Genomic DNA, 55,367 nt, shown 5'->3' on the forward strand with positions numbered 1-55,367 from the left:
AAATCGCCGGCGCGCTTGATGTGCGGATACTTGCCGCGCGGCGTGGCCTTGCCTGCGACGACGGTGGCGCTGACGCCGGGCTGGGGTGGGTTCATCGCATCTTCCTTTGCGTGGGGTGGGTCAGAGCTTAATGCAGACATTGGTCGGTTCGGTATAGAAATGCAGCGAATGGCGGCCGCCTTCGCGGCCGATGCCCGAGAGGCCGCTGCCGCCGAACGGCGTGCGCAGGTCGCGCAGGAACCAGCAGTTGACCCAGGCCAGGCCAACCTTCATGGCCTGCGCCACGCGGTGGCCGCGCGTAAGATTCTGCGTCCAGACGGCCGCGGCCAGGCCGTAGCGCGTGTCGTTGGCCAGGCGGATGGCTTCTTCTTCTGTGTCGAAGGGCGCCACGTGGCAGACCGGGCCGAAGACTTCCTCCTTGATGCAGCGGGCGGTCTCGGGCAGGCCGGTCCAGATCGTGGGCTGCACGTAGGCGCCTTCATCGCGCGCGTCGCCGAATACCGGCACGCCGCCGCCGGCCACCACCGTCGCGCCTTCCTCGCGCGCCAGGGCGAAGTACGACAGCACCTTCTCGCGATGCTCGCGCGACACCAGCGGTCCCATCTCGGTGGCCGGATCCATCGGCCAGCCGATGCGCAAGGCGTCGGCGCGCGCCGCCAGCGCGGCGACGAAGCGTTCGTAGATCGGGCGTTCTACGTAGACGCGCTCGGTGCACAGGCAGACCTGGCCGCAATTGGCGAACACCGATTGCGTCACGCCGTCCACCGCGGCGTCGAAATCCGCATCGGCGAACACCAGCGCCGCGTTCTTGCCGCCCAGCTCGAAGGACACCGGCTTCACGCCTGGCGCCACCGCCCGCATGATGGCCGCGCCCGTGGCGGATTCGCCGGTGAAGGTAATGCCGTCGATATCCGGATGCGTGGTCATGAATTCGCCCGCCGAGTCCGGGCCGAAACCATGCGCAAGATTCAGCACGCCGGCCGGCAGCCCGGCTTCATGCGCGACTTCGGCCAGCAGCGTGGCCGTGGAAGGCGTGACTTCGGACGGCTTCATGATCACCGTATTGCCGAACGCCAGCGCCGGCGCCACCTTCCAGGTCAGCAACAGCAGCGGCAGGTTCCAGGGTGAAATCACGCCCACCACGCCCAGCGGCTTGCGGTAGGCGTAGTTCAGCGCCTGGCGGCCATCCGGCGTGTCCGTCATGTAGCTTTCCATGTCCAGCGTGCGAGCCAGTTCCGCGAAGGCGCGGAAATTGGCCGCGCCGCGCGGAATGTCGATCTTGCCGGCCCAGCCCACCGGCTTGCCGGTGTCGCCGATCTCGGCCTGCAGGAAATCGTCGAAGCGTCGCGCGATGCCGTCGGCCAGCGCCAGCAGATGGTCGGTGCGCTCGGCTACCGGCAGTCCCGCCCAGGCGGGCAGGGCGCGGTGCGCCGCCGCCACCGCGCGGTCGACCTGATCGCGGCTGGCTTCGTGGACCTGGGCGATCAGGCGCCCGTCCACCGGGCTGTGCTTGTCGAAGGTGGACGCGCCGTCTTCAAAGCGGCCGTCGATGTAGTTGCGCAATTGTCGGATCGTCATGTCCAGGGCCAGGTCGGGATGCAAAATAAATACGTATACGTACTATATTTTGGATCATAGACAGCGCCCCGTCTCAAGTCAATGCGATTCCGAAGCCGTCAGCGCCTGCCATTCTTCCTTGCCGATGCGGCTGACATGCTCCGTCCGGTAGTCGTTCATGAACTGATTGAACTTGTTCTCCTCGGTGTGATGGTGCTTGAAGCCGCACTTTTCCTGGGCTTTGCGCGATTTTTCGTTGTCGGCGAAATAGCCGCACCATAGCGCGTTGAAGTTCAACGTTTCAAACGCGTGGCGCATCAGTGCCCTGACGGCTTCAGGAATCAACCCCTGGCCCCAGAACGGTACGCCGATCCAATACGCGATTTCGGCTTCGTCGTCGGCAATGTCGAAATTGCTGTCCTTCCCCATGAGCAACGCCACCAGGCCTATGGCGGTGTTGTCTTCCTTCTTTGTCAAGGCATAGGCCAGTGGCCGCGAAAAAACCGTCTGGATGATCTCCCGGCTATGTTCGACGCTTGTATGAGCAGGCCAGCCCGCGGCGGGGCCGATCCGTTCGTCGCATGCATACTCAAACAGGCTCGGCGCGTCGTCGGTGTGCCAGGGCCGCAAGATGAGGCGTTCGGTGCGCAGCATGATTTCCCTTCCTTTCAGCAATGAAAACAGCAGCTGCAATTCTAGGATCCGAGGGTGCAACTGATAATAGACAGAGTTGAGTAGATTAGGTAATTTTGAAAACAAAATTGCGGAAATTCATGGGTGAAGATTTAATATTTAAGCGTAAATGAAAACACTCTCTCAACTCTCGGATACAGGCATCGAAGACCTGGCCATCGGCCTCAATAGCTTCGACGCACAGGTGGGTCACCCCTTGGCGTTGGCGTATGTGGTGGTGTTGATCTGCCGCGAGGGCAGCGCCGAGTGGGAAGTGAACTTCAAGCCGCACCGGATGAAGAAAAACGATCTGCTGGTCTTGGCGGAAGATTCCATCGCGCTCATCAAACGCAAGTCGGATGACTATTCATGCGCCTGCTATTTGATGAACCGGTCCATCGCTGCGGAGATTGCGCACGCCCTGCCCAACAGCCTGTTTTCCTTCTTGAGCCGTTCGCCGTTCTTCGCTGCCGAAAAGCTGTCGCCGCAGTATTCAAAGGCCTGGGAAGGCCAGGCGGCGCTAATCCATGAGCAGTGCGTCACCTACCAGCGGACCATGATCGTCAACCATGTCCAGAACCTGTTCTTGTGGATCTGTGAAAAGATAGACGGCCTTGGGGCCGGCATGAGGAATGACTTCAGCAGATCGGAAGCGGTCTGCTGGAAATTCTGGGAACTGATCTCGCAGCACTGCGTGCAACAGCGCGGCGTGGCATTCTATGCAGGGCTGCTGCACATCACTCCGTACTACCTGTCGCAGTTGAGCAAGAGATTCTTCAACGACGCGCCCAAAACGCTGATCGACAGGCAGGTCGTGCTGGAGATAAAAAAGCGCCTTACCCAGCCCAGGAAATCCGTGCAGCAGATTGCGGAGGAGCTGCATTTCGCTGACGCCTCCTATTTGGGCAAGTTCTTCAAGCGCCATACCGGCGTGGGGTTGACCGACTACCGGAAAGGCAGGACATGATGAAGTCTGAAAGGGGCGTGAGCTATCTTATGGCATTGCGGCGCCATGTCATGACCGCTGACACCCATTCCTTGGAAGCCCGATGACTGCTGCATCCCGACGTATCCCCGCCAAGCAGGCCGCAGCCCAGGCCCTGCAGGCATTCGACCTGACCCAGGTTGCATCGCATCTGCTGCGCCGGGCCCACTTCCGCGCCGAAGCCCTGTTTGCCCGGGCCTTTCCCGACGAAGACCTGACCCCGCGCCAGAAGGCGTTGCTGATCACCGTCTACCAGAATCCGGGCGCGACCCAGAACCGCATCGCCGAACTTATCGCGCTGGACCGCAATTCCTTCGCTGAAATGATCGCGCGCATGACCAAAAAGGGCTACGTGCGCCGCAAGCGTTCGGCCCAGGATGGGCGCGCCTATGCGCTGGAGATCACGGAAGAGGGCATTGCCCTGTTGGCGCGCATCCTGCCGCAGGATGCCGCCGTGGAGGCGGAGGTGCTGGCGCCCATCCCAGAAGATCTGCGGCCGGTCTTCTTGAAATGCCTGCGCCTGATGGCGGGCTTGGAGCCGCAGGACGACGCCGCCTGAGAGCGTCGGGTTCAGGCGTCCGCTGCGGGCGTCGATTCCGCCGCGGGCGCGCTTTTCCGGCCGAAGCGCAGCGCGAACTGGCGCGTGAATACCGCGCCGAAGAAAAAGATCTGCGCCGAATAGTAGATCCACAACAACAGCGCGATCAGCGATCCCGCCGCGCCATAGGCGGACACCGCCGCGCCCCGGCTGAGGTAGACGCCGATGCCCCACTTGCCCACCAGGAACAGCGCCGCGGTCACGATGGCGCCCGGGATCACGTCCGGCCACGAGATCTTCGCGCTGGGCAGCAGCTTGTAGATGACCGCAAACAGCGCCACCACGATGGAGAAGGAAAACAGGCTGGAGATCCACTCCGCCACCAGGGCGAAGGACGAAGCCGTCCATAGATCGCCGTAATAGCCGCGCGCGGCCCCAAGCGCGGCGTTCACCGTCAGCGATATCAAGAGGAACAGCGCCAGCACCAGCACCAGGCCGAACGACAGCATGCGGCTGCGGACCATGCTGTGCAGCCCGCTTTTCTGGTTCGCGGAGACCTCCCACAGTTCGTCCAGGCTGGCCTTCAGTTCCGCGAAGGCCGTGGTGGCGCTGAAGATCAGCACGAAAATCGAGATCAGCGCGGCGATCCAGCCCTTGCCCGATTCATGGGCGCTGGCCAGCACCGTCTGGATGACTTCCGCGCCGCGCTCGCCGGTCAGGTCGCGCAGCTGCGAGAACAGCTCCGAGCGCACCGCATCTTCGCCGAAAAACGCGCCCGCCACCGCGATCACCAGGATCAGCATGGGCGCCAGCGAAAACACCATGTACAGCGCCAGCGCCGCGCCCTTGCTGGACGCGCGATGGGTGGACCACTGTTTGGCCGAGTCCATCAACAGCCCGCCGATTTCGGACGGACGCAGGGCGCGCAACAGGGTCGGGGGCAAACGCATGGGACTCGGCTCGTTCTGGGAGAGCCTTCATTGTAGGGACGCATGCGCTGCGGCGAAACCCGCAGATTGTGCGCAAACGTGTTCTTTGGCGAGGCCGCGTTGCGGAAAAAGAAAAACCCCCGGGGCGAAGGACCGGGGGTTTTTCGGGATACTGCATTCCCCGGCCGGAGCCGGGGAGGCCTTGCAAGGATGGCGGGACTTAGAAGTCCATGCCGCCCATGCCGCCCATGCCGCCGGGCATGGCCGGAGCAGCGGGCTTGTCTTCGGCCAGTTCGACCACGGCAGCTTCGGCGGTCAGCAGCAGGCTGGCGACGGAAGCGGCGTTCTGCAGGGCGGTGCGGGTCACCTTGGTGGGATCCAGCACGCCTTGCTCGACCAGGTCGGTGTACTCGCCGGTCGCGGCGTTGTAGCCGTAGTTGCCCTTGCCGTTCAGCACGGTGTTGACGACCACGCTGGCTTCTTCGCCGGCGTTGGTGACGATGGTGCGCAGCGGCTCTTCCACAGCACGCAGGATCAGCTTGATGCCGGCGTTCTGGTCAGGCGTGTCGCCCTTCAGGTCAGCGATGGCTTGCTTGGCGCGCAGCAGAGCAACGCCGCCGCCAGCCACAACGCCTTCTTCCACTGCAGCGCGGGTGGCGTGCAGGGCGTCTTCGACGCGAGCCTTCTTTTCCTTCATTTCGACTTCGGTGGCAGCGCCAACGCGAATCACGGCAACGCCGCCGGCCAGCTTGGCCACGCGTTCTTGCAGCTTTTCACGGTCGTAGTCGGACGTGGCTTCTTCGATCTGGACGCGGATTTGCTTGACGCGAGCTTCGATCGACTTGCTGTCGCCAGCGCCGTCGATGATGGTCGTGTTTTCCTTGCCCACTTCGATGCGCTTGGCTTGGCCCAGTTCAGCCAGGCCGGCCTTTTCCAGCGACATGCCGGTTTCTTCGGAGATCACCGTGCCGCCCGTCAGGATGGCGATGTCTTCCAGCATGGCCTTGCGGCGGTCGCCGAAGCCAGGAGCCTTGACGGCGGTCGTCTTCAGGATGCCGCGGATGTTGTTCACAACCAGGGTGGCCAGGGCTTCGCCTTCGACGTCTTCAGCGATGATCAGCAGCGGACGGCTCGACTTGGCAACTTGTTCCAGCACGGGCAGCAGGTCGCGGATGTTGCTGATCTTCTTGTCGAAAATCAGGACAAACGGATCTTCCAGAGCGGCAACTTGCTTGTCCGGGTTGTTGATGAAGTAGGGCGACAGGTAGCCGCGGTCGAATTGCATGCCTTCGACGACGTCCAGCTCGTTTTCCAGCGACTTGCCGTCTTCGACGGTGATGACGCCTTCCTTGCCGACCTTGTCCATCGCGTCAGCGATGATCTGGCCGATGGAGGTGTCGCTGTTGGCCGAAATGGAACCGACCTGGGCGATTTCCTTGCTGGTCGTGACCGGCTTGGATTGCTTCTTCAGTTCGGCGACGGCGGCGGCGACAGCCTTGTCGATGCCGCGCTTCAGGTCGATCGGGTTGAAACCGGCGGCAACGTACTTCAGGCCTTCCATGACGATGGCCTGGGCCAGCACGGTGGCGGTGGTGGTGCCGTCACCGGCGTTGTCGGAGGTCTTGGAGGCAACGTCCTTGACCAGCTGGGCGCCGATGTTCTCGAACTTGTCCTTCAGTTCGATTTCCTTGGCGACGGACACGCCGTCCTTGGTCACGGTAGGGGCGCCGAACGAGCGCTCCAGCACGACGTTGCGACCCTTGGGGCCCAGGGTGGTCTTGACAGCGTTGGCGAGAACATTCACGCCGCGGACGATGCGCACGCGGGCGTCGTCACCGAACAATACTTGCTTGGCAGCCATTTCTTAGCTTCCTTCGAAAATTCGTTTGAGGCGGGGTTTACTGGACCACGGCGAGGATTTCGTCCTCGCGGATGACGAGCAGCTCTTCGCCGTCAACCTTCACGGACTGGCCGGCGTACTTGCCGAACAGCACCTTGTCGCCAGCCTTCAGGTCGACCGGCAGGATCTTGCCGTCTTCGGTCTTCTTGCCGGGGCCGACGGCCACGACTTCACCCTGATCGGGCTTTTCAGCGGCGCTGTCGGGGATAACGATGCCCGATGCAGTCTTGCGCTCGTTTTCGAGGCGTTTGACGATCACGCGATCGCCCAGGGGACGCAAGGCCATGAGGAACTCCTGTTGCAAAAAAGAGAAGGAAATGATCGGTTAGGCCCGGGAACGCTTGTTAGCACTCACCGGTGTCGAGTGCTAATTATAGGGATGATGTTCTAGGGTTCAAGGGGGGAGGGCGCGGCTGTTACATATTTGCGGGTAGCGAAGGCGCAAGGCGTCAGGTTCATTGAGCTTGCCGACTTCGGCCGTCCCAGTGCGCTGCGATATCAGCCATAATCAATTCAACCTGGCCCCGCGTGACGGCAGGAGGTCAGTTTCCCTCCCACATGAACCGGTAGCGGGCGGGCCGTAGCGTACTCAGTGCGGAGTATCTCAATGACGACACCGGAAGCGCCGGACGACGACTTGGTACGGACCCGCAGCCACAGGCCACGCGACCTGCCTCAGGGCTTTCGGGCTGGATTGATTACGGCCATCACGGTATTGCTGGGCTTTTCGCTGGGTTTCCTGCGCTACTGGGGCTTCGACGCGCCGGGCGATTGGAGCGCGCTGTCCGTGCTGCCGGGCGTGTGCTTGTTGCTCGCCAGCCTGCTGCAGGTAATAGCTCTTTACCGCGCCTTGCGTTTGGAGGATGAAGCCGAGAATGAATACCGCAAAACCGTGCGATGGTTCATCGCGTCGGCGATCCTGCTGTTGCTGGGGCTGACAGCGGCGTTGTGGGAGGTGGCGTAATCAAGAGAGGGATTGGAGCGGGTAAAGGGAATCGAACCTTCAGGAATCGAACCTTCGGGAATCGAATCTTCGCCTGAAGCTTGGGAAGCCGCCGTTTCTTGGGCGCGACCCGCGCTGCCAATCCGCTTGACGACAGACCTTGCAATATGAACGGGAGGCTCGAATTGGAGTCATCCCGTTTTTTTTGTTCGGACTAAAGCCGGGCCCACGAGCCGCGCTTGTCGCCGGCAAATTAGGGTTATCCGGAATTCTTTATGCTTAAACTTTTGTGAAGAATGAGCGGCAGATACAGGGCCGCCGCGATGAGGCATCGAGGCGGTTCACCGTGGTGCGGCATGACGCACCGTGCGCGGGATCACGGGGTGAGCCCCCAAAAGGAGAATCGCATGCTGTTGCGTAGACGTTGTCTGGCCATGATGATGCTGGCGTTGACTGGCTGGGCGACGGCCAGCCATGCGCAAACGCCATCTCCGGCCTGGCCCGTCAAGCCCGTGCGCCTGGTCGTGGGGCTGGCGCCCGGAGGGCTGGTCGACGTGCTGGCGCGCACAGTGCAGCCGCACTTGGCCGAGGCCTTGAAGCAGACCGTTATCGTGGAGAATCGCGGCGGTGCGGGCGGCAACGTGGCGGGAGCCGAGGTGGTGCGCAATGGTGGAGACAACCATACCTTCCTGCTCAATCCATCGACGACCGAATCGGTCAATCCAGTGATGTTCGCCAGCATGCCGTTCGATCCGCAGCGGGACCTGCGGCCGGTTGCCTTGCTGGCCAATAGCCAGTTGTTCCTGTTTGTCCGGTCCTCGCTTGGCGTCGATACGCTCGAAGAGTTCGTGGCATACGCGCGCAAGCGGCCCGATCCTCTCAATTACGGTTCGGCCGGAAACGGCACGACGCCGCATCTGGCTGGCGAGCTGCTCAAGCAGGCCACTGGCATGCAGGCCACCCATGCGCCGTATCGCGGCGTGGCGCCAGCGATACAAGACCTGGCAGCGGGTCAGATCGACTTCGCGTTTGGACCCGCCACGGTCTTTCCCATGGTGCAAGCGGGCAAGCTGAAGGTACTGGCGGTGGCGAGCCGGCAACGCGCCGCCGTGGCGCCCGACATACGAACCTTTTCCGAGGTCGGCATCGACGGCGTTTTCGCGGACAGCCTGTTCGGCATGTATGCCGCCGCGGGCACCCGCGATGATGTGGTCGATCGCATGAACGCCGAAATCAACAAGGTGCTTGCGCGGCCGGAGATCCAGGCGCGCTTTCTCGATGCGGGCGCCGAGGCGCTACCGCTGAGCGTGGCCGACTATGCTGCGCGCGTGCAGGACGAAAAGAAATTGTTCGCCCCGCTGATGAAGTCGTTGGGGCTGAAGGAACAGTAGCTGGAACAGCGATAAAAGCTCGGGCGTCATCCTTCCTCGCGCGCCGCAATCTCCGCGGCGAGCTCGGCAAGCGATACCGCGCCCAGGCGTTGCAGCAAGGCATGCTCGCCTTCGCGCAGGGAATCCGCCACCAACTGGTTCGCTGCCCGTTCGACGGGGCAAGCAGGATTGTCGTCGGCTGGCCCGATGGCAAAGACCGTGCCGTGGGCGATGGCTTCATGGACGTCGCGCGCGGTGATGGTTTCCAGTCCCCTGGCCAGTACCCAGCCGCCGTTGCGCCCGCCCGTGGAGGTCACCATGCCGGCGGTGCGCAGCGCCGCCATGGATCGGCGCACCACCACCTCATTCGTATGCAGCATCTGGGCCAGCGTTCCAGAAGTGGTCGTGCCGCCGCGCAAATGCATGTGGATCAAGACGTGCAGCAGGCGGGCAAGACGGGTGTCATTGGCCATGGGATCGATTTACCGTAACTACAAGTGTTACGGTATTATAGCTGCACTGGATACTTCCTGAGAGCTTCCCCGATGACCGACCTTGAAACACGCGCTGTGACCGTCAACGGCATCACGCTCAATGTCACGGCCCAGGGCGTAGGCCCCCTCGTCTTGCTGTTCCACGGTTTCCCGGAGACCGCTTATGCCTGGCGCCACCAGCTTCCTGTCCTGGCCCGGGCGGGATTCCGCGCCGTGGCCCCGGATTTGCGCGGTTATGGCGCCAGCGACAGCCCGGCGGATGTGGCGGCGTTCACGACCTTGGATGTCATTGGCGATCTTGTCGCGCTTATCGAAAGCGAGGGGGCCGATGACGCAGTGATCGTGGGGAGCGATTGGGGGGCCAGCATTGCATGGCAGGCAGCCCAACTGCGTCCGGACCGCTTCCGGGCCGTCGTCGCCCTGGGCGTTCCCATGATGCGCAGAGCGCCGGCTGCGCCCAGCCGCCTCTTCCCCAAGACCGAGTCCGCCGCGTTTTACACGCATTACTTCAACGAGCCGGGAATTGCTGAAGAGGAGTTCGAGCGCGACATCAGCGCAACCCTTCGCGCCATCTACTTCGCGGCATCGGGCGACGCCGGGCCGCGTGACGACCCCGCTACGCCCAATCCGTTTGGCATGGTAGCCGCTGGCCGTGGCCTGCTCGATTCGCTGCCGGTCCCCCAGACGTTGCCGGCCTGGCTAACTCCGTCGGATCTGGCTGCCTTTGTCCAAAGCTACACCGCCAGCGGGTTTCGTGGCGGCCTCAACTATTACCGGAATCTGGACCGCAATTGGGCGCTGCAGGGGGCCTTCGAGGGAAAGACGGTGGATGTGCCTGCGCTTTATCTCGTAGGGGAAAGGGATACTGGCCTGGCGATTCCCGGCATGGACCAGATCATCGCGGCCATGCCGGCCCTCGTTCCCCAGCTGCGCGCTGCTGAAGTCATTCCCGGTGCGGGGCATTGGCTGCAACAGGAAGCCCCCGAGGCAGTCAACAAGGCGCTCGTCGATTTCCTGAGGAGTCTTTGACGGGCGCGAAGGACCCGGCATTAGGACCATCGCTTCGCGCTTCGCCAAGCTTGTACATGGATGGATGTTCATCCACCGACATGCCGAGGTTTTTCACCCAGCCGGCCGCGTAACCCCCACAAGCCAGCCAGCGCCAGCAAGGCGAAACCCGCGCCGGCCAGGAACGTGGCTTGCGGACCGCCCATGTCCCACAGCGCTCCGGCAAGGACGCTCGCCACGAGCACGGTAACGCCTGTGATCAGGTTGAAGACGCCGAACGCGGTGCCGCGCAGCTCTGGCGGCGCGACATCGGCGACCAGTGTCGTCAGCAGGCCCTGGGTGAAGCCCATGTGCAAGCCCCAGAGCGCGACGCCGGCAGCGACCCCGGCGATGCCGCTCGACCAGGCCAGGACCAGATCTGCCAGCACCAGCACAGCCAGGCCGATGGCGAGTACCGCGGGCCGGTTCATGTGATCGGACAGGATTCCCACCGGATAGGCTGAGACTGAGTACACAAGGCTCATGATCACCAGTACCAGCGGGACCAGTGTCAGCGATACCCCGGCCGATTGCGCCCGCAGGATGAGAAAGGCTTCGCTGAAGCGCGCGAGCGTGAACACCGCCGCCACGGCGACCACATACCAGAAGCCCGCGCCCAGGCGGCGCAGCTCGTCGGGGTGTAGCGGCATTCGCACCTGCCGGAGCGCCGGGGAGCGTTCAGGCTCGCTCACCCCGACTACGATCAGCGCCACCGACAGGAAGGCCGGCACAACGGCAACCCAGAACACGGCTTGGAAGTGGTCCGCTGTCAGCCACATGAGACCGATGGCCAGCAGCGGTCCCAGGAAGGCGCCGACGGTATCCAGCGACTGCCGCAGGCCGAAGCTGGCGCCGCGCAAGCGGGGGGGAGACAGGTCGGCGACGAGCGCGTCGCGCGGCGCGCCTCGGATACCCTTGCCGACCCGGTCGATGAAGCGCGCCGCGAACAGCCATTCAACGGACGAAGCCAGAGGGAAGACCGGCTTGGTCAAGGCCGCCAGCCCGTAGCCGATCGCTGCCAGGAGCTTGCGCTTGCCGAGCCAGTCGCTAAGCGCCCCGGAAAAGATCTTGGTAACGGACGCCGTCGCCTCGGCGATCCCCTCGAGCACGCCGACCGTCAGCACGGAGGTGCCCAGCACGGTGACGAGATAGGCCGGCAGCAGCGCGTGAATCATCTCCGAGGAGATATCCATCAGCAGACTGACGCACCCCAGCGCCCACACCCCGGGCGGGATCTCCCGCCAAGGCGTCCGTTTCCTGCCGCCCGTACCGTCCGACGCGTCTTGTGTATTCGTCTTCGATCTCATGGCGTTTCACCCTGGCGCCGGACGCACGCTGCGCGTTGCCCTTCGGGTACTGCTCCGCGGCTCCCGGCCGGCGCGTCATCTGGCGGGGAGGCCCAGCCATCCGTTCATTCCCACATAGATGCCTACGGCGATGATCAGCAGGCTGGAGAGATAAGGAGCACGCCGGGCCACAGCGCTGAACCATGGCGCGCGCTTGTTGACCTGGCGCACGCTCAGCGCCGCGACGGCTCCAACCGTCACCAGCGTGACGGCCAGTCCGATCGAGAAGCACAGCACCAGCACGGCACCCAGTGTGAACTCCTTTAGCTGCAGGCACAACAAGAGCACGGTGATCGCCGCCGGGCAGGGGATCAGTCCGCCGGTCAGACCAAACATGGCGATCTGCCAGTTGGTCACGTTCCGGTTCGTGAAGCGCCGGCGGATGTCATTGGCATGCGCGAGCTGGTGTGCATCCTGGTATCCCTCGCCTGCGACCTCCAGGCCTCGCAGCTCTTCGTGGAGGTGGTCATGCCGGTGCTCATCCGGCTCCATGAACGCGATGTCATAGCTGTGGACATGCCCGCCGTGACCCAGGGTCAGGCGGGCCATGAACTCGTGCGGTTCGGGAATGTCTTCAACCGACTCCAGATAGCCGTCCTTCTGCGCGAAACGGAACGCCTGGCGCGCACCGTCGACCCTCTCTGTCGTCACGGAAACGTCCTGCGCTTGCCAATTCCCGCCCCGCAGGCTGGTGAGTCTCCAGCGCGGCGCAACGCCGTCCTCGAACACCTCCAGCGCGACCAGACCGTGTCCGGTATCGATCTCGTGCCGCTCCGCGCCATGGGAATGGGCCTCATGCCCGTGGCTGTGATCATGGTCATGGTCATGGTGATGATGGGCGTGGCCCGCGCCATGCTGATCGCGCCAGGTCCGCCAGAACATCCAGGCCGCGATCAGCACGATGATGACCCCGGACGCCAGTTGAAAATATGGCTCCAGCTCTTCCGCGTCGACCCCGCGCCAGAGATACATTCCTCCCAGACCGATCCCCCACACGATAAAGGTGTGCGAAATGGTCGCGGTGATGCCCAGCAGCACCGCCTGCCACACCGATCCCCGGATCGCGACGATGAATGCCGCCATCATCGTCTTGGAATGGCCGGGCTCCAGCCCGTGCAGAGCGCCCAGCAGAATGGCGCTGGGAATAAACAGCCAGGCGTGCGACGCGCCCTGGGCGATCAGATCGGAAAAAGACAACATGGATAGCGCGCTTAGAGATACTTGGTGATTTCTTTGAATTCGTCGATCGTGCGCTGCCTGTCCTCGTTCAGCTCTCCCACCGCATCCTGCAGGCAGTGGTCGATATGGTCCTGAATGAGGATCTTCTTGGCTTGGGAAATGGCACGCTCGACCGCGTACAGCTGTTGAGCCAACTCAAGGCAGGGACGGTGTTCTTCCATCATCGACAGAATGCTGCGCAAATGCCCTTCGGCCCGCTTGAGGCGTTTGGCCACGGCGTCGTGATGATGATGAGGATCGGGTCTGTTCATGCATGGATCATATCCCCCCCGGGGGGATGTTGGGGAAGAAACCACGAAGCCCGTCGGGGGAAATCAAAAACTGCCCTAGCGATCTCTGCATGATTGCAGCGATCACGACGTCTTCTTACTCTGCTCTCCATGGACTCCTCGCTGTTCGGGGCGCCGACGCCCCTCGGCCGGACTTGACCTCGGAATCAGGCGTGTCAAGCAGAAACGCACGGATGGGCACCCTTGATACAGGTGGGGCGTGGCGGAATTCCGCCCATTGCGGGCCAAAAGCGGCTCGACGGATGCATCTCGCCCTGCGCGGCCGCCGCTGCCAGCTAAAATCCCGCAGCGCATAGACGGCCGTCAGGGATGGCCAACCTCGATGCGTTGCGGTTGCTCCGTCGCTTCGTGCGGCCACCGCGGCTCACATTCAAAGCACAAATGAAAAATACATTGATGGCCACGCACCTGCGCCTGCTCGGCATGGCAGCGCTCTGGGGCGCGTCGTGGTCCTGGGGCAAGGTCGTCGCCCAGTCCATGGCGCCACTGGCCGCGGCCAGCCTGCGGTTCCTGTTTGCCAGCGTGGTCTTGGTCCTGTGGATGCATCGCGCCTCGGCGCTGCGCGGCCTGAAGTCCCTGACGCGCAACCAATGGCTCGGCCTGGCCGCCGCCGCGTTGGCGGGCGTCTTTGGCTACTCCAGCTTCTTCATGTTGAGCCTGCAGTTGGTGCCGGCCGGCAAGGCCGCGATCGTGGTGACGCTGAACCCCGGCGCGACGCTGTTGCTGGCGGCGATCCTGTTCCGCGAACATCTCAACCCCGCCATCCTGGCCGGCATGGTCCTTTCGGCCATCGGTGCGTACATCGCCATCGGCGGCGGGGTTTCACAAGCCGCTGCCGGCTCCGGCGTAGGCATCGGCGAACTGCTGCTGCTCGGTTGCGTGGCCTGCTGGGTGGCCTACACCCTTATCGGCCGGCTAGTGCTCAAAGGCGTGGACGCCCTGACCACCACCACGGTGACCACCGTGATCGGCGCGCTGATGCTGCTGCTCACCAGTCTGATCGTGGAAGGCGTGCCGGCCTGGCAGAAGCTGGGGCAGGCGCCGGCCAGCGCCTGGGGCAGCCTGCTGGCTTTGGCGTTCGGGGCGACCGCGATCGCCTACGCCTGGTACTTCGAAGGCGTGAAGGCGCTGGGCGCGGGCGCGGCCTCGGGCTACATCACGCTGGTGCCCGTGTTCGGCGTGCTGTTCTCCAGCCTTTGGCTGGGTGAAGCCACGCCCGCGAATCTGTTCATCGGCGCCGCTCTTGCGATCTCGGGCATGGCGATCATGCACGTCGGCCGGCGTCGCGCCGAGGCGCGACAACGCCGATAGGCGGACCTTCCATGCAGCCCTATACCCACGACAACCTGCCTGCCCAGGAGACTTGGCTGGATTGCGCGACCGCCGACGGAGGCCGGCTGCGCGTGGTGCTGCTCGCAGCCGATCCGCAGGCGGCGGCGCCGTTGCTGGCGCGGGCCCGCTCGATCGCTCAAGCGCTGGCGACGCACCGCGACGCCGCGTTGCAATTCCTCTGGCAGGCGGGACGCGACAGCGGCGACCCCCAAGATCCCCCTGCGACGTTCCTGGAACACTTCACGCCATCCGACCTGATCGTCGCGGCCGACGGGGGCTACGTGCTGCACCTGGCGCCGCGCGACGCGACCTGGTTCATGGATGGCTATTGGCCGGCCGTACGCTTCGCGGCGGATGACCGGCCTGCGGACTGGATCTGCGAATCCTGATCTGAGCCACCGTATCCAAAGCGGCCTCTTGGCGCTTGGAGGCAATGCCGCGTCAGGTTCCGCACAGGCGCATGATTACACTCTGATCGTGACACGTGCGTCATTCACGGAGAAGTCGGCATGCAATTGGCTCAAACATGACTAGCAACGACGGGATTCAGGTCTCGGTCTATACCCGATGGCACCAGTTGTCGGTGCCGTTGGCCTTCGCCCTGGCGGCGGGCAGCTTCATGCTGGTGGTGTTCAACCGTGGGCCGATTGTTCTGGCGGTTGTGCTGGCGGTGCTGGGGTTGCTGGTGCCGCCGCTGGTGGCGTTCAAGGGCTTTCCCACACGCAATACCGTCAAGGTGACGTCCGAAGGGCTGGAGTTTTCGCGCCGCTCTGCCGTCGCCTTCGCCCATTTGTCCCGCTGGGGCACCGACGATTATCTCAAGCTGGTCCGCCCCGGCCTGCCGACGTTGCTGGTCAGTGCAGTGGACCGGCCCACACGTGAACGTCTGTTGCGCGAGTTTGAGCAGGCCTTGGCGGCGTGGCATACGCGCCAGCCCGCCGGTACGCAGGCAGCGCGCCGCACACATTTCTATGGTTCCAACGCAGGACGCCTGGTGGGCTTGTTGATCGTCGTGCTGGGGGCGGGAGTGGCGGTCATGGCGCTGAGCTTGCGCGAACCGTCGATGTCGCTGGCTATCGTTGGCGGGCTGGGAGCGCTGTTCGGATTGACGATGCTGTTTGGCCGGCGGGACTGAAGGCGCTGGGCACGCCGTGGCCCGTACGTTCGCATCGGCAGGTCCGCCGCAAACAGGGATATAGTGGTGCGCCCTCCAGGCTCCCGCCTTCGCGGCGAACCAGGACTTTTCTTAGCTTCAGGATGCTTGCATGACCATGACCGCCGAACAGTTTCATCAACGCATGTGGGAAATCCTGGATCCCGTGGACACTGAACATTTCGAGGTCGTGGCCGCGCCCGCGCCCGATGCGGAGGCGATCGCCGCTCTGGAGGCCGCTGTCGGCTTCCCGCTGCCTTCGGCGTTTGCGGCCTTCTGCCAGCGTACCAACGGCCTGTGCGTGATGGCGCGCGAGGAAGTCTGGCCGCACGCGAAGGAGTTCGAGGTCGGCCCCGCCTGGACGTTCTGGCGCGGCCTGGTGCTGTTGGGCGTCGATGCGCCGGAGTTGCCCGAATGGGCCAGCATCTCGGCGCAGCAGCGCCAGCTCGCCGAGGCCGGTTTGCCCGGCATCCTGCCCGTGCTGAAGATCGTGGGCGACGGCAGCCGGATCTGGGGCGTGGATCAGACGGGGACCGTCGTGGTGATCGATGACTTGACCGAAGTGGAGCCGCAGGCCGGCGACCTCACCGACCTCTACGCCGAGCAGATAGCCGATCTGCTGCAGCGCCAGCAGGATATGGCGCAGCGGCTGGCCGAACGCGCGGCGCGCAAGCAGCGCAAGCTGCCGGGGTAGCATGAGCGCAATGCTGCAAGTCACGGAAGAACCCCTGGCCGATGAGGACATCGTGCTGCTGCGCCGTGGCCGTCGCGGCAGATTCCTGACGGCCGTGTTCGCGGGGCTGATGTTCCTGCTGCTGGCGAGCAGCGCGATCATGTTCGTCGTGCTTGGCGCGTCCGATCGCAGCCTGCGCCGCGGCGCTGACGGCGTGGTGATCCTGTTGTGCACAGTGGCGATGACTTGCTTCGCGGTCTTTCTTGGACGCAGGTTGCTGCGCCTGCCGCAAGCCTGGCGCCGCTTCAATCGGGTGTTGAAGGGGCGTGTACCCAAGCAGATCGTTTCCGGGCACCTGACCGGTTTTGGTCCGGCCGGGAGTCCCGGCATCTGCTACGTCTTCGGCGAACAGCGCGTGGACGTAGCTCTGCCGTTTTGGAACGAGATCGCCAGGGACACTCGAGAAGGTTTCCGGCCTGTGACGGCCGTGGCGCTGACGGACCTACCCGTGCGCCTGCACTTGCTGACGCTGGACCCCGACGCGCCACCCGTGCTGTTGCTGGCCGAGTACCCGATGAGCGCGCAGGCCTGGAATTCGGTCGAGGAAGTCAGCAATGCCGACCGCGAGGCCGTGCGCAAGGAAGAATTGAGCCTGCGCAAGTTCTTCTACGTGCTCGCCCTGGCGCCGCTGGTCGGCAGCCTGTTCCTGGGGCCCTTGATCCTGCTGGCCGCATTCTTCGTTCTCACGGGATTCGCGCTGGGCGTGCGCAGCCCCAGGCTGAAGCGGGCCCGCTACAAGCTCGGGGTACGCGGCTTGGTCGAGGAAGTCGTGAGCTATCGCGTGCGCGCGACCAACTCGAACATTTCCACGCTGGTTCACAACTATCGCATCGGGGGCGTGATGTACCGGGTCGAGCATTTAGGGCAAGCTGCCGCGCCGGGCCAGCGCGTTGCCTTCGAGTATCTCGACGGAACGGGCATCATGGGGCCGAGCGCCTTGTTCTTTCGAATCGAAGACGAGCCGGTCATGACGCTATGAGCGCGGCGCGCTGCCCGCCGCATTGAACCCTGCCGGGATCTCTGCGGGCGGCGCGGGCCGCGCCGGCGGCATCATGCCTGTGCGCAACACGCTTGAGTGCTTGCGTTGTCGCCAGGCGCGTGGTGGCCATGCCCGGCCTCGGCCGGCGCCATACCCGCAACCGTGCAGTTCCGTCCTTGTCGCTTCGCCTCGTAAAGCAGGTCGTCTGCCCGCTTCAACGCGCTGGCGAAAGGTTCTCCTGCCTGCACGAGGGTCACTCCCATGCTTGCAGTGAAACGGGAATCTGGAACCTGTGGCGCCCAGCGCTGCGCCACGAAACTGGCACGGATCTCTTCGGCGATTGCGGTGGCGCTTTCCAGGCTTGCCGTGGGCAGCAGCAGCAGGAATTCTTCTCCTCCCAGCCGGGCCACATGGATGCGGGTGTCCGCTTGCGGCCTGAGCAGGGCGCCGAATCGGGCAAGCACCATGTCGCCAAACGCGTGGCCGAAGACATCGTTGATGCGCTTGAAGTTGTCGATGTCGGCCATGATCAGCGCGGTCGGTGTCGCCGCATCCGAGAATGCGCGTCCGGAGGCAAGCAGACTATCGAGTCCTTGGCGGTTCAGCAGGCCCGTCAAGGCGTCGGTATGGGCATGGCGACGGTACTTCTCTATGGCGTCGTAGCTCGTCGCGATGAAGACCGCGAAGGTCAGGACTATGCTTCCGAGCAGTCCGGTGTATTGGATCAGGATGCCCCAGACCGACGTTCTCCATTCGCCCGTCGAGAGCGGCGGAATCGGGGCGGCAATGTACAGGATGCACTGGCCCGTCAACACGAGGGAGATGAAAAGGAACGCGGCGGTGAGCACCCTGTCCGACGTAGTCACGGCATGCCTGGCGAAGGACAGCGTGGCCCGCCAGGTCACGAGCGCGCAACAGGCTTGCACGAAGAACGTTTCCAGCTTCGCGCTGGCAAACAGCACTACCGAGACAACTACCATCGCCGTCGAGGCAAGCAGGACCGCAGCATCGAAGTAGGGGGAAACTTGGCTGCGCCTGCGGCTCTGAAGGGCGCGACAGGCGAGGATGACGCCGCCCAGAATGAAAGCATCCTCGACGACCTGTTTATATGGGGAAAGTGCGCTGGCCTGCACCAGCATGATGGCGTAGCCTGCGCCCAGGCAGGCCAGGGCGCAGCCCCACCGGAGCGTATTGAAGCCGATGAAGCGTGCAGCGCAGAGTCCGATGGCGCACATCAGGATCGCTGCAGGCACGGACCATTCAAGAAGGGTTGCGGGCATGGACAGGCGAATACGTGGAACGGTACACAGTCGAGCGCATGCTCGGCCGACACAATTTGTATGGAAAAAGATTACAGTGTGTTGCAATGTATCGCCAGGACTCAACAGTCAAGGATTGTCAAGCGTTGCGGCCTGCTTCGCCGGGAAGGGAAAGCCGGTGTCTGCCGGACGTTGAACAGCTGGCGAGAGACGCGGCGGCTGTCAGCTGGCCGACAGGCGGGCGCGAGGGGCGCCAGCTACACTTCCGGCATCCCGCGCCAATGTCCGCCGGACCGGTCCCGTGCCCCGCGGCAAGGCGGCGGACTGGCGGCCGGTCTCCCATTCTCCCGCCATGTCGCAACCCGATTCGTTCAATCTGAAGCAGATCGCCGTGCCGGCGTTCGGCCCATCGCTGCTCTATGGCATCAGCAACGGCGCCATTCTTCCCGTGATCGCGCTCACCGCGCGCGATCAAGGAGCGTCGATAGCCACCGCCGGCCTGATCGCCGCCCTCATCGGGGTCGGCTCGCTGTTTTCCAATATTCCGTCCGCGCTGATTACGCATCGCTTCGGCGAGAAGCGCGCCATGGCTGGCGCGGCGGTGTTGAGCGTGGTCGGCCTGCTGCTCGTGATTGGCGTGCCCAACCTCTGGGTGCTGGCGCTGGCGATGCTGATGCAAGGATGCGCGCAGTCGGTGTTTCAGCTGGCGCGCCAGAGCTACATGATTGAGGTCGTGCCGCTGGTGTACAGGGCGCGCGCCCTGTCCACGCTCGGCGGAACGACGCGGATCGGTACTTTCTTCGGCCCTTTCGCGGGGGCGGCCCTGATTCATTTCGTGGGGCTGGATGGCGCCTATTGGGTTGCCATCTGCGCCATGCTCGGCGCAGGACTCATCGCCATCAAGGCGCCCGACATCGAGCCTTCGGCGGGCGTGAGCGCGGGCGCGCCGCGCGCGCGCATGGGCGAGGTTGCGCGCGACCATCGCGGCGTGTACGCCACGCTCGGCGTGGGCGTGATGCTGATCAGCGCGCTGCGCGCGTCGCGCCAGGTGGTGATTCCCCTGTGGGCAGACCATCTGGGCCTCGACGCCGCCACCACTTCGCTCATCTACGGGCTGGTCGCCGCAGTCGACATGTCGGTGTTCTATCCGGCGGGCAAGGTGATGGACCAGCGCGGCCGCTTGTGGGTGGCATTGCCTTGCACGCTGCTGATGGGGCTGAGCCTGATGGCGATCCCGCTTACCGACGGGGTGGCGAGCTTCATCCTGGTGTCGGCGCTGTTGGGCTTCGGCAACGGCATCGGATCGGGCATCGTCATGACACTGGGCGCCGACGCCGCCCCAGCGGGCGCGCGCACGCAGTTCCTTGGCATCTGGCGTTTCATGGCCGACCTTGGCTCGAGCGGCGGGCCCGTGGCGCTGTCGGTGCTGACCGCCCTGGTGTCGCTCGGCGGCGCATCGTTCGGTGTTGGCACGCTGGGGCTGGTGGCGGCCGGCGTGTTCTGGCGCTGGCTACCGCGCCGCGCGCAGGCTTGAAGAGCCTTGCTCCAGGGCTCGCACGGGTCATGGGAGCCGCCCGCGTCTCCGTAGGGAAACGGAAGATACGGTGTCGGATTGAGCTTTCGCGCCGCAATTTGTAGTCTGGCATCATATTTTTTGCGGAATGGCCGCCCCGGAGACGCTGATGCCGACTCTCTCCTATGCAATCCTCGAAGCCCCTTCCACGCTAGGCTTGGCGACCGACGGTGTGGAATGTCTGCCTGATCAGCTCCTGGCCCACGGCCTTGCTGAGCGCATCCATGCACGCCGCGCCGGGCGACTTGCCGTGCCTCCCAAGAATCCGACGCCCGATCCCGAGACCGGCACCCTGAACGCCAAGGCCATTGCGGCGTGGTCGCCCAAGCTTGCCGACGCGGTGGGCGCGCTGCTTGATGCGGGCGAGTTTCCGGTGCTGCTAGGCGGCGATTGCACAATCCTGCTGGGTTCCATGCTCGCGTTGCGCAGGCGCGGCCGTTACGGCCTGCTCTTCATCGACGGCAACGCCGACTTTTTCCAACCTGAGGCGGAACCCAACGGCGAAGGCGCTTCTATGGATCTTGCCTTCGTCACCGGCCATGGTCCGCCGCTATTGGCCGACATCGAAGGGCGCGGGCCTTTGGTCCGCCCTGAAGACGCTGTTGCGTTCGCGTATCGCGATCATGAGGACCAGGAAGAGTACGGCAGCCAGCCGCTCCCTGAAGCGCTCAAGACGCTTGATCTCCCCGCAGTACGTTCGATGGGCATCGAGGCTGCTGCGCGCCAGGCAGTCGATCATCTGACGCGAGCAGAGTTGGACGGTTTCTTTATCCACGTCGACGCAGACTGTCTTGACGACGCCATCATGCCGGCCGTCGATTTCCGCGTGCCTGGCGGCTTGTCGTGGGAAGAGCTGACGGCCGCGCTGCGGATTGTCCTGTCGAGCGGCAAGGCTGTCGGCCTTGAGATCACTATCTACAATCCGCATCTTGATGAAGATGGCAGCGCCGGGCGTGGCCTGGCCGATTTGCTGGCTGCAGCCCTCGGAACGGCTGCGTAATCGGTGTAATCGTGGTGTCCGGCGGCACGCAGTCGCATCGAGTTTGCGTGCAGCTGCGGGATGCCTTTGATCAGCGCACCGCGAACCAGTCTCCCGCCAGGCTGCCGTTCATGCCGCAGAACGGCGGACCGAAGCCGTCTTTCTCCACTCCGGCGGGCGGCGTTTCTCGCACCACCAGCACCGCGCCCCGGCGCGTCAGGTCCAGCGTCCACGGCGGCCCGTCCTGATAGGTGACGATGATGCTGTCGCCTACGGCGACCGCCTTGCCGCTCAGATCGCAGACCCAGCGGCCGCTGTAGGGCTCGGCCGAATTGGCGGCCACGAGCAGTTGACCGTCGGCGCCGCGGGTGATTTCAATTTCACCTTCGACGTTCTTCCACTTGCCGACAAAACCGGCAGATGGCTGCGGATTGATGGACTTCAGAAAATCCAAGCGGTAGCGCATGCTGGTGCCGATCTCCTTGACCGGCGTGCTGCCCGAAAAGGGCTCGTCGTAGATCCTGTCCCGCACGCCCAGGAAATAACGTTGGTCGGCGGTCAGCGATTTGACCGCCTCGGCGTCGAGTTTGGCGCGCACCGCCTTGTACTGCTGCGCGATGGCCGCATCCTGGTCGGCCAGGGCCGGGTGGGCGCAAATGGCTTTTTCGACCGGAGTCGCGGCTTTGGCGCAGTTGAAAGAGGGGGCAGCCACGGCGCTGCCTGCCACGGCCAACGATGCTGCAAGGACCAGATGACGGATCATCTTGTGTAGCTCTCCAGGTTGTGTAAGCGTTCGGCGGGCCTGTCGGCGCCGAGATGACGGCGCAGTTTACCGGCGCGGATTGTTCTTGGGGACGGCGGGATGGCGTTGTCGCTTCTGCCAACCGCGCCCGGGCTGGCGACTTCCAAACCGAGGCCGCGGAATTTTGCGTTGGTATGTCAATCAAAAAAATATAAGCCTTTGATTCTTATTGAATTGCGTGCCAATTCGAGCGGATTCTGGCTGTGGACTCCTGATTTCTTGGTCAATAGCACTCTCTTAAATATATAATTCATCTGATAAGCATTCGCATTTAGATATCGGAAAGATGAATTGTGGCCAAGAAAACTCAGTTGACTATCTCGCTGTGCGTCCAGTGCTTTAGCCCGGCAGTCGCGCTGTCCTTGATTCTTCCCGCCAGCGCCGCAGCCCAGACCGCGGCGCAAGCCACGACGCTGCAGCCCGTCACCGTGACCGCGGGTTCGGTCTCGGAGGAAGACTTGCCCGCGCCCTATGCCGGCGGGCAGGTGGCGCAGGGCGCGCGCCTGGGCCTGATGGGCAATCAGGACGTGATGGACACGCCATTCAACGTCACCAGCTATACCTCCGAGCTGATCCAGAACCAGCAGGCGCGCACGTTGGCGGACGTGATGGCCAACGATCCTTCCGTGCGGTTCACGACGTCGAGCGGGCATGCCTACGAGAACTTCCGCATCCGCGGCTTCGACGTCAACCAGAACGACGTGGCGATCAACGGCATGTATGGCCTGGCGCCCATGGGGCGCACGCCGCTGGAGTTCGTCGAGCGGGTGGAGGTGCTGAAAGGTCCGAACGCCTTGTTCAGCGGCATGGCGCCCAGCGGCGCGGTGGGCGGCACGATCAACCTGGTGCCCAAGCGGGCGGAAGACACGCCCAATGCCACCTTCGGCGTGAACTGGCAGGCCGACGGCCAGCTGGGCACGACCATCGATGCCGGCCGCCGTTTCGGCTCCGCCAATGAATGGGGCGCGCGCGTCAACGGTTCCTTCAGCGACGGCGCCACCACGCTGGACGGCCAATCCAGAAAGCGCGAGTTCCTGTCCGCCGGCCTGGACTATCGCGGCAGCGCCCTGAGCGCGTCGATAGACGCTTACCACAGCCAGGAGTCGTTTTCGGGCGGCACGCCGGCCATGTTCTGGTTCGGCGGCTCCGTCGTGCCCGACGCGCCCGATCCCCGCATCAACCAGTTCAGCACCGGCTATGGCAGCATCCAGAGCAACGCCGTCATGGCGCGGGCTGAATACCGCTTCAATGACAGCGTATCGGCCTTTGCCGGTGTGGGCAGGCGCGACAGCCATCAATCGGGCCTGATCAACGGCACCCACGCGCGGCAGATAGACGCCAATGGCAATTTCACCGGCTCCATCATCGGCCAGCGCGCCTACACCGACGCCACCTCGGCCGAAGGCGGGCTGCGTACGCGGTTCAACACGGGCAGCGTGCGGCACGAGCTGGTGCTCCAGGCCTCCTTGCTGAAGCTCGAGGACGGGTCGGCCACCGGCACGGCATCGACCTTCAAGTCGAACATCTACGACCCGATCACGCCGGTCATGCCGGCGGTGCCGGGCAGCGCGCCCAAGACGGCGGAGAATACGCTGTCCAGCCTGGCGCTGGTGGATACCATGTCCTTCTTCGACGACAAGCTGCTCCTGACCGGCGGCCTGCGCAACCAGCGCGTGAAGACGACGAACTTCGACAAGACCGGCAAGACGACGGCCCGCTATGACGAGGACGCCGTGACGCCGGCCGTCGCCATCGTCGTCAAGCCCTGGGGACCGGACGTTTCGCTGTATGCCAACTACGTGCAGGGCCTGAGCAAGGGCGATAGCGTCACGGACACCAGCGCCAGCAACTATGGCCAGGTGTTCGCGCCGTACAAGACCAAGCAGCAGGAGCTGGGCGTCAAGTGGAATGCCGGCACCTTCACCAATACCCTGGCAGTCTTCCAGATCGACAAGCCCATGCTGGTGACGGAGGGCTCCACGGCCAAGCCTACGTACGCGGACGGCGGCGAGAAGCGTGTCCGCGGCGTGGAGTGGAATACCTTCGGCGAGTTGACGGCGGGCGTGCGCGTGCTGGGCGGCGTCACTTACACGCAAGGCACTCAGGTCAAGACCTCGTATGGCCGCTATGACGGCAATACCGCGGTGGGCGCGCCGCGCTGGCAGGCCAATGCCGGGCTGGAATGGGATACGCCGTGGGTGCCCGGCGTGACGCTGAGCGCGCGCGTGCAGGCGACTTCGAGCCAGTACGCCGATGCGGCCAACAAGCTGCAGATCCCGGGCTGGGGCCAACTGGACCTGGGCGCCCGCTACGCCACGCAGATCAACGGCCGGGACGTGGTGTACCGGCTGAATGTCAACAATGTGTTCGACAAGCACTATTACGCCGGCAGTTTCAGTGACACGACGCCTATCGTGACGCTGGGGCCGGCGCGCACCGTAACCGCCTCCGCCAGCATCAGTTTCTGAATGCGGGATGTTTTGTCGGTCCCTGTTCCGGACAGCCGACGCGGGGCAGGGATAGGCAGGCAGGTCTCGGGCAATTCATTCAGAGGTGACCATGGAAGTCCTGATTCTTTTCAGCCTGGCAAGCCTTTTCCTGGGCAGTTTCTGTATCTATCGCGCCTCGCCCAATCAGCGATGGGCCGCCACGTCCTGGCCGGTCCTGTCCGCCCGCGTCGCGGGTATTCTGCTGCTCGCGCTGGGCGGCTGGGGTTGCCTGCGCGCATTCTCTGCCGTCGCGGCCGTGTTCGTTTTCTGCACGGCCTTGATGCTGTTCTTCAGCCTCATGCCGTATCTGGGCGTGCTGGCGGGCTTGCGCGGAAGCGATAGGCATGAAGCCCGTTAAGCCCGCGCCGATCCGGCGCGACTGGATATCGAAGAGCCTGGCGGGCGCATTGCTCGGTTTCGCGCTAGCCATCGGCGCCAGCGCGGCGCTTGCCGCCTTGACGGCCGGCATTCCATTGGCGACGCGTTCGCAGCTTGCCATGTGGCTGGTGCCGCCGGTCTGGCTTGGCGTCGCGAGCACCGTCTACTTTTTCACCAGCGGCCTGCGCGCGTGGATCTGGCTGGGCGGAGCCTGCGTGCTGCTCTACGGCGGACTGCTAGTCGTCAAGGCGATCTGAAGGGAGTCCGCGATCATGAGAGCCGACTACATACGCATCTACAAATCCGTCCATACCTGGACGGGCATCCTGACCGGAATGGCGCTGTTCATCGCCTTCTACGCCGGCGCGCTGACCGTATTCAAGGAGCCGCTTACCCGTTGGGCGACGCCGCCCGCGGTCGTCGCGCCCGTGCCGCTGGAAGAAACGCCCGGCCTTATCGCCAGAACCCTGCAAGCGCGGCCGGATGTGGCCAAGGGGTTCAGCATCCATCTGCAGGACGCCGAACACGTGCCGGCCCGCATGACCTGGGAAGTCCGTGACGGGCAGGCCGACGATCACGATGAATCGTCGATCCGCCACCATGTCGCCTATCTGGGCGCGGGCGGCGAGCTGCGGTTGGAGGAGTCCGCGCCGAGCGGGCTGATGTCGTTCATCGACGTGCTCCACCGCGTGGTGGGCCTGCCTGTCGACAGCGATCCCAACCGCTGGTTCATGGGCATCGTCGCATCGCTCTATGCAATCGCCCTGGTGTCGGGAGTGATCGTGCTGCTGCCGTCGCTGGTCAAGGACTTTTTCGCCTTGCGGGTCGGTAAGAACCTGAAGCGCATGTGGCTGGATGCGCATAACGTGGTGGGCATTGTTTCGCTGCCATTTCACATCGTCATGGCGCTTAGCTCGGTCGTGTTCGCGTTCCACGACGGAATCTACGATCTGCAGGACAAGCTCATGTACGAAGGCAAGCTGGAATCCGTTTTCCAGCGGTCGGGCGGCGGCGCGCCCGCTGGAGAGGCCCGGAATCCCGCGGACATGCTGACGCCCGCGGAACTGCTGGCCCAGGCGCGCGATCTCGCGCCGGGTTTCGAGCCTTACACGCTGCAGTATCAACAGGTCACCAGCCCGCGCGCCATCGTACGCGTCTGGGGCAAGGACGACAGTGCGGTATCGCCGCGGGCGCGAGGCGGCTTCGTGGCGCTCGATCCCTACAGCGGGAAGGTGCTCAACCGCGACTATCTGCCGGGCGGGCAGGACGCGCCCAACCTCTGGATCAGCAGTTTCTTCGCGCTGCATATGGCTTCCTTCGGCGGCGCGGCAGTGCAGTGGCTTTATTTCCTGCTTGGACTTGCGGGCGCATGGCTGTTCTATAGCGGCAACCTGCTGTGGATAGAAACCCGTCGCAAGCGCGCCAACCGGCAGACGGGCGAGATTCCCGTGCAACGCTTGGACACGCGGCTGATGGCGTCGGCGACCGTGGGCGTCTGCCTGGGGTGCGTGTGTGGCATTTCGTTGATGATGGTCGCGTCCAAATGGTTGAGCGGGTACGTAGGCGATCTGAATGCCTGGCTCCGGGCGCTGTACTACGTGGCGTTCTTTGTCAGCCTGGCCTGGGCATTCCTGCGCGGGGGCGCCGCGGCAGGGGTGCATCTGCTATGGGGCGCGGCAGCATTGACGCTGGCGATACCCGCGACCTCGCTCGTAGGCGGGCTGTTTCCCGCATCCGGGCTTTGGGCGCACACGTCGGCCGCGGCGCTGGCAGTGGATGCGACGGCCCTGGCGGCGGGGCTGGGATTTGCCTGGATGGCGAAGGCCAGCGCGTGCAGGATAGGACGAGGCGACGCTGACAGCGCATGGGCGCCCAGAAGGCTCGCCGCGCGCGAAAGATAGCGGACCGCTGCGAACGGGCCGTGAACAACCGAACGGATGAACATGCGTAACAAGAACAGATTGGAATGGCGGGATTGGATGTCGTCGGCCGCGCTGGCGGTTTCGATGATAGGCATGGCGCCGGGCATGGCCGCGGCGCAGTCCAGGCAGGGCGTCGTCACACCCGAGGCCCATATGGACGAACGAATTTCGCTACGGAAGGGAGAGTTCCTCGCGGGCACTTGGGCCGCGGAATCCGGCGTGACCCTGGATCTGCTGGACAGCGCCGGGCAGCACGTGCGCCGGCTGAGCGACGGCGAGAAGCCGGCCGGAGCCCTGATGCTGGTGGCGCCGGAGGACGGCCTCTACACCGTTCGCGCGCAGGGTCAGGGCCTGTTCCGCTGGGCCGTAACGGAACGCCTGCCCCTTGCGGAACAACGTGCGTCCGCGCCGGCGTTCGACAGCCCGCGCTTGGCCGCGCTGGCGGCGACGCTGGCCGCTGGCGGCACGACGGATGCCTTTTGGGATGAGGTGGCTCAGCGAGGCGCGCCGCTGGTTGAGGCCGTGGACGCCAGGCATGACCGCGTCACGTTCCTGTGGCGTGGCGCCGAACGCAATGTGCGCCTGTTCGGCGGGCCATCGTCGGACCATGCTCAGTTGGCGCGCCTGGGCAATTCCGATGTCTGGCATGCCAGCTTCGTCGTCCCCCGGTCCACGCGCCTATCCTATCGCCTGGCGCCGGATGTGCCGGAGCTTCCGGGCTCCGGCATGGCGCGGCGCCGCGCGATCCTGGCCACGGCGCAGGCCGATCCGCACAATCCCAAGGCATACCCCGTGCGCGGCGTCGACGCGTACCAGACCTATTCCATGCTGGAACTGGCGGACGCGCCGCCGCAGCCCTGGGTCGAGCCCCGCGCGGACGTGCGGCAGGGAACGGTCGAGACCAAGGAGCTGCGCAGCGATCTCATGCGCAACACGCGCAAGATCCACCTGTACCGTCCTGCTGGCTGGCAGTCTGGCGCGGCGGACAATCACGTGCTGGTGCTGTTCGATGCCGGCGCCTATCTGGGCCGCGTGCCCACGCCCACCATTCTGGATAACATGATCGCCGCCGGCGTCATTCCCCCGACAGCGGCGCTGCTTGTCGACAACCCTACGGCAGAGTCCCGCAGCCAGGAGTTGCCGCCCAATCCGGACTTTGCGGACTTTCTCGCGAAAGAGCTGATGCCGTGGGCGCGCAAGCAAGGCATCAGCGCGCCTGCCGCGCGTACGGTCATCGGCGGTTCCAGCTACGGTGGGCTCGCGTCGGCCTATGCGGCGTTGCGTCACCCCGAAGTGTTCGGCAACGTGCTCAGTCAGTCAGGTTCCTATTGGTGGTCGCCGGCCGGCGAGGAGGATCAGTGGCTGACGCGGCAGTTCGTCGCGGTGCGCAAGCTGCCGGTGCGCTTCTTCCTCGGCGCGGGGCTGTTCGAGTCCGGACGCGGCGGCCAGCCGGGCATCCTGGAGACCAACCGCCATCTGCGGGACGTGCTGCGTGCCAAGGGCTATCTGGTGACGCACCGCGAGGTGGCGGGCGGGCACGATTACCTGGTCTGGCGCGGGACCTTGTCGGATGGCTTGCTGGATTTGATCGGCACCGGCAAGCAGCGGGGCGGATAAGCCCGGCTTGAAAGCTGGCAGGCCTGCTCAGGAGGCGTCTTCGGACGCCTCGCCATGCTCGTCCCACCAGTCGCCCAGCGCGTCAAGCAGCGGCACGAGAGTCCTGCCGGAAGGCGTGAGCTCGTACTCCACGCGCCGCGGATAGCCAGCGAAATCAGTGCGCAGGACGATCCCGGCCAACTCCAGCTTGCGCAGCTCCAGCGTCAGCATCCGATGCGAGATGGTCGGATTGTCGCGGCGCAGGTCGCTGAAGCGTCTGGTGCCTTCCTTGAGGTAGTAGATGAGGAGCGCCGGCCATCTGCCGCTCAGTATCTGCATGACTTCCTCGATGGGGCAGCGCGAAACCAGGTCTTTCATGGGAGAGTCATGGTGACAAAAATGTGCGTAATTTACTTAGCCTAGCAGATCCGTAGAATTCAATCCGCTGCGCAGCGTGACCCTCATCTACGGAGAAAGAAATCTTGGAACCCATTCTTGTCTATGGCTTTCCGCTGGGAAGTTCCATGGGGCTCGTCGCTGCGCTGGAGTGGCTGGGCAAACCCTATCGCCTGTGCCGTGTGGACATGCTGAACGAAATGCGTCTGCCTTCTTATGCGCGGATCAACGCGCGCCACGAAACGCCGGCATTCGTCAGCGAGCAAGGCGCGGTTTTCACGGAAACCATGGCGATTGCGCGCTGGATCGAAAACCGGGATGACGAGCGCAGGATCAGCTTCGGTCCGCTGTCGCCGGAATCCGACCGCATGCACCAGTTCATGGCTTTTCTGAACACCGGTTTTACCGCCGCCTTCACCCCGCATTGGGTCGCCCTGGAAATGGATCCGCCTGATCCGGCCTTGCAGAAAACGCTGCGGGATTGGGGCGCGCAACGCGTCATCGAGCGGCACGACAAGCTCGAAGCGATGCTGGGCGACACGCCGTTCCTCGTAGGCGATCGTCCGACGCTGGCGGACGCCGTGCTGGTCGGCGTGGCGCGCTGGCTGGATTTCCATGAGGTCGCTGCAAAGTCCCGCTGGCCCAAACTGGCGGCGCTGCGCCAGCGCCTGGAGCACGATCCGGCGGTGAAGTATGCGATTGCGCTGGAAGATGGCGCACGCCCCGCCTGTTCGGGGCTGTGCCAGGGTCACGTGCCGCTGGAAACCTTGATCGCCACGTACGGGAAGTAGGCGGCACGCGCAAGCGCGCCGCTACTCGCCTTTGCCACGCGCGTCTGCTACGCGCGTCTGCTACGCGCGCGGCGCTTCGCCTTCCTCGCGCGCCTCCAGCTCGTTGCCCAGCACTTCGGCCGAGTCCTCGCCTCGCGGCGCTGGCTCCAGCGGACGCCGGGTGTGGCCGGCGGCGCGGGCGTCCTCGCCTTCGTCCGGACGCTCGGCCTGCACGAAGACATTCGCCGGCGGCGCATAGCCCCGCTTGTCCTGGCCGAAGTACACCACGGTATGCGGATAAGGCAGTTCGATGCCGGCGGCGTCGAAGTGTTTCTTCAGCAGCCGGTTGTAGCCGCGCTGCACGGCCCACTGCATGCCCGGCGTGGTCTTGATCAGGATCCGGATCGTCACGCCCTTCTCGTTGACCGCGGTAACGCCGGCAACCGTGATGTCTTCCAGGATCTCGGGGCCAAGCACGGTGTCGGTCATCAGCTCGGCGAAGGCCGCGCGCAGATGCACGATCGCGTCGTCCACGCTTTCGCGATGCGCGATGGTGTACTCGCCCAGGTGGTACGAGAAGTCGCGCATGTGGTTGGCGACGACGTCCACCGACGAGAACGGCACCAGATGGTAGCCGCCGTCCAGCGTGCGGATGCCCACCGAGCGTATCGTCATCTTCTCCACCGTGCCGAACACGCCCGCGACCTGCACCACGTCGTTCTCGTTCATGCCGTTCTCTAGCTGGATGAAGATGCCCGTGATGATGTCCTGGACCAGCTTCTGCGCGCCGAAGCCGATGGCCAGGCCGACCACGCCGGCGCCGGCGATCAACGGGCCGACGTCGATGCCGATCTGCGACAGCAGCACCATCAGCGTCATCGTCACGATGACGATCAGCGCCGCGTTGCGGAACAGCGCCAGCAGGGTGCGTTCGCGCGCGCTGGGCATGCCGCGTCCTTCGCTCTGGCTGAGGCGGTGCTCGATGATGCTGGCGATCACGGTCCAGGCCAGCGCCGCGATCAGCAGCACGATGACGATGTTCACCGTCATCCGGATGGCGGCGCCGCCGGCATCCGAGGCCAGCCAGCGCGACAGGTCGAAGGCGCGCCACGCGTCCAGGACCAGCAGCACCAGCACGATGCGGATGATCAGGCCGACCAGTTTCAAGGTGGCGGGCACGTAGGCGTTGACGCGAGCCTCCAGCAGCGGCAGGCGCTTGCGCAGGTCGTCAGGCAGCCTGATGGGCTTGGCCAGCGCGGCGTTCAGCAGCAGGATCAGCAGGCTGCCCACGCCGATGACCAGCAGGGTCTGCGCGGTGGCGCGGGCCATGAAGGGCAGGGCGTTGGTCGGGTCCACCTGGCTGACCACCAGCAGGATGGTGAAGTAGCCTATGCCCAGCACATGCCACACGCGCGCCAGGATGTGCAAGCGCGAACCCATGAACGTCGTCGCGCTGGCGGCGCGCCGGTCGAGGTGCCCGCGCACGGTCTGGCGGTTGCGCCAGATGACGCGCACCGCATACACGTACACGGCCAGCATGATCAGCAGGTTGGCCAGCCGGCCCAGCGCGGGCGACAGCGAGGCCGAGACCACGGGGTCGATCAGCAGCGTGCCGTAGCCGGCCGCGGTGGCGATGCGCAGCAGCCACGCATTCCAGTACCTGGCGTTTTCGTCCGTCATGGGCAAGAGGCGCAGGTGCGGATGCTTGACGGCGAATACCGTGCGGATCAGCACCTTGACGATTTCCACCGAGACGAAGGCGCGCAGAAACACCGCCGCCAGCGCATCCAGCGCGCCGCGGCCGGGCGTGCCCCACAGCGCCGCCGCGCCGCCTGCCATGGCGGCAAGCAGCACCACTCCCGCATCGATGGCCAGCGCGCCCACGATCGCGCCCGCGCGCCGGGACAGCACTCGCATGGAGGCTGGCGCGCCGCGCCTGGACGGCGCTTCGGGAGCGTGGCGCTGTTCGGCGACCCAACGGTCGATGCGTCCGTAGACGTACATGGCGATCATCCGCAGCAGGATGAAGGCGAGGATGGTGGCGGCCGCGGCCAGCGCGAGCGGCTTCAAGGCATGGCCCGCGGCGTCGCTGTCCATGCCCAGGCTGCCGCCCGAAGCCAGCGCGCGCATGTCTTCCACGCCCTGGCCCATGTCGGTCGCCAGGCCGGTCAGGAAGCGCTGGACGTTGTCGGCCATGCGTTCCTGCAAACCGGGTTCGGCGGGCTGTGCGGGCGCGGAGGCCGCGCCCGCGGAACGGGAAGCGGCGGGTTTTGCGCCGGAGGCCTGGGCGCGCAGTTCGTCCACCAGCGCCTTGCGCGCTTCGGGGTTTTCCAACAAGTCCGCCAGGGCATTCGGCGTGAGCGCCGGCGCGGATGCGGGGGGAGTCTGTGCCAGCAGTGGCGTTGCCGCCTTGGCTTGCCAGGTGAACAACAGGCAACTCAGCATTGCCGGCAGCAGCAGAATTGCCAGCCGGGGCCTTTCCCTGCGGCGCCGCCAAAGGCATACGGCGTGAAGGCGGAAGAATGCTGTCGATGCTGTCGTTGCGGATCTCGCCACTAGAGAATCTCCTGTGTGACCTCGGTAAAAAAGGGCGGCGCGCGATCGCGGTCGCAACGCCGCTGCAGGTTTGATGATAAATGCACCGCGGCGCGAGCCGGGCTGGTCGCACTGGAGTCCCTCGTTTGGAAAATGTCCGATATGCCTGGAAAATCTGGGAATTCGTCTCTATTCGTTACCTTTATGGACACCTTCAACTACATGCGCGCCTTCCGGCGCATCGTGGAACTCGGCAGCCTGGCCAAGGCGGCGGAGGACCTGGATATGTCCTCCGCCGGCCTCAGCAAGCAGCTGCGCGCGTTAGAAGCTCACCTGGGCGCCGTGCTGATCCAGCGCACCACCCGCAAGATGAGCCTGACCGACACGGGTGCGGCGTACTACGCCGAATGCTGCCGGTTGCTGGACGAATTGGACGCGCTGGAAAAATCCGTCAAGCGGGAGTCCCGCCTGGTGTCGGGGCGGCTGCGCGTGAACGCGCCGGTCTCGTTTGCCTTGAGCGTGCTGTCGCCGCTGCTGGCGCGCTTTCTGCGCCAGTATCCGGAACTGCGCCTGGACCTGGCGATGGAAGACCGGTTGGTCGATGCGGTTGGGCAGGGTTTTGACGTGTCGATACGGCTGCGCGCGCAGCTGGACGATTCTTCCTTGATCGCGCGCCGGCTGGCGTCGCTGACGCAGGTGCTGTGCGCGGCGCCGTCCTACCTCGACAGCCGCGGCCGTCCGGAGAGCGTGGACGCGCTGCGCGGGCATGACATCCTCAGCTATACCTTGGCCGAAAGCCCTGGCGCGGTTGCGGACGAGGATGCGGGCCAGCAGGCGGATCCGTTGGCCGGACCCGCGCTGGTGCAGGTCAACAACAGCCTGATGCTGCGGGACCTGCTGGAAGAGGGGCTGGGCATAGGCGCCTTGCCGTCGTTCCTGGCCGCGCCCGCCATCGCCAGCGGCAGGCTGGTGCGCGTTTTGCCCCAACAACCCGCCGCGCCTCGCCATGTCTACGCGGTCTATCCGACCAGCCGCCACCTGCAGCCCAAGGTCAAGGCCTTTGTGGATTTCATGGCGGAGCATCTGCCGGCGGCCATGCGCGGCGATTGTTGACGCGCAGCTAATAAAGTCCTGCCGGCGGACACCTTACTCCCGCGCCGGCCCGTCCTTAAGCTGGCGTCCATTGAAACGAGATGGACGCCATCATGACTTCGACCTCCAATTACGCACCCGCCGCGCCGCTGACCGTGGACTTCTTCCATGACGTGGTTTGCGGCTGGTGCTATGTCATGTCTCCCCGCCTGCGCCAGGTCGCGGCCGAACTGGGCATTGCCGTGCGCCAGCGCAGCTTCGTGCTGCAAGAATCGCCTGAACAGATGTGCCAGGTGTTCGGCTCGATGCCGCGCGCCAAGCAGGTGATCCTGGGCCATTGGGAAGCCTGCGCCCGCCATGAAGACCAGCCGCGCATCGACGTCGAGGGCATGCGCGCCGAATCATTCGATTATCCCAGCGGGATGGCCGGGGCGCTGGCTTGCCAGGCCGCGCATCTGCTGGCCGGCGACGCGGGCCATTGGGACATGTTCGACGCGATCCAGCATGCCCACTTGAGCGAGCACCGCAACGTCGGCGATAGCGCGGTGCTGTTGGATATCGCCGCCGGGCTGGGCCATGACCGGGGCGAATTTGCCGCCTTCATGCGGGGCGGCGAGGTTTTGCAGCGCGTGCAGGCCGATCGCGCCGCCGCCGCGCGGCTGGCCATCGACTCCATTCCCACGTTGATCGCCGGGCCGCACCGGGCCCGCCTGCACACCATGTCCACGGCCGATCTGCGGGACAGGCTGCGGGTGCTGATGCCCGCAGTCGAGGCTTGATCGCCGCGCATCGGGGCGCCGCCCACGTTTTCCTTCTTTCCATTTTTCCGTCCGCAGGACGGAAACCACACGCACAAGGTGCATCATGACTATCCGCTACACCCGCAAACTTCTTGGCCTGGCGCTGGGCGCCGCCTTGAGCTTCAACGTACTCGCGCACGGCGCACCCGCCCGCGCGCCTGCCTCCGGACAGCAAGTGGGCATCAGCCCCTGGGGGCCGGACGATGAGATCGGCCGCCTTAACCTGATCACGCCCGAATCGCGCGCCGCGGTCATGTCGCGCGTGGCCGGCGGCAAGGTCTATGACCTGGCCACGGAATACTACGTGGGCATGCCCAGTTGGCAGGACGCGGGCGATCCGCACTACCAGTTCTGGATGACGCACACGCCGCGCGGCACCGAAGTCGACGACCCCATGGGCGTGGGCAAGGACATGAACGCGATGCGCAGCTACACCGGCACGGCGTTCTCGATGTATAGCCACACCGGTACGCACATCGATGCGCTCAACCATTTCGGCATCCACGGCAAGATCTGGAACGGCTTTCGCGCCGACGAGCATCTGGGGGACCGCGGCTGGAAGCGCACGGGCATCGAGAAGTTCCCGCCGCTGGTGGCGCGCGGCGTATTGATCGACGTGGCCGCGCTCAAGGGCGTGGAGATGCTGCCCGACCAGTACCGCATTACCCGACAGGACCTGAAAGCCGCGCTGGCGCGCCAGAAGACCGAGCTGCGCGAGGGCGACATTGTCCTGATCCGCACCGGCCGCATGAAGCTGTACAACGATCCGGCGGCCTACATGGCCAAGCCGCCGGGCATGGGCCTGGACGCTGCGCGTTATCTGGTCGAGGAGGGCGGCGCCATGATTCTGGGGGCGGACAACCTCAGTTTCGAGACCTTCCCGTCGGAGGTGTCCGACGACTATGTGCCGCTGCATACCTATCTGCTGGCGCAGAAGGGCGTGCCCATCATCGAGCTGGCGGCACTGGACGAGCTGTCGCGCGACCAGGTCTATGAATTCGCCTTCATCGGCGGGCCGCTGAAGATCCGCGGCGGCGATGCGGCGCCGCTGCGTCCGGTGGCGATGCCGCTGCGCTGAATTATTTGCTGCGCTTGACCATCGCCACGATGGTATCCGTCAACTCGTCGCGCGCCTGATCCACGCTGATGTCCTGGGCCACAGCCGCGTGCGCCAGGCCGTCAGCCGCGCCCAGCATCGCCCACATGCCGGCCAGCGAAACTCCCGCGGGTCCGGCATAAGGCGCAAGTATGGCTTGGCATTTCTTGATGAAGGCCTGTTGGTATTGATGCTTTACCGCGGTCAGTTCCGGGGAGCCGCCCAGCGCGGCCAGCACGCCGGGTATTTCGCGTCCCTGCGTCATGACGCATTCGATGTAGCCTGCGGCGATGACCCGGGCCTTTTCCTTCAAGGCCGGCTTGCTGGCGGCGATCGCCGCGTCGATGAGCGCGGTCTGGCGGACGTCGAAGTCCTGATACAGCGCCACCAGCAAACCGTTGCGCGTGCCGAAGTGGTCGTAGGCCACGGGCTTGGTGATGCCCGCTTCCGCGGCCAGCCGTCCCAGGGTCAGGGCGTCCGTGCCTTCGTCGCTGATCAGTTTCCAGGCGACGTCCAGCAGTTGGCGCTGGCGCTCGTCGCGCGACAGGCGGCGCTGGGGGGCGGCTTTGGCGGGGCTTGGTGTTTTTGTGGTCATGATTCGACTTCCTCCTCGCGGATTACAGCACGCGAGGAGAAGATCTTCTGGCCTAGGGTCCGGGCGGCGTCGAGATGCGCGGCGGGAAAGCCCGCGTCCGACGGCAGCAGCAATTCGGACGTGACCACGTTGGCGCCGCAGTAGCCGAAGATGCCGTGGTCGATCTGCGTCTTCATGGCGCCGAAGTAGCCGTGCCGAGCGTAGGTGCGCTGGTTGGCGCCGCCCAGCGCGACCAGGTGCACGTCGAGGCGTTGCAGCTTCTTGACCAGCTTGCCGTCCGTGTCTTCGTAGGCCCAGCCTTGGGTGAACACCCGGTCGATCCAGCCCTTGAGCAGGCCCGGGAAGGACCACCAGTACACGGGGTAGACCAGCGCCAGCGCATCCGCGCGTTCGAGCCGTGCATGTTCCGCGGCGACTTCCGGCAGGGCTTCCCCCTTGCCCATGGCCAGCGCCACGTCCGGCTGGGTGAACCGCGGGTCGAAGCCTTCCGCGGCCAGGTCGGCGACTTCGAATGTGTGTCCGGCATCGGCAGCGGAAATGCCTGCCGCGACCTGTCGCGCCACCGCGTGGGTCAGCGACGCGGGATCGGGATGTGCAACAACGATTAGCGCATGCATGGCATCTGCGCTCCATCAAAATAATTAACCTACTGATAGTAACTTACTTTTGGTAGGTTGAGATTTTGACGTGAGTAGCGGCGCTGCTCCCTGGGAGGCCGACAGCCCGGCGCAGGGCGGGGCGCTTGCTAGTGGCTGGGAATTTGCGCCAGCACCAGCTGGGTGGTCTGGCGCAGGTGTTGGGCCAGCAGCTCGGCGGCGGTGTCGGCGTCGCGGGCCAGCGCGGCGTCCAGCAGTTTGCGGTGTTCGTCGGCGACGTTGCGTTCCTTGCCCTTCTTTGGGGAGGCGGCGTTCTTGGCGCCGGCATTCAGCTGTACCGACAGGTAGCGATAGCGCGCCGTCTGGTCGCGCAGCAGTTCGGCGATGGCGATGAGCGACTTCGAATCGCTGCCGCTGATCAGCGCCGAATGGAAAGCGGAATGCGCTTGTTCCCATTCAGCCGACAAGCCGGAGCCGTCCGCCGCGTGCAGGGGCAGGCGGCTCAGGCGGTAGTGCGCGCCGGCCAGCCGCTCTTCCCAGTCCAGGCTGCCGCGCGCGATGGCGCGGCGCAGCGCTTCGCATTCGATGTGGATGCGGGTTTCGGTGATGTCCAGCAGTTCTTCCGCCGAGACGTCCGCCACGCGGAAACCGCGCTGGTCTTCCGCGACCACGAATCCGCTGGTCGCCAGGCGCGACAGCGCCTCTCGCAGCGGAATCGCCCCGCTGTCGTAGCGTTCGCAGAGATCCTTGATGCGCAGACGTGCTCCCGGGGGCAGGCTGCCCGTGATGATGTCTGCGCGGATGTCATTGGCCAGGGCCGATGCCGCGGTCCGGAATGGGGTGGAAACGGAAGTCATGCGAAACGATAAAGTTTTTATCTATGAAGCTCAAGTTATCCAGGGAAAACCAGAATATATATATTTTTATAGATTACATATTCTTCGTCCAACCCTCACCCATCAGGAGATCTCGTGAAACTGGCCACCCTAAAAATCGACGGCGCTCCTCGCGCCGCCGCACTCGTGCAGGGCCGCCTGGCGCTGCTGTCCGCTCCGGGCGTCGATCTGGGCACGCTGCTGCGCCAGGGCAAGACGCTGGCCGATTTGGAGCGCCTGGCCGCCGCGGCCACGCAGTTCATCGATCCGGCCACCGCGACCTTTCTGTCGCCGTCGATCGAACCTCCCAAGATCCTGTGCGTCGGCTTGAACTACGCCGACCACACCAAGGAAAGCCCGTACGACCAGCCCGATTACCCGACGCTGTTCTTGCGCGTGTCGACCAGCCTGGGCGCGCATGACGCCGTGGTGGAGCGTCCGGCCATCAGCGATACGCTGGACTACGAGGGCGAAATGGTCGTGGTGCTGGGCAAGGGCGGACGCAGGATCGCCAAGGAACAGGCGCTGGACCACGTGTTCGGCTACGCCGTGGGCAATGAGATCTCGGTGCGCGAATACCAGTTCAAGTCGCCGCAGTGGACGGTGGGCAAGAACTTCGACGGCACGGGAACCTGGGGGCCGTACGTGGTCACGGCCGACGAGCTGCCGGCCGGCGGCAGTGGTTTGCGGATCGAGACCCGCCTCAATGGCGAGACCATGCAATCGTCCAACACCAGCGACATGCTGTTCGATGTGGCCACCGTGATCTCGACCGTCAGCGAGGCCATTACCTTGCAGGCCGGGGACATCATTTTCTCTGGCACCCCCGCGGGCGTGGGCTTCGGGCGCACGCCCAAGCTCTACATGAAGGACGGCGACACGGTAGAGGTGGATATCGAGCGCATCGGCACGCTGCGCAACCGCATCCGCGACGAGGCGAAGTCCGCCTAGGTTTGTCACCACGCCTGCAGCGGTCCCGGCGCCATCGGCGCGCCGGGGCGTACGGCCACGATCTACTCTTGGAACTCCAGACATGCGAATCGCAACTGCTTTTGTGAAGTCATTCGTGAGCAATCCCGCCCGGCGCCGTTGGGCCAGACTGTTGTTGTCCGCGGGCCTGGCATCCAGCCTGGGTGTGGCCAGCGCCGCGGATTGGCCGACGCGGCCAGTGAAGATCGTGGTGCCGTTTGCCGCAGGCGGAACCACCGACCTGATCGCGCGGCTGATCGCAACGCCCATGTCGCAGGAGCTGGGGCAGCCCGTGGTGGTCGAGAACCGCCCGGGCGTGGGCGGGCTGCTGGGCGCGGATGCCGTCGCCAAGGCGGCGCCCGACGGCTACACGGTGTTGATGGCCAACATCTCCTATCCGCTGGCCGCCCTGGTGGCGCAGGGCGCAAAACGGCTCAACTTCGATCCCCTGGCCGACCTGCGCAGCGTGAGCGTGGTGGCCAACGTGCCATTGGTCATCACGTCCACGCCTTCGGTGCCGGCCCGCAACCTGAAGGAGTTCGCGGACCTGCTCAAGAAGAATCCTTCCACCCACTACGCCTACGGCTCCACGGGACCCGGTTCGTACATCCACGTGTTCGGCATGTGGTTCCAGGAGCAGACGGGCGCGTCCATGACGCACGTGCCCTTCAAGGGCGCGGCGCCCTTGAAGGGCGAAATGCTGGCGGGCCGCATCCAGATGGGCGGCGACCAATTGTCTTCGTCTTTGAGCGACATCCGGGCCGGCTCCCTGACCGCGCTGGCAGTCACGTCGCCGCAACGCTCGCCGTCCCTGCCGGACACGCCCACCGCCAGCGAACTGGGTTTTACCGGCATCGATACCGAGGGATGGAACGGTTTGCTCGCGCCGGCGCAGACGCCCGACGCCGTCGTGGCGCGCATCGGCCAGGCCGTGTCCAAGGCTGTTCAGCAGCCCGCCATCCGCCAGCGCCTCGCCGAGCTGGGCGCCGAGGCCAGCGGTTCCAGTCCCGAGCAGATGAGCGCTTTGCTGAAAAGTCAGTTCGCCCAGTTCGGCCCCATGGTGTCGCGCCTGCAGCTTGAGTGATGCCGTAGCGAGGATCTTTGATCCCCGGCAGCTTCGGCTTTCCAACGAGTCCAACCAGAAAGGCCAGCAATGAAAGCACTGCGTAGCGGCGTGACCGCGAGCCTGCAGTTCCTGATCGGCATCCTGGCGTGCGTGAACGCCCACGCCCAGGCCGACGCGCCACCCGTCTCCATTGTCGTTCCGCAGCCGGTGGGCAATCCCACGGACGGCGTCGCGCGCAAGCTGCAGCCGCTGCTGCAGGCCGCGCTGGGCAGGACCATCATCGTCGAGAACCAACCGGGGGCGGGCGGTTCCATCGGCACGCAACGGGTGTTGAATGCGCCGGCGGATGGACGCATGCTGTTGATCGCGTCCCAGACCGAACCCATCCTGACCCCGGCCACGATGCAGCATGTGAAGTATCGGGCGGAGAACCTGCGCGCGGTGGCGGTGGTGGCGCGGCTGCCCTACATCCTGACGGGCGGCAACGCGCTGGCGGCCAAGAACCTGGGCGAACTGACCCAGCTGGCGCAGGCCCAGGGGGACAAGGGACTGAACTTCGGGCACATCGGTCCGGGCTCGATGATCCATCTATTGGGCGAGCAATGGGCGCGGCAAAGCCAGTTCAAGCTCAACCACGTCGTCTACCGGGGCGTCCCGCCCGTCACGCAGGACCTGATGGGCGGACAGATAGAACTGAGCTTCCTGCCGCTGGGCGGATCGACGCTGGACCTGATCGAGTCCGGCCGTATCCGGGCCTACGCCACGACCGGCGCCGCGCCCAGTCCCAAGCTGCCCCAAGTGCCGCCCTTGTCCGCATCCAGCGAAAAGCTGCGGGATTTCGTGTACGGCACGTGGATCGCCTTTCTGGTGCCGGCCAAGACACCGGACGCGACCGTTGCCAGCCTGAACCGCGCGATCGTCCAGGCCATGGAAGACGCCGCGTTTCGCGAGTATGTTGTTTCCACCGGCATGGAGCTGGTGGCGCAGAACTCGGTGGCGGACATGCGGGACTTCTACCAGACGGAGACGGCGCTGTACCAGGGCCTGGCGCAGAAGGTCGCCGTCGAACAGTGAGGACAGGCCAGCCTGTCAAAACCAGAACAAGATTCTTGGAGGCAGACATGCAATCGAATGCGCAGACAGCGCCGCTCGCCGTGCACTCGGTGGACGAGTTCGTGTTCAGCGTTCCCGATCTCGAAGAGGCCAGGCGCTTCTATTCGAGCTTCGGCCTGGACGTGCGGGATGAAGGCGGCTGCCTGGCGTTGTACACCCATGGCCATCCGCACCGCTGGGCGCGCATCTTGCAGGGGGCGCGCAAGCGCCTGCTGTGGGTAAGCATGGGGATCCACGCGGACGACCTGGAACGGTTCGCCGTGCATCTGGACCGCCAGGGTATCGCCCGCCGCGACGCGCCGCAGGGCGCCGACCCCGCAGGGCTCTGGATTGAGGCGCCCGACGGGCTGGCCCTGCAATTGCGGATTGCAGCCAAGTCTTCACCGTCGGCCCCCGCGCCGCAAGAGCCGCCCCAGGCCAGCAGGGGCGCCGGCCGCGCGCCCGCGCGCAGCCAGGTGCGGCAGGTGCGGCCGTTGTACCTGTCGCACATCCTGTTGTTCAGCGCCGACGTGGTCCGGGCCACGCGGTTCTACGTGGATGCGCTCGGCCTGCGCGTGTCGGATACCTCGGGCGATGCCATCGCCTTCATCCACAGTCCGCACGGCAGCGATCACCACCTGATTGCGCTGGCCAAGTCGCATGGCCTGGGCCTGCATCACAGCAGCTGGTGCGTGCCGTCCATCGATGCGGTGGGGCAGGGCATGGAGCAGATGGGCGCGGCGGGGTATGCGGACGGTTGGGGCGTGGGCCGGCATGTGTTGGGTTCGAACTACTTCCGCTATGTGCGCGATCCCTGGGGCAGCTACGCCGAGTATTCGTACGACATCGACTTCATCGCCGAAGGACAGCAGTGGCCGTCGGCGGATTATCCGCCGGAGGATTCGCTGTATGTGTGGGGTCCGGCGTTGCCGCCGGACTTCATCACCAATCATGAGCGGGATGCCTGAGGGCGGGCGCGCTCCCCTTCAGGCTATCGCGTTCATCCCCAGAATCTCCCGCCCCGCGATCAGCGTCTGGATTTCCGTCGTGCCTTCGGGAATCATGCCGCCGCGCGTATCGCGGAAGATGCGCTCGATCGGATACTCCTCCGAGTAGCCCAGCCCGCCATGCACTTGCAGCGCCATGTTGGCCACTTCGTGGGCGGCCTCGGTGGCGTAGAGCTTGGCGATGGAGCAGGCCTGGCGCACGTCCTTGCCCGCTTCCAGCGCATGGGCCGCGCGCATGCCCAGCGCGCGTGCCGCTTCGACGCGGACCGTCATGTCGACGATGTGCTTCTGCACCAGCTGGAAGCTGCCGATGGGGCGGCCGAACTGCTCGCGCTGCTTGGCATAGTCGATGGACATGTCCAGGGCCGCCTGCGCGGCGCCGACGGCGCCCATGGCGATGTTCAGGCGCGCGGCGTCCAGGCCCTTGAGCGTGCCGGCGAGCGCCGCGCCTTCCACGCCGACCAGGTTTTCCCTGGGGATGCGCACATCGGCGAAGCCTAGTTCGGCCGTGCCGGTGCAGCGCAGCACCATGGTGTCGAGCTTGCGCACGTCATAGTTGGCCAGGGCGCGTTCGACGATGAAGGTCGATAGCTTGCCTTCGCAGGTGGGGCTGTAGGTGCGCGCCACCACCATGGCGAAGTCCGCGTCGCAGCCGTTGGTGATCCACAGCTTGCGACCATTCAGCACCCACTCGTCGCCGACCAGGTCGGCCCGCGTCTGGATGCCGGCGATGTTGGAGCCGGTGTTCGGCTCCGTCAGGCCGGTGCAGGCCTTGAGGCGGCCGGCCATGAGCGGCTTGAGGTACTTCTCTTTCTGCGCCGGCGAACCGTGGGCGGCCAGGCGCTTGATGGAACCGTTGGTGATATTGACGATGGTGCGCAGCGACAGCCAGTGGTAGCCCAGTTCTTCCATCATCATGGCCCAGGTGGGCATGTCGATGCCGTGTCCGCCCTGGTCTTCCGGCAGGTTGCCGCCGAGGTAGCCCAGCTCCGCCAGCTTGGGCATCAGTTCGAACGGAAAGGTCCGCGCCTTTTCGTGCTGCGCGACGATGGGCGCCACTTCCGCCAGCATGAAGCGGCGGATGCTGTGCTGCAGCTCCTGTTGTTCGGGCGTCAGGTCGATGTTGCTCATGCGTTTACTCCAGCTTCAGGTTGGCGCGTTCCACCAGGTCGCGGGTGGCCTCCCGGTGCTCCGCCCAGAATTTGGCGAACGCCTCGGGCGAGCTGCTGACCAGCGGAGTGGCGATGCGTTCGAAGCGTTCCTGCACGATGGGCATGGCGGCGGTTTCTTCCAGCGCGCGGGCCAGCTTGTCGATGATGGGCTTGGGGGTGCCGGCGGGGACGACCACGGCCTGCCAGGTGGTGACCTTGAAGCCCGGAACGCCGGATTCGGCGATGGTCGGCAGGTCCGGCAGATCCTTGACGCGGGCGGCGCCGCTGACCGCCAGGGGGCGCAGCATGCCGTCCTTGATGTAGGGCAGGGAGCTGGAACGGCTGTCGATCATGAAGGTCAGCCGTCCGGCGATCAGGTCTTGCAGCGCGGGCGCGCTGCCTTTGTACGGCACGTGCGTGAGCTTGGTGTTCAAGGCCAGCGCGAGCGAGGAGGCCGCGGTGTGCGCCGAACTGCCGTAGCCCGGCGATCCGTAGGTGATGGTCGCCTGCTTGTCCGCCTTGATCGCCTTGATCAGGTCAGCCATGGTCTGGTAGGGCGAATCCTTGGGCACCACCACCACCAGCGGCGAATCGGTCAATTGCGCGACGGGGGCGAAGGCCTGGGCCGGGTCGATCTTCAGATCCTTGTACAGGTACTGGTTGACGGCGATGGTGGCCGCGTTGGTCCAGAGGATGGTGTAGCCGTCGGCGGGCGCGCTGGCCGCGGCCAGCAGCGAGAGGTTGCCGTTGGCGCCAGGCTTGTATTCCGGGATGACGGGCTGGCCGAGCTTCTTGCTCAGCTCGTCCTGCATCATCTTGAACGCGATGTCGGAAGGCCCCCCCGGCGCAAATCCGATCACCGCGCGTATCGGCTTGTCCGGCCATTCCGCGGCCGAGGCCGCCGTCGCGAAGCCCGCGGCCAGCAGGGCCGCCGCCACCATCTTGCTGAACTTCATTCCTGTCTCCTGTTTTTCTGGGTTGAGCGCGCTTGCGTTGCGCGGACGGATTCTTGGGTGATCCGTTTTGTTATTCGCATTGCGAATTAATAATTCGTTTAATGAATTGATGATACTGCGGCCGTCGGGGCGCTGCAATAACGGGTTTTCGATCTGCAGCCGAATGCGGCCGCGCACGCGCATGAAAAATCCCTGCCGCGCGCGGGGCGTGGCAGGGATGCGGGGGTATGTAACGGCCCGCTGGCGCGGGACCGGATTCAGGCGGAATCGACCATGTGCTTGAAGCGCGCGCTGGCCTGCATGCATTCCCGCTGCAACCGCAGGACGATGCTTTCCACCGGTTCGATGTTGCGGGCAAAGCCCACCGCCGGGCCCATGGACAACATGCCTTCTTCGTGCTGGCCCGCCTGGTAGGCGAGGGCCTGGGTGCGCTCGCCGCTGATCAGTTCGCCGAAGTCGGCGTAGCTGTTGGCGCCCGCCAGTTCCAGGGCGGCGACCTTGCGGGCGTTTTCATTGTCCAGGATGCGCCAGGTGTCGCCCAGGCTGCCGAGCACGGCGCGGGTGCCGTGCTCGCTGGTGTCGACCACGCGCTGCTTGTACGCCGCGTGCGCCGGGGTTTCCTGCGCCGGCGTGAAGACGCTGCCCATCACCACGGCGTCGGCGCCCAGCGCCAGCGCCGCGGCGATCTGCCGGCCGTGACCGATGCCGCCGCCCAGCGCCAGCGGAATGCGCAGCTGCTCCAGGGCATAGGCGCCGTTGAGGAACGTGGGCAGCTGATTGCTGCCGGGGTGGCCGCCTTCTTCCATGCCGACCAGGGTGACTGCGTCCACGCCCAAGTTCTGCGCCGCGACGGCATGGCGCACGTGCGCGCACTTGTGGATGACGATGGCGCCGGCTTCGCGCAGGGCGGGCAGCAGCGGCGTGGGCGGCAGGCCCGCCGTTTCGAACAGGCGCACGCCTTCGTCGAGCGCGATGCGCAGCCGCGTCAGCATGGGCTCGTTATTGGCCGCGCGGCGAGACAGTGTCAGGTTGACGCCGAATGGCAGGCCGCCCGTCAGTTCGCCGCAATCGCGCAGCGCCTGGCGGAAGTCCTGGTCCGTGCGCGAGCTGCGCGCGGTGATGAATCCCATGCCGCCTGCGCGCACCATGGCCGCCACCAGGCGAGCATCCGACAGCCACATCATTCCGCCCAGCAGCAGCGGCCAGCGTATGCCCATCAGTTCGGTGATGCGGGTGGGCCAGCGTTGCGGAACGGCCGGAGCAAGAGGCTGGTTCACACGTGCCTCCCCATCAGCAGGATGGGCTGCAGTTCGTGCGCCAGCTGCCGCAGCGTGGGGCCGGCTTCATCGAGCATCAGTTGCCGCGGCAACAGCGCCGCCGGGCCGCCGCAGCTGACCACGTAACGTTCGCCCGCGGGCAGTTCGATGGCGGCGGCGACGGTGTTGATCTGATAGGCGGGACGCTCGTGATAGACGAAGCCGCGTTCCGGATACCGGGCGATGGCGTCGGCAATGGCCTGCTGCTCCGCGGCGTCGCCGGCCTTGCCGGATGCGCGGGCTTCTTGCAGCAGGGCCTCGCGTTCCTCGGCCGAGCAGCAGGCCAGATAGGCCCAGCCGATCGCGCTGTGGAACAGCGGTATGCGCGAACCCACGCGCAGGTTCATCAGCAGCGGCGAATTCCCCTGGCAGCGCAGCAGGTAGACGATGCTGTCGCCGTCGCGCCGCCCCAGCGCCACCGCGACCTGATAGCGGTCGGCCAGCGCCTGCAACATCGGCCGGATGACGTCCAGTGCTTCCTGCCCCGCCAGCGCCGCGCCGCCCAGCGCGATGGCGGCGATGCCCAGTTGCAGCTTGTCCTTGCCCGGCACGGCAGCCAGGAATCCCGTCTTTTGCAGGGTGTGGCACAGGCGCCATACGGTGGGCTGGGCCAGACCGGTCAGATGGGCCAGCTCCGTCGTGCCCAGCATGCGCCGTTCGGCGCTGAAGCATCGCAGGATGTCGAGCCCGCGGGCCAGCGCGGTGACGAATTGGCGGTCGGGTTCCGCGGAATCTTCGGTGGCGTCGTTCTTGGGCGCACGAGGCGAGGCTCTTGACATGGGCAAGCTCCTTTTTTATGATCAATTCACTAAATGAATTATAAATTCGCATAGCAAATTATGCAAGATCAGGAGGACGAATGAGCGGTCAGCAGGATTGTGCGCTACAGGCCCAGGGCGTGATGGCCTGGCCCGGCGTTTGCCATTGGGGCGGGGACGCCCTGGCCAGAACCTTGGCGGCCGCGGGCGCGCGCCTGCGCCTGCCGCTGGTGGTGACCGACGCCGGCACCTGGGGCGCGGTGGGCTCCGCCGTCGAAGCGGCGCTTGCCGCCGCGCCGGGATTGCAATGGCGTGTCTATGACGGCGTGGTGCCCAATCCCGCCATGGATCAGGTGCGCGCCGCGTTGCGCGTGGCGCGCGAACAGGGCTGCGCCAGTGTGCTGGCGGTGGGCGGGGGCAGCGCCATCGACGTGGCCAAGGCGGTCTACGCCTGCATGGCGGGCGGGTTCGATGCCGACGAATTGCAGGCGCCGCGAGGGCAAGCCTGGCTGAACGCCGCCGCCGAGGCCGCCGATCCGCTTTTCATCGCCGTGCCCACGACTTCGGGCACCGGCAGCGAAAGCAGCTCGGCCGCGCTGATCCAGGGCGACGACGGGCGCAAGCGCCTGTACCGCTCCCTGCGCGCACGTCCGGCGCTGGTGGCGCTGCAGCCCGAACTCACGCTCAGCCTGCCGCCGCGCCCCACCGCTCAGGGCGGCTTCGATGCCGTGCTGCATGCGCTGGGCGCCTGGATCAACACCGATCCTTCGCCCGTCGGCAAGGCCATGGCCTTGCAGGCCTTGCGCCTGTGCATGCGGGCGCTGCCCAACGTGCTGCGCGCGCCGGACAGCCTGCGCGCGCGCGCCGACATGCAGATGGGCGCCTATATGGCGGGCCTGGCCATCGGCATGAGCAAGGTGGACGCCGTGCACGCCATGTGCACGCCGCTGGAGTCGCGCGTCCACATGGCGCATGCGGAAGTGCTGGGCCCGATCTTCAGCGTGGTGGCGCGCCACACGGCGCAGACCGCCGCCGCGCCCTATGCCGAGGCCGCACGCGCGCTGGGCATGGCCGCAACGGGCGACGAGCAGCAGGACGCCCTGGCCCTGATCGTAGCGGTCGAGTCGCTGGCGCGGCTGGCGGGCATTCCTCTGCGCTTTACCGGCTTGGCGCTGTCTGAGCAGGACGCCGCGCAGCTGGCCAGCCAGGCCATGCTGAGCGCGTCCATGCCCGTCAATCCGCGCGTCCTCGCGCCGGAAGAAATTCAATCCCTATACCTGCAAATGGCCGCGTAAGGAGCGCCCGCATGGATGTCATCGATTCCCGCCCCTATGAACTGCTGATTGGGGAAAACTGGCGCGCAGGCGCCGAAGGCAGCACGTTCGATACCTACAATCCGGCCACGGCGCAGGTGCTTGCCAGCGTGCACGCGGCATCGGCGGCCGACGTCGACGCCGCCGTGCAGGCCGCGCACACCGCCTTTGAAACGCATTGGCGCAAGACCACGCCGGCCCAGCGCGGCAAGCTGCTGCGGCGCCTGGCCGAATTGTTCGAGCGCGACCGCGAAAAGCTCGCCTGGATCGAAACGCTGAACGTGGGCAAGCCCATCACGCATTCGCTGGATTCGCTCAAGGGCATGCCGGCGTCGCTGGAGTACTTCGCGGGCATCATTCCGGCCCTGCGCGGCGAGACCATACCGGTGGGCAATGCCGACGTGCTCAATTTCACGATACGCGAGCCGCTGGGCGTGTGCGCGCTCATCATGCCGTGGAATTACCCGATGACGCTCACCGTCAACAAGCTTGGTCCGGCGCTGGCCGCGGGCAACACGGTGATCCTCAAACCTTCTGAAGTGACGCCGCTGTCCACCATGGCGCTGGCGCGATTGTTCGAGGAAGCCGGCTTTCCGCCCGGCGTGATCAACGTGGTCAACGGCCCGGGCGCCACGGTGGGCGAACGGCTGGTCACCCATCCGCTGGTATCACGGGTGTCGTTCACCGGCGGCACCGTGACGGGCGCGCGCATCCAGGCGGCCGCGGCTGCCGACGTCAAGCGCGTCACGCTGGAGCTGGGCGGAAAGTCGCCGCTGATCGTGTTCGAGGACGCGCCGCTGGACAAGGCCGCGGCCGTGGCCGCGGGCGACATCATCAAGAATTCCGGCCAGGTCTGCATCGCCTGCACGCGCCTGCTGGTGCAGGAATCCGTGCGCGAGGAGTTCCTTGGCCTGCTGCAGCAGCGCCTGGACACCGTGCGCATCGGCTCGCCGGCAGATCCGGCGACCGAGATGGGCCCCCTGGTCAGCGCGGCCCAGAAGCAGCGTGTCGAGAAGTACGTGGCGCTGGCACAGGCAGAGGGCGCGCAGCCCGCCCATTTCGGCAACATGAAGCTGGAAGGCGATACGGCCAAGGGCTACTTCGTGCCGCCCACGCTGCTGCTGAACTCCCATGCCCGCATGCAGAGCGCGCAGGACGAGATCTTCGGTCCGGTGCAATCCGTGATCGGCTTTCGCGATGAGGCCGACGCCCTGCGCATGGCCAACGACACGCGCTACGGCCTGGCCGCGGTGCTGTACACGCGCGACGGCGGCCGCGCCCTGCGCATGGCGCGCGGGCTGCAGTCGGGCAGCGTGGCCATCAACACCGGCCTGCGGACGTCGTTCGATGCGCCGTTCGGCGGCTACAAGCAGTCCGGCATCGGCAAGGAGCGCGGGCTGGAAGCCATCTACGAAAACACGCAGCTCAAGAACATCAAGTACGACACCACGATCTAGCGTGGCGCTCACAGGAGACAACATGAAGTTCATCGTCAAGCTGGCCTCGGGCCTGGCCGCCTGCATGCTGGCGGCCGGCGCGCACGCGGAATGGCCCGACCGGCCCATCCGCATGGTCATCGGCTTTGCGCCCGGGGGCGCTTCGGACATCGCTTTCAAGATGGTGCAGGACGAGCTGTCCAAAAAGCTCGGTCAGCCCGTGGTGCCGATCTACAAGCCCGGCGCCAACGGCAACATCGCCAACCAGGCAGTCGCCACGGCCGAACCCGACGGCTACACGGCGCTGTGGGCCAACGTCGGGCCGCTGGCCATCAACACCTACCTCTACAAGGGCGTGCAGGTCGATCCGGGCAAGGCCTTTGTGCCGGTCACGCAATTGACCGATTCGCCGCTGGTGGTGGTGGTGCCGAAGTCTTCGCCGTTCCAGACCATGCAGGACCTGGTGCAGGCGGCGAAGAAGCCCGACGCGGGGCTGTCGTACGGGTCCGCCGGGCATGGCAGTTCCATGCACGTGGCGGGAGCCGCGTTGTCGCTGGCTCTGAACGCGCCCATGACGCACGTGCCTTACAAGGGCAGCGCGCCGGCGCTGCAGGACCTGATCGCCGGGCGCTTGTCCTTCATGGTGGACAGCCGCTCCACCACCGCGCCCTTCATCAAGGAAGGCACGCTGCGCGCGCTCGCCGTCAGCGGCGACCAGCGCGTGGTGGACATGCCCGACGTGCCCACGGTGGCCGAGTCCGGCGTGCCCGGCTTCAAGGTGACGACCTGGCAGGCGGTGGTCATGCCCGCCGGCACGCCGCAGCCCATCGTCGACAAGTTCTCCGGCGCGCTGCGCGAAACCTTGCAGATGCCGGAAGTGCAGGAACGCTTCGCGCGCATCTACACGCCGCTGGTGGGCAGCACGCCCGAAGCCTTCGCGGCGTTCTGGGCCAAGGAAAGAGCCGGCGCCAAGACGCTGGTGGAACAGGCGCGCCTGCAGGTCGATTGAACGCCGGGCCCGGGCGGGCCCGGCGCGGCGGGAACATTGAAACTCGAATGGAATGGCATCATGGATCTGGAACTGAATGGTTGCACCGCTTTCATCACGGGCGGCGCGGGCACGCTGGGCATGGCAATGGCCAGGCGCTTCGTGCAGGAAGGCTGCAACGTGGTGGTGTGCGACGCCAATGAAGCGGCGATCGAATCCGCCTGCGCGGAACTGTCGGAATTGGGCGGCAACGTCCTGGGTGCGCGCGCCGACGTGACCAACAAGGACGAGGTGGGCCGCGCCGTGCAGCTGGCGGTCGAGCGCTGGAAGAAGGTGGACATACTGGTCAACAACGCGGGCTTTGCGCGCGACCGTTACCTGACCAAGATGTCCGAGGAGGATTGGCACGCGGTGCTGGACGTGACGCTGCAGGGGGCATTCCATTGCTCGCGCGCCGTGCTGCCGCTGATGATGGAACAGCGCTTCGGCCGCGTCATCAACATCGCCTCGCGCGCCCATTTGGGAAATCCGGGGCAGACCAACTACTCGGCCGCCAAGGCCGGACTGATCGGCTTCACGCGCTCGCTGGCGCTGGAGTCCGGCAAGTTCGGCATCACCGCCAACGCGGTCGCCCCGGGCGTCATTTCGACGCCGCGCATGCAGCAGCGCCCCGACTACCAAGAGCTGACCGAACGCGCCAAGACCAACACGCCGGTCGGCCGCCTGGGCGACCCGGCCGACGTGGCCGCGACAGTAGCCTTCCTGGCCTCGCGCCTGGCCGGCTTCACCACGGGCGAGACCGTGCACGTGACGGGAGGGCGCTACGCATGAGCACGCCATTCGATCTGGACGAACACCTGGGCCGGCGCCTGTACTTCGAGGACCTGGCGTCCGGGCAGTCCTGGGAAAGCCCGCGCCGCACGGTCACCGAAGCGGATGTGGTGCAGTTCGCCGGGCTGTCCGGCGACTACAACGCGCTGCACACGGATGCCGTATTCGCCGCCAGCCATCCTTTTGGCCAGCGCGCCGCGCACGGCATGCTGACCCTGGCCATCGCGTCGGGCCTGACCACCCGCATGCCCGTGTACCGGCTGATGGACGGCACCCGGCTGGCGCTGACCGAACTGCGCTGCGTGTGGCGCAAGCCGGTGCTCATCGGCGACACCATCCACGTTGAACTCGGCATAGGCGAGAAGACGCTGTCGCAGAAACGCCCCGGCACGGGCCGCGTGACCATGCTGCGCACGGTGAAGAACCAGAACGGCGAGGTCGTGGTGGAGTCGGAATGGACCACCCTGATGAAATGCCGACCGGAGGCCGCATGAGCGCCAGTCCTTCCCAGTTCGATCCCAATGTCCGCTTCGATGATCTGGTGGAACTGACGCGGCCGCGTTCGGTCATGATCGTGGGCGCTTCCAGCAAGCCGGGCACGCTGGGCCACACCACCGTGGTCAATGTGCTGGAGCACTCGGATTTCGACGGCGAGGTGTACCTGGTCAACCCCAAGGGCGGCGAACTCTTCGGCAAGCCCTTGCACGCCAGCGTGGACGCGGTGCCGGCGCAAGGCATCGACGTGGCGCTGCTGCTGGTGCCGGCCGAATCCGCCGTCGCCACGTTGCAGGCCTGCGCCGGCAAGGGCGTGCGGTACGTCATCGTGTTCACCGGCGGCTTCGCTGAACTGGGCGAGGCCGGGCGCACGGTCGAAGCCGAGATGCTGGCGCTGGCGCAGCGCAGCGGCATGCGGCTGTACGGCCCCAACTGCGCCGGCATGACCATGCTGGCGCCGCGCCTGGGCCTGACCTTTTCCACCGAATTCCGCAACGACGGCAGGACCGGCAAGCTCTCGCGCATCGGCCTGGTGACGCAGGGCGGCGGCCTGGGCCGTTCGCTCATGCAGGGCAACGAGCGCGGCGTGTGCTTTTCGCGCTGGTTCTCCACCGGCAACGAACTGGACCTGGATAGCGCGGACTTCATCAACTGGCTGGCGCACGACCCGGGCACCGACCTGATCTGCACCGTGATGGAGGGCATACGCAGCGGCCCGCGTTTCATCGCAGCGGCCGCCGCCGCGCGCCGCGCGGGCAAGCCGCTGATCGCGTTGAAGATCGGCCGTTCGGATTTCGGCAAGAAGGCGGCGCAATCGCACACCGCGTCGCTGGCCGGCGAGGACGCCGTCAACGACGCGGTGTTCTCGCAGTACGGGGTCATCCGGGTGGAAGACCTGGACGAACTGCTGGACGTCGCCAGCCTGATATCCCGCGTGGGCGTGCGCAGCTTGCGCAACATCTGCGTGTATTCGTCGTCGGGCGGCGCGGGCGTGCTGTCGGCCGACAAGGTGGGCGAAGCCGGGTTGGCAATGGCTGTGTTGGCCGACGAGACCGTGGCCGAGATGGCGCGGCACGCGCCCGCCTACGCGGCCCTGACCAACCCCGTGGACCTGACCACCAAGGCGCTGACCGATCCGGACCTGGCGCGGCGCTGCCTGGCGCCGCTGTTCGCGGACCCGGGCGTGGACGCGGTGCTCTACCCCATCACCTCCAATTATTCGGCCAGCACCGAAGGGCTGGTGCGCAACATGCTGGCGGTGGCGCAGGGCGGCGCCAAGGCTTTCGTGCCGGTCTGGATGAGCAGCCGGCGCGGTCCGGCGCACGACCTGCTGATCCAGGAAGGATTCGCGCCTGTCTACAGCCTGCGCAACGCCATGCAGGCGCTCAAGCGCGTCAGCGCGTACGCGGACCAGGCCACTGATGAGGCGCCGGAAGCCCCGCTCGCCGGCCTGCCTTCGGCCGCGCCTGCCGTGCAGCTGCCCTGCAATGAAGCGCAGGCCAAGGCGCTGCTGGCGCAGTACGGCGTGCGCGCGCCCCGCGAATCCCAGGCGGCCACGGCGCAAGAGGCGGCGGCAGCGGCCTGCGCCATCGGTTTTCCGGTGGCGCTCAAGCTGGTGGCCGACGGCGTGCTGCACAAGAGCGAGATCGGCGGCGTGCAACTGCGGCTGCGCGATGAAGCCGAAGTGCGGCAGGCCTTCGAGAACATCGCCGCGAACGCGGCGCGGCATCAGGTGCCGGCCGCGGCCATCCGCGGCGTGCTGGTGTCGGAAATGGTGGTCGACGGCGTGGAGATGCTGGTGGGCCTGCATCGCGACGAGGTCTTCGGCCCGGTGCTGAGCGTGGGCGCGGGCGGCGTGTGGGTGGAGGTCGAGGCCGACGTGGCGCGCTGCCATCTGCCTGCCAGCCGCAAGCGGATTGAACGCGCGCTGGATCAGACGCGCATCGCGCGCCGCCTGGCCAGCCATCGCGGCCTGCCGGCGCGCGACAGGGCGGCCCTGGTGGACGCCGTGCAACGCATCGCGGCCTTGTTCACGGCCCTGGGCGACTGCGTGCAATCGCTGGAGGTCAATCCGCTGGTGGTGTTGGACGAAGGACGCGGCGTGGTGGCGCTGGACGCCGTCATCGAATAGCAAGCCGGCGCAGCGGCCGTCCGCTGCCCGGGAAAAAACACGGAGATTTCAGATGTTCGACAGCAAGATCGGAGGCGGCGACGCCCATACCATCCTGGTGCGAGGCCATGACCTGGTGCAGGACCTGTTCCAGCGCGATTTCATCGACGTGCTGGCCCTGGAGCTACTGGGCGAGTTTCCCACGCCCCAGCTCAAGACCATGCTCAACCTGTTCCTGGTGAGCGCAACCGACCACGGCCTCACGCCCAGCGCCTTGTCGGCGCGGCTGACCCTGCACGGCGCGCCCGAGGCCATGCAGGGCGCCCTGGCGGCGGGGTTGCTGGGCGCCGGCAGCCGCTTCCTGGGCGTGATCGAATACGCCGCGCGCTTTCTGCGCGACGCCCTGCCCAAGCAGGACAGCTACACGGACGAGGAACTGCGCCGCTATGCCGAGGAATGCGTCGCGGCCAACAAGGCGGCCAAGCGCAAGATTCCTGGCGTGGGGCATCCGATACACGTGGATGGCGATCCCCGTTGTGAAAAGATGTTCGAGATCGCCAGGGACTGCGGCTATTACGGCAACTATTCGCGCTTTGCCGTGGAGCTGGCCGCCGCCGCGGCGCGCCAGTCCGGCCGCAAGATTCCGCTGAACGCCACCGGGGCCAAGGGCGCCATCGTGCTCGATATGGGCCTGACGCCAGAGTTGGGCAAGGCCTTGACGATGATAGGCCGTTCGGTGGGCCTGATGGCGCACATCATCGAGGAACAGAAAAACCCCATCGCCCAGAAAGTGTGGGACATGGCCGCCGGCAACGAGTGATGCGTCTGCCGGGCCGGATTCAGTCCCGGTCCGGCGCACCCAGCGGAAACAGCGGCCGGTACGGCCGCGCTTCTTCCACTGCCCGCGCGAACGAAGGACGCGCCAGCAGGCGAGCCCGATAGGCGCGCAACGTTGGATAGGCGTCGGCGATACGGTGCGTCCAGTCGCCATAGAAGAGCGAGGGCGCGGCGGCGCAGTCCGCCAGGGTGAAGTCCTCGCCGGCCGCCCAGGTCTTGCCGGCCAGATGCGTTTCGAGCCATGCATAGGCGACTTCCAGCTTTTCCACCGCCAGGGCCAGCGCTTCCCGCCGCTTGCTCTCGTCGCCCGATAGCGCGCCGCCTACCGCATGCTGCGTCCAGCTCATGACGTGCAGGTCGAAGAACCGGTCCAGGAAGCGCACCTGCAGCGCCGCCCTGGGATCGGCGGGCAGCAGGCGCTGCGGCCCGGGATGCTCCAGCTGCAGATGTTCGATGATGATGCTGGTCTCGGCGATGTTGCGGCCGCCGTCTTCCAGCAGCGGAAACTTGTGCAGGGGCCAGCGGCGCAGCCATTCGGCCGCGTGCTCTGGCGTGTCCGGGCCGATGCAGCGGAACTCGAACGGGGTGCCGTTTTCGTACAGCGCGATCAATACCTTTTGCGTGTAGGAAGAGAACGGATGGCCGTAAAGCGCGAGCGGCATGGCGGGGTCTCCTGGCGGGATGGCGACAGACGATGCCTAGCATCGCCGAGACGAGAAACAACCGCAACAAGTAACTTCAAACCTTTTGTGTCAACCATCGAAGCGCCCACAGTGACGGTGTTCCAGTCGCGGGCGGATTAGTCGATGGCCCCTTTGGGGGGTGAAGACTGGCCCCTGAGGATATCGAGCAATTCCTTGACAGGATGACGCATGGCTTCCGGGCCGCTGCGCGTAATCAACGCCAATGGCGGCATGGTGGCGCCTGGCCTTACGTCAAGAATGACCATGTCCTTGTTCAGCCTGGTTTCCTCCAATGCATGTTGTTCCCGCATGGGTCCGATGCTGCCTGGATCCAAACGAAGAAACGTCAACACCGTTAGCGTGGAAAGACATTCGATGCTGGGCTGAGGGGGCGTGACGCCCTCGGTCAGGCAGGCCGCTATGACCGCGCGTCGCAGCAGCGATCCGCGTGGCGGCAGGATCCAGTCTTCGTTGGCAAGACGGGCCCAGGATATTTTCTTGCGGCGTGCAAGCGGGTGGGTACGGGTCGCCACCACGCTAAGGCGGTCGCTGGCAAGCAGGTGGACCTGCAGCCTGTCCAGCCGTTCATTGTTGAACTCGTCCGGCGCGAGCGCGCCGACGATGCAGTCGAGCTCTCCTCGCAGCAGCTCCGCGATCAACAGATCGATCTGGAACTCGCGGATCTGCACGGCCAGCCTGGGCAGGCGCCGGCGCAGTTCCACGATGCCGGAGGGCAGCATGTTGGATCCCGAGAACGTTCCGATCCGGATCAGGCCCGACCCGCCGGATCTCATGATGGCCGCTTCTTCCTGGGCCGCGCCCAGCCCCGCCATCAAGACATCCGAACGGCGCATCAGTTCAGCGCCGATGTGGTTCGCGGCGATGCCGCGCGCCATGCGGTCAAAGAGCGGACCGCCGAAGACCTCCTCGATCTCCTTGATCATGCGCGTCACGGCTGGCTGGGACAGATGCATGCGCTCGGCAGCGGCGTGCACCGTGGAAACTTCCCGCAAATGGCCGAGCAATTCCAAGTGACGGATCCTCAGGCGTTTGAGCAGGTTGGAATCAGCGTTTTCCATTATTTTTCCGATCCGTTTTT

At 65.5% G+C, this 55,367-nt stretch carries 55 protein-coding genes (1 of these 55 only partly in view); 32 read left to right on the top strand and 23 right to left on the bottom strand.

Annotation, left to right across the window (positions count from 1 at the left end; translation table 11 throughout):
* From NGK62_RS16930 to NGK62_RS16940, 3 genes are all read right to left on the bottom strand, one after another.
* A protein-coding gene (locus NGK62_RS16930; RefSeq protein ID WP_251879258.1) for a RidA family protein crosses the window boundary here: on the bottom strand, nt 1-95 show its beginning. It extends 343 nt beyond the left edge of the window; the window shows 95 of its 438 coding nt (coding positions 1-95); the start codon lies at nt 93-95; the stop codon falls past the left edge of the window.
* Nucleotides 96-120: 25 nt separating this feature from the next.
* A complete protein-coding gene (locus tag NGK62_RS16935) occupies nt 121-1,578 on the bottom strand; it encodes a 2-hydroxymuconic semialdehyde dehydrogenase (RefSeq protein WP_251879260.1) in 1,458 nt (485 codons plus the stop codon).
* 78 nt (nt 1,579-1,656) lie between these two features.
* Nucleotides 1,657-2,211, bottom strand: coding sequence for a GNAT family N-acetyltransferase (locus NGK62_RS16940; RefSeq protein ID WP_251879262.1), 555 nt, complete (start codon nt 2,209-2,211; stop codon nt 1,657-1,659).
* A gap of 148 nt (nt 2,212-2,359) precedes the next feature.
* Here NGK62_RS16940 and NGK62_RS16945 point away from each other — a divergent pair, with 148 nt between their 5' ends.
* Nucleotides 2,360-3,196: a helix-turn-helix domain-containing protein gene (locus tag NGK62_RS16945; RefSeq protein ID WP_251879264.1), complete on the top strand. Its 837-nt coding sequence runs from the start codon at nt 2,360-2,362 to the stop codon at nt 3,194-3,196.
* A gap of 82 nt (nt 3,197-3,278) precedes the next feature.
* A complete protein-coding gene (locus tag NGK62_RS16950; protein WP_251879266.1) occupies nt 3,279-3,773 on the top strand; it encodes a MarR family winged helix-turn-helix transcriptional regulator in 495 nt (164 codons plus the stop codon).
* Nucleotides 3,774-3,784: 11 nt separating this feature from the next.
* Here the strand turns inward: NGK62_RS16950 and NGK62_RS16955 are convergent, their stop codons facing one another.
* From NGK62_RS16955 to groES, 3 genes are all read right to left on the bottom strand, one after another.
* Nucleotides 3,785-4,702, bottom strand: coding sequence for a YihY/virulence factor BrkB family protein (locus tag NGK62_RS16955; protein WP_059371386.1), 918 nt, complete (start codon nt 4,700-4,702; stop codon nt 3,785-3,787).
* Nucleotides 4,703-4,901: 199 nt separating this feature from the next.
* Nucleotides 4,902-6,542 (bottom strand): chaperonin GroEL, encoded by a 1,641-nt coding sequence (groL, locus tag NGK62_RS16960; RefSeq protein WP_054451905.1) that lies wholly within the window; start codon nt 6,540-6,542, stop codon nt 4,902-4,904.
* 37 nt (nt 6,543-6,579) lie between these two features.
* Nucleotides 6,580-6,867 (bottom strand): co-chaperone GroES, encoded by a 288-nt coding sequence (gene groES / locus NGK62_RS16965; protein ID WP_006221616.1) that lies wholly within the window; start codon nt 6,865-6,867, stop codon nt 6,580-6,582.
* A gap of 321 nt (nt 6,868-7,188) precedes the next feature.
* Between groES and NGK62_RS16970 the strand changes: the two genes are divergently transcribed.
* Together NGK62_RS16970 and NGK62_RS16975 are read left to right on the top strand one after the other, a co-directional pair.
* Nucleotides 7,189-7,545, top strand: a complete 357-nt coding sequence (locus NGK62_RS16970; RefSeq protein ID WP_118931344.1) for a hypothetical protein — start codon at nt 7,189-7,191, stop codon at nt 7,543-7,545.
* 386 nt (nt 7,546-7,931) lie between these two features.
* Complete coding sequence (locus NGK62_RS16975) at nt 7,932-8,915, top strand: Bug family tripartite tricarboxylate transporter substrate binding protein (RefSeq protein WP_251879268.1); 984 nt, start codon at nt 7,932-7,934, stop codon at nt 8,913-8,915.
* 26 nt (nt 8,916-8,941) lie between these two features.
* On the opposite strand, the gene NGK62_RS16980 is transcribed toward NGK62_RS16975, so the two are convergent.
* On the bottom strand, nt 8,942-9,367 hold the full coding sequence (locus NGK62_RS16980) for an RrF2 family transcriptional regulator (protein ID WP_059371409.1): 426 nt from the start codon (nt 9,365-9,367) through the stop codon (nt 8,942-8,944).
* 72 nt (nt 9,368-9,439) lie between these two features.
* Here NGK62_RS16980 and NGK62_RS16985 point away from each other — a divergent pair, with 72 nt between their 5' ends.
* Nucleotides 9,440-10,417: an alpha/beta fold hydrolase gene (locus NGK62_RS16985; protein WP_251879270.1), complete on the top strand. Its 978-nt coding sequence runs from the start codon at nt 9,440-9,442 to the stop codon at nt 10,415-10,417.
* 68 nt (nt 10,418-10,485) lie between these two features.
* On the opposite strand, the gene NGK62_RS16990 is transcribed toward NGK62_RS16985, so the two are convergent.
* From NGK62_RS16990 to NGK62_RS17000, 3 genes are all read right to left on the bottom strand, one after another.
* Nucleotides 10,486-11,670 carry an MFS transporter gene (locus tag NGK62_RS16990; RefSeq protein ID WP_286012430.1) on the bottom strand — a complete coding sequence of 395 codons (1,185 nt, stop codon included), beginning with the start codon at nt 11,668-11,670 and terminating at the stop codon, nt 10,486-10,488.
* 147 nt (nt 11,671-11,817) lie between these two features.
* The gene (locus NGK62_RS16995) at nt 11,818-12,981 is read right to left on the bottom strand and encodes a nickel/cobalt efflux transporter (RefSeq protein WP_251879274.1); all 1,164 of its coding nucleotides are present in this window, start codon (nt 12,979-12,981) and stop codon (nt 11,818-11,820) included.
* 11 nt (nt 12,982-12,992) lie between these two features.
* Entirely contained in the window at nt 12,993-13,271 is a 279-nt protein-coding gene (locus NGK62_RS17000) for a metal-sensing transcriptional repressor (RefSeq protein ID WP_059371413.1), read from the bottom strand.
* Between the two features lie 420 nt (nt 13,272-13,691).
* Between NGK62_RS17000 and NGK62_RS17005 the strand changes: the two genes are divergently transcribed.
* The 5 genes from NGK62_RS17005 to NGK62_RS17025 all read left to right on the top strand — a co-directional run bounded on the left by NGK62_RS17005 (nt 13,692) and on the right by NGK62_RS17025 (nt 17,507).
* Nucleotides 13,692-14,621 carry a DMT family transporter gene (locus tag NGK62_RS17005; protein ID WP_059371414.1) on the top strand — a complete coding sequence of 310 codons (930 nt, stop codon included), beginning with the start codon at nt 13,692-13,694 and terminating at the stop codon, nt 14,619-14,621.
* 11 nt (nt 14,622-14,632) lie between these two features.
* A complete protein-coding gene (locus NGK62_RS17010) occupies nt 14,633-15,031 on the top strand; it encodes a hypothetical protein (protein WP_251879276.1) in 399 nt (132 codons plus the stop codon).
* Nucleotides 15,032-15,168: 137 nt separating this feature from the next.
* Nucleotides 15,169-15,777: a hypothetical protein gene (locus NGK62_RS17015; RefSeq protein WP_059371416.1), complete on the top strand. Its 609-nt coding sequence runs from the start codon at nt 15,169-15,171 to the stop codon at nt 15,775-15,777.
* 130 nt (nt 15,778-15,907) lie between these two features.
* The gene (locus NGK62_RS17020; protein ID WP_251879278.1) at nt 15,908-16,489 is read left to right on the top strand and encodes an SMI1/KNR4 family protein; all 582 of its coding nucleotides are present in this window, start codon (nt 15,908-15,910) and stop codon (nt 16,487-16,489) included.
* A gap of 1 nt (nt 16,490) precedes the next feature.
* Complete coding sequence (locus tag NGK62_RS17025) at nt 16,491-17,507, top strand: hypothetical protein (protein WP_251879280.1); 1,017 nt, start codon at nt 16,491-16,493, stop codon at nt 17,505-17,507.
* 71 nt (nt 17,508-17,578) lie between these two features.
* On the opposite strand, the gene NGK62_RS17030 is transcribed toward NGK62_RS17025, so the two are convergent.
* Entirely contained in the window at nt 17,579-18,760 is a 1,182-nt protein-coding gene (locus NGK62_RS17030) for a GGDEF domain-containing protein (protein WP_251879282.1), read from the bottom strand.
* 358 nt (nt 18,761-19,118) lie between these two features.
* Between NGK62_RS17030 and NGK62_RS17035 the strand changes: the two genes are divergently transcribed.
* Together NGK62_RS17035 and NGK62_RS17040 are read left to right on the top strand one after the other, a co-directional pair.
* The gene (locus NGK62_RS17035) at nt 19,119-20,300 is read left to right on the top strand and encodes an MFS transporter (RefSeq protein ID WP_059371420.1); all 1,182 of its coding nucleotides are present in this window, start codon (nt 19,119-19,121) and stop codon (nt 20,298-20,300) included.
* Nucleotides 20,301-20,448: 148 nt separating this feature from the next.
* Entirely contained in the window at nt 20,449-21,339 is an 891-nt protein-coding gene (locus NGK62_RS17040; protein WP_251879284.1) for an arginase family protein, read from the top strand.
* A gap of 70 nt (nt 21,340-21,409) precedes the next feature.
* On the opposite strand, the gene NGK62_RS17045 is transcribed toward NGK62_RS17040, so the two are convergent.
* Entirely contained in the window at nt 21,410-22,045 is a 636-nt protein-coding gene (locus NGK62_RS17045) for a lysozyme inhibitor LprI family protein (protein WP_251879286.1), read from the bottom strand.
* Between the two features lie 368 nt (nt 22,046-22,413).
* On the opposite strand from NGK62_RS17045, the gene NGK62_RS17050 reads away from it, so the two are divergent.
* The 5 genes from NGK62_RS17050 (at nt 22,414) to fes (ending at nt 28,526) form a co-directional block, all read left to right on the top strand.
* A complete protein-coding gene (locus NGK62_RS17050) occupies nt 22,414-24,588 on the top strand; it encodes a TonB-dependent receptor (RefSeq protein ID WP_251879288.1) in 2,175 nt (724 codons plus the stop codon).
* 91 nt (nt 24,589-24,679) lie between these two features.
* On the top strand, nt 24,680-24,967 hold the full coding sequence (locus tag NGK62_RS17055; protein WP_059371423.1) for a hypothetical protein: 288 nt from the start codon (nt 24,680-24,682) through the stop codon (nt 24,965-24,967).
* Nucleotides 24,954-25,244 (top strand): hypothetical protein, encoded by a 291-nt coding sequence (locus NGK62_RS17060; protein WP_251879290.1) that lies wholly within the window; start codon nt 24,954-24,956, stop codon nt 25,242-25,244. Before NGK62_RS17055 ends, NGK62_RS17060 begins: the two co-directional genes overlap by 14 nt.
* Before the next feature lie 15 nt (nt 25,245-25,259).
* Nucleotides 25,260-26,888, top strand: a complete 1,629-nt coding sequence (locus NGK62_RS17065; protein ID WP_251879292.1) for a PepSY-associated TM helix domain-containing protein — start codon at nt 25,260-25,262, stop codon at nt 26,886-26,888.
* A gap of 42 nt (nt 26,889-26,930) precedes the next feature.
* Nucleotides 26,931-28,526 (top strand): enterochelin esterase, encoded by a 1,596-nt coding sequence (fes, locus tag NGK62_RS17070; protein ID WP_251879294.1) that lies wholly within the window; start codon nt 26,931-26,933, stop codon nt 28,524-28,526.
* A 27-nt stretch (nt 28,527-28,553) separates the two neighbouring features.
* Here fes and NGK62_RS17075 read toward each other — a convergent pair whose 3' ends face one another.
* Complete coding sequence (locus tag NGK62_RS17075) at nt 28,554-28,883, bottom strand: winged helix-turn-helix transcriptional regulator (RefSeq protein ID WP_059371427.1); 330 nt, start codon at nt 28,881-28,883, stop codon at nt 28,554-28,556.
* Between the two features lie 104 nt (nt 28,884-28,987).
* On the opposite strand from NGK62_RS17075, the gene NGK62_RS17080 reads away from it, so the two are divergent.
* Entirely contained in the window at nt 28,988-29,692 is a 705-nt protein-coding gene (locus NGK62_RS17080) for a glutathione S-transferase family protein (RefSeq protein WP_251879296.1), read from the top strand.
* A 60-nt stretch (nt 29,693-29,752) separates the two neighbouring features.
* On the opposite strand, the gene NGK62_RS17085 is transcribed toward NGK62_RS17080, so the two are convergent.
* Nucleotides 29,753-32,116: a mechanosensitive ion channel domain-containing protein gene (locus tag NGK62_RS17085; protein WP_251879298.1), complete on the bottom strand. Its 2,364-nt coding sequence runs from the start codon at nt 32,114-32,116 to the stop codon at nt 29,753-29,755.
* Nucleotides 32,117-32,410: 294 nt separating this feature from the next.
* Between NGK62_RS17085 and NGK62_RS17090 the strand changes: the two genes are divergently transcribed.
* The 3 genes from NGK62_RS17090 (at nt 32,411) to NGK62_RS17100 (ending at nt 35,176) form a co-directional block, all read left to right on the top strand.
* Entirely contained in the window at nt 32,411-33,319 is a 909-nt protein-coding gene (locus NGK62_RS17090) for a LysR family transcriptional regulator (protein WP_118931325.1), read from the top strand.
* Nucleotides 33,320-33,399: 80 nt separating this feature from the next.
* Entirely contained in the window at nt 33,400-34,077 is a 678-nt protein-coding gene (locus NGK62_RS17095; protein ID WP_251879300.1) for a DsbA family oxidoreductase, read from the top strand.
* An 85-nt stretch (nt 34,078-34,162) separates the two neighbouring features.
* Nucleotides 34,163-35,176: a cyclase family protein gene (locus NGK62_RS17100; RefSeq protein ID WP_059371442.1), complete on the top strand. Its 1,014-nt coding sequence runs from the start codon at nt 34,163-34,165 to the stop codon at nt 35,174-35,176.
* A 1-nt stretch (nt 35,177) separates the two neighbouring features.
* On the opposite strand, the gene NGK62_RS17105 is transcribed toward NGK62_RS17100, so the two are convergent.
* The 3 genes from NGK62_RS17105 to NGK62_RS17115 form a co-directional block, all read right to left on the bottom strand.
* Nucleotides 35,178-35,789: a TetR/AcrR family transcriptional regulator gene (locus tag NGK62_RS17105; protein ID WP_251879302.1), complete on the bottom strand. Its 612-nt coding sequence runs from the start codon at nt 35,787-35,789 to the stop codon at nt 35,178-35,180.
* The gene (locus NGK62_RS17110) at nt 35,786-36,406 is read right to left on the bottom strand and encodes an NAD(P)H-dependent oxidoreductase (RefSeq protein ID WP_059371444.1); all 621 of its coding nucleotides are present in this window, start codon (nt 36,404-36,406) and stop codon (nt 35,786-35,788) included. The genes NGK62_RS17105 and NGK62_RS17110 overlap by 4 nt, the downstream gene beginning before the upstream one ends.
* Before the next feature lie 128 nt (nt 36,407-36,534).
* The gene (locus NGK62_RS17115) at nt 36,535-37,242 is read right to left on the bottom strand and encodes a GntR family transcriptional regulator (protein ID WP_059371445.1); all 708 of its coding nucleotides are present in this window, start codon (nt 37,240-37,242) and stop codon (nt 36,535-36,537) included.
* Between the two features lie 114 nt (nt 37,243-37,356).
* Here NGK62_RS17115 and NGK62_RS17120 point away from each other — a divergent pair, with 114 nt between their 5' ends.
* The 4 genes from NGK62_RS17120 (at nt 37,357) to NGK62_RS17135 (ending at nt 41,355) form a co-directional block, all read left to right on the top strand.
* Complete coding sequence (locus NGK62_RS17120; protein ID WP_251879304.1) at nt 37,357-38,211, top strand: fumarylacetoacetate hydrolase family protein; 855 nt, start codon at nt 37,357-37,359, stop codon at nt 38,209-38,211.
* Nucleotides 38,212-38,326: 115 nt separating this feature from the next.
* Nucleotides 38,327-39,313, top strand: coding sequence for a Bug family tripartite tricarboxylate transporter substrate binding protein (locus NGK62_RS17125; RefSeq protein WP_251879306.1), 987 nt, complete (start codon nt 38,327-38,329; stop codon nt 39,311-39,313).
* A gap of 69 nt (nt 39,314-39,382) precedes the next feature.
* Entirely contained in the window at nt 39,383-40,369 is a 987-nt protein-coding gene (locus NGK62_RS17130) for a tripartite tricarboxylate transporter substrate binding protein (protein WP_118931319.1), read from the top strand.
* Between the two features lie 47 nt (nt 40,370-40,416).
* Nucleotides 40,417-41,355, top strand: coding sequence for a VOC family protein (locus NGK62_RS17135; RefSeq protein ID WP_251879308.1), 939 nt, complete (start codon nt 40,417-40,419; stop codon nt 41,353-41,355).
* Between the two features lie 18 nt (nt 41,356-41,373).
* Here NGK62_RS17135 and NGK62_RS17140 read toward each other — a convergent pair whose 3' ends face one another.
* From NGK62_RS17140 to NGK62_RS17155, 4 genes are all read right to left on the bottom strand, one after another.
* Complete coding sequence (locus NGK62_RS17140) at nt 41,374-42,525, bottom strand: acyl-CoA dehydrogenase family protein (protein ID WP_059371450.1); 1,152 nt, start codon at nt 42,523-42,525, stop codon at nt 41,374-41,376.
* Nucleotides 42,526-42,529: 4 nt separating this feature from the next.
* On the bottom strand, nt 42,530-43,501 hold the full coding sequence (locus NGK62_RS17145; RefSeq protein WP_059371451.1) for a Bug family tripartite tricarboxylate transporter substrate binding protein: 972 nt from the start codon (nt 43,499-43,501) through the stop codon (nt 42,530-42,532).
* A 257-nt stretch (nt 43,502-43,758) separates the two neighbouring features.
* The gene (locus NGK62_RS17150) at nt 43,759-44,778 is read right to left on the bottom strand and encodes an NAD(P)H-dependent flavin oxidoreductase (protein WP_251879311.1); all 1,020 of its coding nucleotides are present in this window, start codon (nt 44,776-44,778) and stop codon (nt 43,759-43,761) included.
* Nucleotides 44,775-45,596 carry an IclR family transcriptional regulator gene (locus tag NGK62_RS17155; protein ID WP_251879314.1) on the bottom strand — a complete coding sequence of 274 codons (822 nt, stop codon included), beginning with the start codon at nt 45,594-45,596 and terminating at the stop codon, nt 44,775-44,777. The genes NGK62_RS17150 and NGK62_RS17155 overlap by 4 nt, the downstream gene beginning before the upstream one ends.
* Before the next feature lie 80 nt (nt 45,597-45,676).
* Here NGK62_RS17155 and NGK62_RS17160 point away from each other — a divergent pair, with 80 nt between their 5' ends.
* The 7 genes from NGK62_RS17160 to NGK62_RS17190 are packed head-to-tail and all read left to right on the top strand — an operon-like array spanning nt 45,677 to nt 53,568.
* The gene (locus NGK62_RS17160; protein ID WP_251879316.1) at nt 45,677-46,870 is read left to right on the top strand and encodes an iron-containing alcohol dehydrogenase family protein; all 1,194 of its coding nucleotides are present in this window, start codon (nt 45,677-45,679) and stop codon (nt 46,868-46,870) included.
* A gap of 11 nt (nt 46,871-46,881) precedes the next feature.
* Entirely contained in the window at nt 46,882-48,345 is a 1,464-nt protein-coding gene (locus NGK62_RS17165; protein ID WP_251879318.1) for an aldehyde dehydrogenase family protein, read from the top strand.
* Nucleotides 48,346-48,367: 22 nt separating this feature from the next.
* A complete protein-coding gene (locus NGK62_RS17170; protein WP_251879320.1) occupies nt 48,368-49,333 on the top strand; it encodes a Bug family tripartite tricarboxylate transporter substrate binding protein in 966 nt (321 codons plus the stop codon).
* Nucleotides 49,334-49,393: 60 nt separating this feature from the next.
* Nucleotides 49,394-50,143 carry an SDR family oxidoreductase gene (locus NGK62_RS17175; RefSeq protein ID WP_059371457.1) on the top strand — a complete coding sequence of 250 codons (750 nt, stop codon included), beginning with the start codon at nt 49,394-49,396 and terminating at the stop codon, nt 50,141-50,143.
* Nucleotides 50,140-50,637 carry a MaoC/PaaZ C-terminal domain-containing protein gene (locus tag NGK62_RS17180; protein ID WP_118931311.1) on the top strand — a complete coding sequence of 166 codons (498 nt, stop codon included), beginning with the start codon at nt 50,140-50,142 and terminating at the stop codon, nt 50,635-50,637. Before NGK62_RS17175 ends, NGK62_RS17180 begins: the two co-directional genes overlap by 4 nt.
* Nucleotides 50,634-52,769 carry an acetate--CoA ligase family protein gene (locus NGK62_RS17185; protein ID WP_251879322.1) on the top strand — a complete coding sequence of 712 codons (2,136 nt, stop codon included), beginning with the start codon at nt 50,634-50,636 and terminating at the stop codon, nt 52,767-52,769. The genes NGK62_RS17180 and NGK62_RS17185 overlap by 4 nt, the downstream gene beginning before the upstream one ends.
* 52 nt (nt 52,770-52,821) lie before the next feature.
* Nucleotides 52,822-53,568 (top strand): citryl-CoA lyase, encoded by a 747-nt coding sequence (locus tag NGK62_RS17190; RefSeq protein ID WP_054451836.1) that lies wholly within the window; start codon nt 52,822-52,824, stop codon nt 53,566-53,568.
* Nucleotides 53,569-53,587: 19 nt separating this feature from the next.
* Here the strand turns inward: NGK62_RS17190 and NGK62_RS17195 are convergent, their stop codons facing one another.
* Together NGK62_RS17195 and NGK62_RS17200 are read right to left on the bottom strand one after the other, a co-directional pair.
* Nucleotides 53,588-54,247, bottom strand: a complete 660-nt coding sequence (locus NGK62_RS17195) for a glutathione S-transferase family protein (protein ID WP_118931309.1) — start codon at nt 54,245-54,247, stop codon at nt 53,588-53,590.
* A gap of 137 nt (nt 54,248-54,384) precedes the next feature.
* Nucleotides 54,385-55,347, bottom strand: a complete 963-nt coding sequence (locus NGK62_RS17200; protein ID WP_118931308.1) for a LysR family transcriptional regulator — start codon at nt 55,345-55,347, stop codon at nt 54,385-54,387.
* Nucleotides 55,348-55,367 lie beyond the last annotated feature (20 nt).

This window comes from Achromobacter sp. Marseille-Q4954 (genome assembly GCF_943737025.1).
Lineage (GTDB): Bacteria > Pseudomonadota > Gammaproteobacteria > Burkholderiales > Burkholderiaceae_B > Achromobacter > Achromobacter bronchisepticus_A.

Excerpts from the sequence above, each read along its gene's own strand:
- NGK62_RS16985 (WP_251879270.1), top strand. The coding sequence starts at position 9,440 with ATGACCGACCTTGAAACACGCGCTGTGACCGTCAACGGCATCACGCTC.
- NGK62_RS16940 (WP_251879262.1), bottom strand. The coding sequence starts at position 2,211 with ATGCTGCGCACCGAACGCCTCATCTTGCGGCCCTGGCACACCGACGAC.
- fes (WP_251879294.1), top strand. The coding sequence starts at position 26,931 with ATGCGTAACAAGAACAGATTGGAATGGCGGGATTGGATGTCGTCGGCC.
- NGK62_RS17095 (WP_251879300.1), top strand. The coding sequence starts at position 33,400 with ATGGACGCCATCATGACTTCGACCTCCAATTACGCACCCGCCGCGCCG.
- NGK62_RS17075 (WP_059371427.1), bottom strand. The coding sequence starts at position 28,883 with ATGAAAGACCTGGTTTCGCGCTGCCCCATCGAGGAAGTCATGCAGATA.
- NGK62_RS17170 (WP_251879320.1), top strand. The coding sequence starts at position 48,368 with ATGAAGTTCATCGTCAAGCTGGCCTCGGGCCTGGCCGCCTGCATGCTG.
- NGK62_RS17130 (WP_118931319.1), top strand. The coding sequence starts at position 39,383 with ATGAAAGCACTGCGTAGCGGCGTGACCGCGAGCCTGCAGTTCCTGATC.
- NGK62_RS17000 (WP_059371413.1), bottom strand. The coding sequence starts at position 13,271 with ATGAACAGACCCGATCCTCATCATCATCACGACGCCGTGGCCAAACGC.
- NGK62_RS17115 (WP_059371445.1), bottom strand. The coding sequence starts at position 37,242 with ATGACTTCCGTTTCCACCCCATTCCGGACCGCGGCATCGGCCCTGGCC.
- NGK62_RS16950 (WP_251879266.1), top strand. The coding sequence starts at position 3,279 with ATGACTGCTGCATCCCGACGTATCCCCGCCAAGCAGGCCGCAGCCCAG.
- NGK62_RS17160 (WP_251879316.1), top strand. The coding sequence starts at position 45,677 with ATGAGCGGTCAGCAGGATTGTGCGCTACAGGCCCAGGGCGTGATGGCC.
- NGK62_RS17085 (WP_251879298.1), bottom strand. The coding sequence starts at position 32,116 with ATGCTGAGTTGCCTGTTGTTCACCTGGCAAGCCAAGGCGGCAACGCCA.
- NGK62_RS17100 (WP_059371442.1), top strand. The coding sequence starts at position 34,163 with ATGACTATCCGCTACACCCGCAAACTTCTTGGCCTGGCGCTGGGCGCC.
- NGK62_RS17195 (WP_118931309.1), bottom strand. The coding sequence starts at position 54,247 with ATGCCGCTCGCGCTTTACGGCCATCCGTTCTCTTCCTACACGCAAAAG.
- NGK62_RS16980 (WP_059371409.1), bottom strand. The coding sequence starts at position 9,367 with ATGGCCAATGACACCCGTCTTGCCCGCCTGCTGCACGTCTTGATCCAC.
- NGK62_RS17105 (WP_251879302.1), bottom strand. The coding sequence starts at position 35,789 with ATGACCACAAAAACACCAAGCCCCGCCAAAGCCGCCCCCCAGCGCCGC.
- NGK62_RS17140 (WP_059371450.1), bottom strand. The coding sequence starts at position 42,525 with ATGAGCAACATCGACCTGACGCCCGAACAACAGGAGCTGCAGCACAGC.
- groES (WP_006221616.1), bottom strand. The coding sequence starts at position 6,867 with ATGGCCTTGCGTCCCCTGGGCGATCGCGTGATCGTCAAACGCCTCGAA.
- NGK62_RS17040 (WP_251879284.1), top strand. The coding sequence starts at position 20,449 with ATGCCGACTCTCTCCTATGCAATCCTCGAAGCCCCTTCCACGCTAGGC.
- NGK62_RS16970 (WP_118931344.1), top strand. The coding sequence starts at position 7,189 with ATGACGACACCGGAAGCGCCGGACGACGACTTGGTACGGACCCGCAGC.
- NGK62_RS17135 (WP_251879308.1), top strand. The coding sequence starts at position 40,417 with ATGCAATCGAATGCGCAGACAGCGCCGCTCGCCGTGCACTCGGTGGAC.
- NGK62_RS17145 (WP_059371451.1), bottom strand. The coding sequence starts at position 43,501 with ATGAAGTTCAGCAAGATGGTGGCGGCGGCCCTGCTGGCCGCGGGCTTC.
- NGK62_RS17155 (WP_251879314.1), bottom strand. The coding sequence starts at position 45,596 with ATGTCAAGAGCCTCGCCTCGTGCGCCCAAGAACGACGCCACCGAAGAT.
- NGK62_RS16955 (WP_059371386.1), bottom strand. The coding sequence starts at position 4,702 with ATGCGTTTGCCCCCGACCCTGTTGCGCGCCCTGCGTCCGTCCGAAATC.
- NGK62_RS17110 (WP_059371444.1), bottom strand. The coding sequence starts at position 36,406 with ATGCATGCGCTAATCGTTGTTGCACATCCCGATCCCGCGTCGCTGACC.
- NGK62_RS17065 (WP_251879292.1), top strand. The coding sequence starts at position 25,260 with ATGAGAGCCGACTACATACGCATCTACAAATCCGTCCATACCTGGACG.
- NGK62_RS16945 (WP_251879264.1), top strand. The coding sequence starts at position 2,360 with ATGAAAACACTCTCTCAACTCTCGGATACAGGCATCGAAGACCTGGCC.
- NGK62_RS17035 (WP_059371420.1), top strand. The coding sequence starts at position 19,119 with ATGTCGCAACCCGATTCGTTCAATCTGAAGCAGATCGCCGTGCCGGCG.
- NGK62_RS17175 (WP_059371457.1), top strand. The coding sequence starts at position 49,394 with ATGGATCTGGAACTGAATGGTTGCACCGCTTTCATCACGGGCGGCGCG.
- NGK62_RS17180 (WP_118931311.1), top strand. The coding sequence starts at position 50,140 with ATGAGCACGCCATTCGATCTGGACGAACACCTGGGCCGGCGCCTGTAC.
- NGK62_RS17060 (WP_251879290.1), top strand. The coding sequence starts at position 24,954 with ATGAAGCCCGTTAAGCCCGCGCCGATCCGGCGCGACTGGATATCGAAG.
- NGK62_RS17090 (WP_118931325.1), top strand. The coding sequence starts at position 32,411 with ATGGACACCTTCAACTACATGCGCGCCTTCCGGCGCATCGTGGAACTC.
- NGK62_RS17005 (WP_059371414.1), top strand. The coding sequence starts at position 13,692 with ATGAAAAATACATTGATGGCCACGCACCTGCGCCTGCTCGGCATGGCA.
- NGK62_RS17020 (WP_251879278.1), top strand. The coding sequence starts at position 15,908 with ATGACCATGACCGCCGAACAGTTTCATCAACGCATGTGGGAAATCCTG.
- groL (WP_054451905.1), bottom strand. The coding sequence starts at position 6,542 with ATGGCTGCCAAGCAAGTATTGTTCGGTGACGACGCCCGCGTGCGCATC.
- NGK62_RS17055 (WP_059371423.1), top strand. The coding sequence starts at position 24,680 with ATGGAAGTCCTGATTCTTTTCAGCCTGGCAAGCCTTTTCCTGGGCAGT.
- NGK62_RS17015 (WP_059371416.1), top strand. The coding sequence starts at position 15,169 with ATGACTAGCAACGACGGGATTCAGGTCTCGGTCTATACCCGATGGCAC.
- NGK62_RS17025 (WP_251879280.1), top strand. The coding sequence starts at position 16,491 with ATGAGCGCAATGCTGCAAGTCACGGAAGAACCCCTGGCCGATGAGGAC.
- NGK62_RS17200 (WP_118931308.1), bottom strand. The coding sequence starts at position 55,347 with ATGGAAAACGCTGATTCCAACCTGCTCAAACGCCTGAGGATCCGTCAC.
- NGK62_RS17185 (WP_251879322.1), top strand. The coding sequence starts at position 50,634 with ATGAGCGCCAGTCCTTCCCAGTTCGATCCCAATGTCCGCTTCGATGAT.
- NGK62_RS16975 (WP_251879268.1), top strand. The coding sequence starts at position 7,932 with ATGCTGTTGCGTAGACGTTGTCTGGCCATGATGATGCTGGCGTTGACT.
- NGK62_RS17010 (WP_251879276.1), top strand. The coding sequence starts at position 14,633 with ATGCAGCCCTATACCCACGACAACCTGCCTGCCCAGGAGACTTGGCTG.
- NGK62_RS17165 (WP_251879318.1), top strand. The coding sequence starts at position 46,882 with ATGGATGTCATCGATTCCCGCCCCTATGAACTGCTGATTGGGGAAAAC.
- NGK62_RS16995 (WP_251879274.1), bottom strand. The coding sequence starts at position 12,981 with ATGTTGTCTTTTTCCGATCTGATCGCCCAGGGCGCGTCGCACGCCTGG.
- NGK62_RS16935 (WP_251879260.1), bottom strand. The coding sequence starts at position 1,578 with ATGACGATCCGACAATTGCGCAACTACATCGACGGCCGCTTTGAAGAC.
- NGK62_RS17190 (WP_054451836.1), top strand. The coding sequence starts at position 52,822 with ATGTTCGACAGCAAGATCGGAGGCGGCGACGCCCATACCATCCTGGTG.